Source organism: Streptomyces sp. NPDC048462 (assembly GCF_043200175.1).
Lineage (GTDB): Bacteria > Actinomycetota > Actinomycetes > Streptomycetales > Streptomycetaceae > Streptomyces.
The window spans coordinates 54,644-110,695 of sequence record NZ_JBICXG010000011.1 but is presented as its reverse complement, the minus strand read 5'-3'; the positions used below and the strand labels follow the sequence as shown (position 1 = coordinate 110,695).

Sequence of the window (56,052 nt, the reverse complement as noted above, 5' to 3'; positions counted from 1 at the left end):
GACCGAGGCGCTCTCCTCCGTCAGCACCAGCGTGCCGTACTCGCCCTCGACCGCGAGCAGGCCCTGGGCCAGCAGCTGGCGGACCACGCCGCGCCACTCCGCCTCGGCCAGCTCCTCGCCGATGCCGAACACCGAGAGCTGGTCGTGGTCGAACTGGATGATCTTCGCCGTCTTGCGGCCCAGCAGGATGTCGATGATCTGGCCAGCGCCGAACTTCTGGCCGCGCTCCCGCTTCAGCCGTACCACCGTGGACAGCAGCTTCTGGGAGACCACCGTGCCGTCCCAGGTCTCGGGCGGGGCCAGGCAGGTGTCGCAGTTGCCGCAGGAGGCGGTGGCGGGCTCCTGGCCGAAGTACTTCAGCAGCTGGGCCCGGCGGCACCGCACGGTCTCGCACAGGGCCAGCATGGAGTCCAGGTGCGAGGCGGCGCGGCGGCGGAAGGCCTCGTCGCCCTCGCCGCCCTGGATGAGCTTGCGCTGCTGGACGACGTCCTGGAGCCCGTAGGCCATCCAGGCCGTGGACGGGGCGCCGTCACGGCCGGCGCGGCCGGTCTCCTGGTAGTAGCCCTCGACGGACTTCGGCAGGTCGAGGTGGGCGACGAAGCGCACGTCCGGCTTGTCGATGCCCATGCCGAACGCGATCGTCGCGACGACGACCAGGCCCTCCTCGCGCAGGAAGCGGGACTGGTGGAGCGCACGGATGCCGGCGTCCAGGCCCGCGTGGTACGGGACGGCCTCGATGCCGTTGCGGCAGAGGTACTCGGCGGTCTTCTCGGTGGAGTTGCGCGAGAGGCAGTAGACGATGCCCGCGTCCCCGGCGTGCTCCTCCTTGAGGAAGGACAGCAGCTGCTTCTTCGGGTCGGCCTTGGGCACGATGCGGTACTGGATGTTGGGCCGGTCGAAGCCCGCCACGAAGTGCTTGGCGTCGGGCATGCCCAGGCGCTGGGTGATCTCCTCGTGCGTGGCCGCGGTCGCCGTCGCCGTCAGCGCGATCCGGGGTACGTCGGGCCAGCGCTCGCCCAGCACGGACAGGGCCAGGTAGTCGGGCCGGAAGTCGTGGCCCCACTGGGCGACGCAGTGCGCCTCGTCGATGGCGAAGACGGCGACCTCGCCCCGGGAGAGCAGGCCGAGCGTGGAGTCCAGCCGGAGCCGCTCCGGGGCCAGGTACAGCAGATCGAGCTCGCCCGCGACGTACTGGGCCTCCATCGAGCGGCGCTCGTCGAGGTCCTGCGTGGAGTTGATGAACCCGGCCCGCACGCCCAGTGCCCGCAGCGCGTCCACCTGGTCCTGCATCAGGGCGATCAGGGGTGAGATGACGATGCCCGTACCGGGCCTGACCAGGGACGGGATCTGGTAGCAGAGCGACTTGCCGCCGCCGGTCGGCATGAGCACCACGGCGTCCCCGCCGGCCACCACATGGTCGACGACCGCTTCCTGCTCACCCCGGAACGCCTCGTACCCGAAAACCCGGTGGAGCGTCTGCCGTGCGTCGCTCTCGGTCACACCCATGGTCACGCCTGTCACGCCCGTCCCGCTCATCGCTCTGTCCCCCGGCATCCGGCCCGTTCCTGTCTCCGCGCTCTCCTGCCACGATAGGCGCCGCGTACGACAACGCCGGACGGGCTTGACTTACAAGCACGTCCGGCGCTGTTCCGGCGGTGGTACGGGTCACCCCTACCGCACGAAGACTCCCGCCTGGCTCGCCAGGTCCAGGAAGTACTGCGGGGCCAGGCCCAGCACCAGCGTGACCGCGACACCGACCGCGATCGTGGTCATCGTCAGCGGGGACGGGACGGCGACCGTGGGGCCGTCCGCCTTCGGCTCGCTGAAGAACATCAGCACGATGACCCGGATGTAGAAGAACGCGGCGATCGCGGACGAGATCACACCGACGACGACCAGGCCGCCGGCGCCACCGTCGGCCGCGGCCTTGAACACCGCGAACTTCCCGGAGAAGCCCGAGGTCAGCGGGATACCGGCGAAGGCCAGCAGGAACACCGCGAAGACCGCGGCGACCAGCGGGGAGCGGCGGCCGAGGCCGGCCCACTTCGACAGGTGCGTCGCCTCGCCGCCCGCGTCGCGCACCAGGGTGACGACGGCGAAGGCGCCGACCGTCACGAAGGAGTACGTGGCCAGGTAGAAGAGGACCGAGGAGATGCCCTCCGGGGTGGCCGCGATGACACCGGCGAGGATGAAGCCGGCGTGCGCGATCGAGGAGTAGGCAAGCAGCCGCTTGATGTCGGTCTGGGTGATGGCGACGACCGCGCCGCCCAGCATCGTGACGATCGCGACGCCCCACATGACGGGGCGCAGGTCCCAGGTGAGGCCCGGCAGCACCACGTACAGCAGGCGCAGCAGCGCACCGAACGCGGCGACCTTGGTGGCCGCCGCCATGAAGCCGGTGACCGGGGTCGGGGCGCCCTGGTAGACGTCCGGGGTCCACATGTGGAACGGGACGGCGCCGACCTTGAAGAGCAGGCCGGTCAGGATCATCGCGCCGCCGATGAGCAGCAGCGCGTCGTTGCCCATGGTGTCCGCGAGCGCCGGGTCGATCTTCTGGACGGAACCGTCCACCACGGCGGCGATCTTCGCGTACGAGACGGAGCCCGCGTAGCCGTAGAGCAGGGCGATCCCGAAGAGCAGGAACGCCGAGGAGAAGGCGCCGAGCAGGAAGTACTTCACCGCGGCCTCCTGCGACATCAGCCGCTTGCGGCGGGCGACGGCGCACAGGAGGTAGAGCGGGAGCGAGAAGACTTCCAGGGCCACGAAGAGCGTCAGCAGATCGTTGGCCGCCGGGAAGACCAGCATGCCCGCGACCGAGAAGAGGATCAGCGGGAAGACTTCGGTGGTGGTGAACCCGGCCTTGACCGCGGCCTTCTCGCTGTCGCTGCCGGGCACGGACGCGGCCTGCGCGGCGAAGGAGTCGACCCTGTTGCCGTGCGAGGCGGGGTCGAGCCGCCGCTCCGCGAAGGTGAAGACGGCGACCAGCGACGTCAGCAGGATGGTGCCCTGGAGGAACAGGGCGGGCCCGTCGATCGCGACGGCCCCCATCGCGGCGATGTGCGCCTTCGTCGTACCGTATCCGTCGGCCGCGAGGCCGATCACCGCGGCGAACGCGGCGACCAGGGCGACGACCGTCAGGAAGATCTGCGTGTGGTAGCGGGCCCGGCGCGGCACGAAGGCCTCGACGAGGACGCCCAGTACGGCGACTCCGATCACGATCAGGACCGGGGTCAGCTGGGTGTACTCGATGACCGGTGCCTTGAACTTCTCGTCAGGCGCGGCCGACGTCACCCCGCCCGCCATCGTCCACAGGCTGTGGACAGCTGTTGCGCTCACTTGACGGCCTCCACCTGGGGCTGCGGGTCCTTCTTCTGTACGTCCGACATGGTGTGCTGCACCGCCGGGTTGACGATCTCCGTCAGCGGCTTCGGGTAGACGCCCAGGAAGATCAGCAGGGCGATCAGCGGGACGACCACCACCAGTTCACGGACCTTGAGGTCCGTCATGCCCTGGACCTCGGCCTTGACCGGCCCCGTCATCGTCCGCTGGTAGAGCACCAGGACGTAGATCGCGGCGAGCACGATCCCGGTGGTGGCGATGATGCCGGCCACCGGATAGGCGGAGAACACGCCGACCAGGACCAGGAACTCACTGACGAACGGGGCGAGCCCCGGCAGCGACAGGGTGGCCAGACCGCCGATCAGGAAGGTGCCGGCCAGAATCGGGGCCACCTTCTGGACTCCGCCGTAGTCGGCGATGAGCCGTGAGCCGCGCCGGGTGATCAGGAAGCCCGCCACCAGCATCAGCGCGGCCGTCGAGATGCCGTGGTTGATCATGTAGAGCGTCGCACCCGACTGGCCCTGGCTCGTCATCGCGAAGATGCCCAGGATGATGAAGCCGAAGTGCGAGATCGACGCGTAGGCGATCAGCCGCTTGATGTCGCGCTGGCCGACGGCGAGCAGCGCCCCGTAGACGATGCTGATCAGCGCCAGGACCAGGACCACCGGGGTGGCCCACTTGCTGGCCTCCGGGAAGAGCTGGAGGCAGAAGCGCAGCATCGCGAAGGTGCCGACCTTGTCGACGACGGCGGTGATCAGCACGGCGACCGGGGTGGTCGCCTCCCCCATCGCGTTGGGCAGCCAGGTGTGCAGCGGCCACAGCGGGGCCTTCACCGCGAAGGCGAAGAAGAACCCGAGGAAGAGCCAGCGCTCGGTGCTGGTCGCCATGGAGAACGTGCCGTTGGCGCGGGCCTCGGCGATCTCGGAGAGCGAGAACGTCCCCGCGACCGTGTAGAGCCCGATCACCGCGGCCAGCATGATGAGGCCGCCGACCAGGTTGTAGAGGAGGAACTTCACCGCCGCGTACGAGCGTTGCGCCGCGGCGTTCTCGTCGCTGCCGGTGTGGGCCCGGTCCCCGAAGCCGCCGATGAGGAAGTACATCGGGATGAGCATGGCTTCGAAGAGGATGTAGAAGAGGAAGACGTCGGTGGCGACGAAGGAGAGGACCACCATCGCTTCGACCATCAGGATCAGGGCGAAGAAGCCCTGAGTGGGGCGCCAGCGCGAGGAGTTGGTCTCCAGGGGGTCGGCGTCGTGCCAGCCGGCCAGGATGACGAAGGGGATCAGCAGGGCGGTGAGCGCCATGAGCGCCAGCCCGATGCCGTCCACGCCCAGTTCGTACCGCACGCCGAAGTCCTTGATCCAGGCGTGCGATTCGGTGAGCTGGAAGCGGCTGCCGCCGGGCTCGAAGCGGACGAGCGCGATGGCCGCCAGCACCAGGGTGCCCAGTGAGAAGGCCAGGGCCAGCCATTTGGCGGCGGTGCGCCGTGCGGCCGGGACGGCGGCGGTGGCGATCGCGCCGATCGCCGGGAGCGCCGCCGTCGCTGTCAGGAGGGGAAAGGACATGTGATCAGACCGCCCTCATCAGCAGGGTCGCGGCGATGAGAACCGCCGTACCGCCGAACATCGAGACCGCGTAGGAGCGGGCGTAGCCGTTCTGCAGTTTTCGCAGCCGGCCGGAGAGCCCGCCCATGGAGGCGGCCGTGCCGTTGACGACCCCGTCGACCAGGGTGTGGTCCATGTAGACCAGGGAGCGGGTGAGGTGCTCGCCGCCGCGGACCAGGACCACGTGGTTGAAGTCGTCCTGGAGGAGATCGCGGCGGGCGGCCCGGGTGAGCAGCGAGCCGCGCGGGGCGACCGCGGGCACGGGCTTGCGCCCGTACATGAGCCAGGCGACGCCGACTCCGATCACCAGCACCACCATGGTGGCGGCGGTGACGGTGGTGGCGCCGACCGGGGCGTCTCCGTGGTTGTGGCCGGTGACGGGCTCCAGCCAGTGCAGGAAGCGGTCACCGATGGAGAAGAAGCCACCGGCGAAGACCGAACCGAAGGCCAGCACGATCATGGGGATCGTCATGGACTTCGGGGACTCGTGCGGATGCGGCTCGTGGCCCTCCGCGTCCGGGACCCAGCGCTTCTCGCCGAAGAACGTCAGCAGCATCACGCGCGTCATGTAGAACGCGGTGATCCCGGCCCCCACCAGGGTCACGGCTCCCAGGATCCAGCCCTCGGTGCCACCCTTGGCGAAGGCCGCCTCGATGATCTTGTCCTTGGAGAAGAAGCCGGACAGTCCGGGGAAGCCGATGATCGCGAGGTAGCCGAGGCCGAAGGTGACGAAGGTGACCGGCATGTACTTCCGCAGGCCGCCGAACTTCCTCATGTCGACCTCGTCGTTCATGCCGTGCATGACCGAACCGGCGCCGAGGAAGAGCCCGGCCTTGAAGAAGCCGTGCGTCACCAGGTGCATGATCGCGAAGACGTAGCCGATCGGGCCGAGCCCGGCGGCCAGGATCATGTAGCCGATCTGCGACATCGTCGAGCCTGCGAGGGCCTTCTTGATGTCGTCCTTCGCGCAACCGACGATCGCACCGAAGATCAGCGTGACCGCGCCGACGACCACGACCACCAGCTGGGCGTCCGGGGCGGCGTTGAAGATCGCGCCGGAGCGGACGATGAGGTAGACGCCCGCGGTGACCATGGTGGCGGCGTGGATCAGGGCCGAGACCGGGGTCGGGCCCTCCATCGCGTCACCGAGCCAGGACTGCAGCGGCACCTGGGCGGACTTGCCGCAGGCGGCGAGGAGCAGCATCAGGCCGATCGCCGTCAGCTTGCCCTCGCTCGCCCCGCCGGTCGCCTCCAGGACGGGACCGAAGGCGAAGGTGCCGAAGGTGGTGAACATCAGCATGATCGCGATCGACAGGCCCATGTCACCGACGCGGTTGACCAGGAAGGCCTTCTTCGCGGCGGTGGCCGCGCTGGGCTTGTGCTGCCAGAAGCCGATGAGCAGGTACGACGCCAGACCGACGCCCTCCCACCCGACGTACAGCAGCAGGTAGTTGTCGGCGATGACCAGGATCAGCATCGCCGCGAGGAAGAGGTTCAGATAGCCGAAGAAGCGGCGCCGGCGCTCGTCGTGCGCCATGTAGCCGATCGAGTAGATGTGGATCAGCGTGCCCACACCGGTGATCAGCAGCACGAACGTCATCGACAGCTGGTCGAGCTGGAAGGCCACATCGGCCTGGAAGCCTTCGACCGGAATCCAGCTGAACAGCTTCTGGTGCAGCGCCCGGTCCTCCGCGCCCTTCCCCAGCATGTCGAGGAAGAGCACCACGCCGATGACGAAGGAGGCGCCGGCGAGCAGGGTGCCGAGATAGTGGCCCACGCGGTCCAGGCGTCGGCCGCCGCACAGCAGCACCGCCGCTCCGAGCAGGGGCGCCGCGACAAGCAGCGCAATCAGGTTCTCCACAGTTCCTAGCTCCCCTTACAGCTTCATCAGGCTGGCGTCGTCGACCGAGGCCGAGTGGCGGGAACGGAACAGCGACACGATGATCGCGAGCCCGACCACGACCTCCGCGGCGGCGACGACCATCGTGAAGAAGGCGATGATCTGGCCGTCGAGGTTGCCGTGCATGCGGGAGAAGGTGACGAACGCGAGGTTGCAGGCGTTGAGCATCAGCTCCACGCACATGAACACCACGATCGCGTTCCGCCTGATCAGCACTCCGGACGCGCCGATGGTGAACAGCAGTGCGGCGAGATAGAGGTAGTTGACCGGGTTCACTTGGCGACCTCCTCTTCCTCTGTGGTGTCCCGGCCGAGCCGTTCGCCGGAGCGCTGCTCCAGCGCCTTGAGCTCGGCCAGCGACTCGTGGGACACATCGCGCATCTGGCCGCGCTTGCGCAGCGTCTGCATCACGGTGAGTTCGGACGGGGTGCCGTCGGGCAGCAGACCGGCGATGTCCACGGCGTTGTGCCGGGCGTAGACACCGGGGGCGGGCAGCGGCGGCAGGTGGCTGCTGCGTACGCGCTCCTCGGACATCTCCCGCTGGGTCTTGGCCCGTTCGGTGCGCTCGCGGTGGGTGAGCACCATGGCGCCGACGGTCGCGGTGATCAGCAGGGCGCCGGTGATCTCGAAGGCGAAGACGTACTTGGTGAAGATGAGGCTGGCCAGCCCCTCGACGTTTCCGCCGTGCTCGGCGTTGGCCGTGCCGAGCCCGTTGAAGCTGTTCAGCGAGGCGTTGCCGATGCCGGCGATCAGGAGGACACCGAAGCCGAGCCCGCAGCCGACGGCCAGCCAGCGCTGGCCCTTGAGGGTCTCCTTCAGGGAGTCCGCCGCCGTGACACCGACGAGCATGACCACGAAGAGGAACAGCATCATGATCGCGCCGGTGTAGACGACGACCTGGACGATGCCCAGGAAGTACGCCCCGTTGGCGAGGTAGAAGACCGCCAGGATGATCATGGTCCCGGCGAGGCTCAGCGCACTGTGCACGGCCCTCCTCATCAGGACGGTGGACAGCGCGCCGATCACGGCGACGGTGCCGAGCACCCAGAACTGGAAGGCCTCGCCGGTCGAGGTCTGGGAGGCCGCAGCGGCCAGGCCGGTCATGCGTCCACCTCCGAGCCGTTGCTCTCGTGCGCGTCCTCGGCCGGCTTCTCGCCCTTGGAGACGGCGACCTGACGTTCCGTACCGGGGGCGACCTCGGTCACCAGGCCCCGGTAGTAGTCCTGTTCGTCCGTGCCGGGGAAGATCGCGTGCGGGCTGTCGACCATGCCTTCCTCCAGGCCCGCGAGCAGCTCGTCCTTGGTATAGATGAGGCTCTCGCGGGTGGTGTTGGCCAGCTCGAACTCGTTGGTCATCGTCAGCGCCCGGGTCGGGCAGGCCTCGATGCACAGTCCGCACAGGATGCAGCGCGCGTAGTTGATCTGGTAGACGCGGCCGTAGCGCTCCCCCGGGGAGTAGCGCTCCTCGTCGGTGTTGTCCGCGCCCTCGACGTAGATCGCGTCCGCCGGACAGGCCCAGGCGCACAGCTCGCAGCCGATGCACTTCTCCAGGCCGTCCGGGTGGCGGTTGAGCTGGTGCCGGCCGTGGAAGCGCGGCGCCGTCACCTTCGGCGTCTCCGGATACTGCTCGGTCAGCCGCTTCTTGAACATGGCCTTGAAGGTCACGCCGAAGCCGGCCACCGGATTCTGGAACTTGTCGTCCGAGGACTGCGGGGACTGGGCGGACCCGCCGGCCCCCGAACCCCCGGAAGCCACACTCGACCCCGTCGGCCCGGTGGCCTTCGGGGGCCTCTCGGACCCCCGCGACTCAGGCAGTTCAGACATGGTCGGCCTCCTTTCCGTCACTCGGATTTCCGTCACTCTGAGTATCCACGCCGCCACTGACAACGAGCTCGCGCTCACGGCGCGGCACCCGCCTCGGCACGGGCGGCAGGGTCTGTCCGGGCAGTGGTGGCACCGGGAACCCGCCCGCCATCGGGTCGAACGCGGGTTCCGGCTCGGCCTCCGCCTCGGCGGCCCGGCCCTTCCTGTCGCGGAACATGTCGACCACGAAGGAGATCAGCAGGATCGCGATCACGGCCCCGGCCACGTAGAGCAGGATCTTCGAGTAGTCGTAGCCCTCGTTGCGCAGCGCCCGCACCGTGGCGACCAGCATCAGCCAGACCACGGAGACCGGGATCAGGACCTTCCAGCCCAGCTTCATCAGCTGGTCGTAACGGACCCGGGGCAGCGTGCCGCGCAGCCAGATGAAGAAGAACAGCAGCAGCTGGACCTTGATGACGAACCAGAGCATCGGCCACCAGCCGTGGTTCGCGCCCTCCCAGAAGGTGCTGATCGGCCACGGGGCCCGCCAGCCGCCCAGGAACAGGGTGATGGAGACCGCGGAGACGGTGACCATGTTGACGTACTCGGCGAGCATGAACATCGCGAACTTGATGGACGAGTACTCGGTGTTGAAGCCGCCGACCAGGTCGCCCTCGGACTCGGGCATGTCGAACGGGGCGCGGTTGGTCTCACCGACCATCGTGATGATGTAGATGATGAACGAGACCGGCAGCAGCAGGATGAACCAGCGGTCCTGCTGCGCCTCCACGATCTTCGAGGTCGACATCGACCCGGAGTAGAGGAACACCGAGGCGAAGGCGGCACCCATCGCGATCTCGTAGCTGATCATCTGCGCGCACGAGCGCAGACCACCGAGCAGCGGATACGTCGATCCGGAGGACCAGCCCGCCAGGACGATGCCGTAGATCCCGACCGAGGCGACCGCGAGGATGTAGAGCATCGCGATCGGCAGGTCGGTGAGCTGCATCGCCGTACGGTGCCCGAAGATCGAGACCTCGTTGCCGGACGGGCCGAACGGGATCACCGCGATCGCCATGAACGCCGGTACGGCGGCGACGATCGGGGCGAGGATGTAGACGACCTTGTCCGCCCGCTTGACGACCAGGTCCTCCTTCAGCATCAGCTTGATGCCGTCGGCCAGCGACTGGAGCATGCCCCAGGGGCCGTGCCGGTTGGGACCGATGCGCAGCTGCATCCAGGCGACGACCTTGCGCTCCCACACGATGGAGAAGAGCACGGTCACCATCAGGAACGCGAAGCAGAAGACCGCCTTGACGACGACGAGCCACCAGGGGTCGGTGCCGAACATCGACAGGTCCTCGGCGGCGAGCACCGCGCTGTGCGGGGCCGCGGCCAGTTGAGCGAGGGCAGTCACGCTCGCACCTCCGGTGTGACGTCGGGAGTACCCGGTGCGGCGGGACCGATCCGCACCAGACCGCCGGGCTGGGCGCCGGTTGTGGCCGGCACGCCCCGTCCGGTGGAGTTCAGCGGCACCCAGACCACCCGGTCCGGCATGTCGGTCACCTGGAGCGGGAGTTCCACGCTCCCGGCCGGACCGCTCACGGCCAGCAGGTCGCCGTCCTTGACTCCGGTCTCGGCCGCGGTGACGGCGGAGAGCCGGGCGACCGCGGCGTGCCGGGTACCGGCCAGCGCCGTGTCGCCCTCCTGGAGCCGGCCCAGGTCGAGCAGCATCCGGTGGCCCGCGAGGACCGCCTCGCCGTCGCCGGGCCTGGGCAGCGGCTGGGACGCCTCACGCGGGTCGTCCGCGTGCGTGCCCTGCCACCCGCCGAGGCGGTCCAGCTCGCGGCGGACCGACTTCAGGTCCGGCAGCGCGAAGTGGACGTCCAGCGCGTCGGCCAGCATGTGCAGCACCCGGGCATCGCCCGGCGCGAGGGTCCGGGTCATCTGCTCGGGCTTCAGCGCGGCCTCGAACATCCGGGCCCTGCCCTCCCAGTTGAGGAAGGTGCCGGACTTCTCGGCGACCGCGGCCACCGGGAACACCACGTCGGCGCGGTCGGTGACCTCGCTGGGGCGCAGTTCGAGGGAGACCAGGAAGCCGACCCGGTCCAGGGCCTCCAGGGCCAGGGCGGGGTCGGGCAGGTCCGCGGTCTCGACCCCGGCGACGAGCAGCGCGCCCAGTTCACCGGAGGCGGCGGCCTCGATGATCTGGCCGGTGTCGCGGCCGAAGCGGGACGGGAGTTCGGCGACGCCCCACAGGGCCGCCACCTCGTCCCGGGCCCTCGGGTCGGTGGACGGGCGGCCGCCGGGCAGCAGCGACGGGAGTGCGCCCGCCTCCACCGCGCCGCGTTCGCCGGCCCGCCGGGGAATCCACACCAGGCCGGCGCCGGTGGCGGCGGCGGCCCGTACCGCGGCGGTCGGGCCGCCCGGCACACCGGCCAGCCGCTCCCCCACCACGATCAGGGCGCCGTCGCCGCGCAGCGCCTCGGCCGCGGCGGCTCCGTCGCCGTCCAGGCCGACGCCGCCCGCGATCGCGTCCAGCCACTCCGTCTCGGTTCCGGGGGCGGCCGGCAGCAGGGTGCCGCCCGCCTTGGTGAGCCCGCGGGTGGCGTGCGAGGCGATCCCGAAGGTCCGCTGGCCGCTCTTGCGGTTGGCCTTGCGCAGCCGCAGGAAGACGCCGGGCGCCTCCTCCTCGGACTCGAAGCCGACCAGCAGCACGGCCGGTGCCTTCTCCAGCGAGGTGTACGTGGCTCCGGCGCCGTCCAGATCGCGGCCGCGCCCGGCGACGCGGGCGGCCAGGAAGTCACCCTCCTCGCTGCTGTGCACCCGGGCCCGGAAGTCGATGTCGTTGGTGTCCAGGGCGATCCGGGCGAACTTGCTGTACGCGTAGGCGTCCTCGACGGTCAGCCGGCCGCCGGTGAGGACTCCGGCCCGGCCGCGTGCGGCGGCGAGTCCGGTGGCCGCGGCCGCCAGCGCCTCGGGCCAGCTCGCCGGCTCCAGTTCGCCGGACTCGCCCCGCACCAGCGGGGTGGTGAGCCGGTCGCGCTGCTGGGCGTAGCGGAAGCCGAAGCGGCCCTTGTCGCAGAGCCACTCCTCGTTGACCTCGGGGTCGTTGGAGGCGAGCCGCCGCATGACCTTGCCGCGCCGGTGGTCGGTGCGGGTGGCGCAGCCGCCGGCGCAGTGCTCGCACACGGAGGGCGAGGACACCAGGTCGAAGGGGCGGGAGCGGAACCGGTAGGCCGCCGAGGTCAGCGCGCCGACCGGGCAGATCTGGATGGTGTTGCCGGAGAAGTACGACTCGAACGGGTCGCCCTCGCCGATGCCGACCTGCTGGAGCGCGCCGCGCTCGATCAGCTCGATCATCGGGTCGCCCGCCACCTGGTTGGAGAACCGGGTGCAGCGCGCGCAGAGCACGCACCGCTCACGGTCGAGCAGCACCTGGGTGGAGATCGGGACGGGCTTCTCGTACGTGCGCTTCTGCCCGTCGAAACGGGAGGTCGCGTCGCCGTGCGACATCGCCTGGTTCTGCAGCGGGCACTCGCCGCCCTTGTCGCAGACCGGGCAGTCCAGCGGGTGGTTGATGAGCAGCAGCTCCATCACACCGCGCTGCGCCTTGTCCGCGACGGGCGAGGTGATCTGCGACTTGACGACCATGCCGTCGGTGCAGGTGATGGTGCAGGACGCCATCGGCTTGCGCTGGCCCTCGACCTCGACGATGCACTGGCGGCAGGCGCCGGCCGGGTCGAGGAGCGGGTGGTCGCAGAAGCGCGGGATCTCGATGCCGAGGAGTTCGGCGGCCCGGATGACCAGGGTGCCCTTGGGCACGCTGATCCCGATGCCGTCGATGGTCAGCGTGACGAGGTCCTCGGGCGGGAGAGCCGCCTCGCCGCCCCCGGAGGGCGCACTCGTGGTGACTGTCATGCGTTCACCCCCCGGTGAGCGTTCTTGTCGTCGGCCCAGACGGTCGACTTGGCGGGATCGAAGGGGCAGCCCTTGCCCGTGATGTGCTGCTCGTACTCCTCGCGGAAGTACTTGAGCGAGGAGAAGATCGGCGAGGCGGCGCCGTCACCGAGGGCGCAGAACGACTTGCCGTTGATGTTGTCGGCGATGTCGTTCAGCTTGTCGAGGTCCGGCATCTGGCCCTTGCCGGCCTCGATGTCGCGGAGCAACTGGACCAGCCAGTACGTGCCCTCACGGCATGGCGTGCACTTGCCGCAGGACTCGTGGGCGTAGAACTCGGTCCACCGGGTGACGGCCCGCACGACGCAGGTCGTCTCGTCGAAGCACTGGAGCGCCTTGGTGCCGAGCATGGAACCGGCGGCGCCGACGCCCTCGTAGTCGAGGGGTACGTCGAGGTGCTCGTCGGTGAACATCGGGGTGGACGAGCCGCCCGGGGTCCAGAACTTGAGCCGGTGACCGGGGCGCATGCCGCCGCTGATGTCGAGGAGCTGGCGCAGCGTGACGCCGAGGGGGGCCTCGTACTGGCCGGGGCCCGCGACGTGTCCGCTGAGCGAGTACAGCGTGAAGCCCGGGGACTTCTCGCTGCCCATCGACTTGAACCAGTCCTTGCCCTTGTTCAGGATCGCGGGAACCGAGGCGATGGACTCGACGTTGTTCACCACAGTGGGGCAGGCGTACAGACCGGCGACCGCGGGGAAGGGCGGCCGGAGCCGGGGCTGGCCGCGCCGTCCTTCGAGCGAGTCGAGCAGCGCCGTCTCCTCACCGCAGATGTAGGCGCCGGCGCCCGCGTGCACGGTGAGTTCCAGATCGAGTCCGGAGCCCATGATGTCCTTGCCGAGATAGCCCGCCTCGTATGCCTCGCGCACGGCCTCGTGCAGCCGCCGCAGTACGGGGACGACTTCACCGCGCAGGTAGATGAAGGCGTGCGAGGAGCGGATCGCGTAGCAGGCGATCACGATGCCTTCGATGAGGCTGTGCGGGTTGGCGAAGAGGAGCGGGATGTCCTTGCAGGTCCCCGGCTCCGACTCGTCGGCGTTGACCACCAGGTAGTGCGGTTTGCCGTCGCCCTGCGGGATGAACTGCCACTTCATCCCGGTGGGGAAGCCGGCGCCGCCCCGGCCGCGCAGACCGGAGTCCTTGACGTACGCGATGAGGTCGTCCGGGGACATGGCCAGCGCCTTGCGCAGTCCCTCGTAGCCCTCGTGGCGGCGGTAGGTCTCCAGCGTCCAGGACTCGGGCTCGTCCCAGAAGGCGGACAGGACCGGTGCCAGAAGCTTCTCGGGACTCGTCCCGTTCTTGTCGATTTCGGCGGCCAACGTCATCACTCCCCCTCCTCGGCTGCGGGACCGGCCGGGTGGTCCGGGTCGGATGCCGAGGTCTGCTGTGGCGCGTCATGGGAGCTGAGGTGTTCGGCACCCTTCTGCGGTTCGTCACGCGGGGCTTCGCCGCGCTGGCCCACCACGCGGGGCTGCGGCCCGGCCTCGCCCTTGGCCAGCTTCAGGCCGATCAGCGAGGCGGGTCCGGCGCCGCCGGTCGCCTCGACCGCGCCGGGGCGCTCGTCGGGGAAGCCGGCCAGTATCCGGGCGGTGTCCTTGTACGTGCACAGCGGGGCGCCGCGGGTCGGCTCGACGGTGCGGCCGGCGATCAGGTCGTCGACGAGCTGTGTCGCGCTCTCGGGCGTCTGGTTGTCGAAGAACTCCCAGTTCACCATCACGACGGGCGCGAAGTCGCAGGCCGCGTTGCACTCGATGTGTTCGAGGGTGACCTTGCCGTCCTGGGTCGTCTCGTCGTTGCCGACGCCGAGGTGCTCCTTGAGCGTGTCGAAGATGGCGTCGCCGCCCATCACCGCGCAGAGCGTGTTGGTGCAGACGCCGACCTGGTAGTCACCGCTCGGCCTGCGCCGGTACATCGTGTAGAAGGTGGCGACCGCGGTGACCTCGGCGGTGGTGAGGCCGAGCAGTTCGGCGCAGAACGCCATGCCCGTACGGGAGACGAACCCCTCCTCCGACTGCACCAGGTGCAGCAGCGGCAGCAGCGCGGAGCGGCTGCCGGGGTAGCGCGCGATCACCTCCTTCGCGTCCGCTTCGAGCCTGGCGCGCACCTCGGCCGGGTAGGCGGGGGCGGGGAGCTGCGGCATCCCCAGACTGACTTCGCTGCGTGCTTCGGTCACCGGTCGACGCCTCCCATCACGGGGTCGATGGACGCGACGGCGACGATGACGTCAGCGACCTGGCCGCCCTCGCACATCGCCGCCATGGCCTGGAGGTTGGTGAAGGACGGGTCGCGGAAGTGGACCCGGTAGGGGCGGGTGCCGCCGTCCGAGACGACGTGCACGCCGAGTTCGCCCTTGGGCGACTCGACGGCGGTGTACGCCTGCCCGGCCGGGACCCGGAAGCCCTCGGTCACCAGCTTGAAGTGGTGGATCAGGGCCTCCATGGAGGTGCCCATGATCTTCCTGATGTGGTCGAGCGAGTTGCCGAGTCCGTCCGGTCCGAGCGCGAGCTGCGCGGGCCAGGCGATCTTCTTGTCGGCGACCATGACCGGGCCGGGGGCGAGCCGGTCGATGCACTGCTCGATGATCCGCAGCGACTGGCGCATCTCCTCGAGACGGACGAGGAAGCGGCCGTAGGAGTCGCAGCTGTCGGCGGTGGGGACGTCGAACTCGTAGTCCTCGTAGCCGCAGTACGGGTCGGTCTTGCGCAGGTCGTGCGGGAGTCCGGCGGAGCGCAGGACGGGACCGGTGGCGCCGAGCGCCATGCAGCCGGTCAGGTCGAGGTAGCCGACGTCCTGCATGCGGGCCTTGAAGATGGGGTTGCCGGTGGCGAGCTTGTCGTACTCCGGCAGGTTCTTCTTCATGGTCTTCACGAACTCGCGCAGGTGGTCGACCGTGCCCGGCGGCAGGTCCTGGGCGAGCCCGCCGGGCCGGACGAACGCGTGGTTCATCCGCAGGCCGGTGATCAGCTCGAAGAGATCGAGAACGAGTTCACGATCGCGGAAGCCGTAGATCATGATCGTGGTGGCGCCGAGCTCCATGCCGCCGGTGGCGAGGCACACCAGGTGCGAGGAGATCCGGTTGAGCTCCATCAGCAGCACGCGCAGGACGGTCGCCCGGTCGGGGATCTGGTCCTCGATGCCGAGGAGCTTCTCCACCCCCAGGCAGTACGCCGTCTCGTTGAAGAACGGCGTCAGGTAGTCCATGCGCGTGACGAAGGTGGTGCCCTGCGTCCAGTTCCGGAATTCGAGGTTCTTCTCGATACCGGTGTGGAGGTAGCCGATGCCGCAGCGGGCCTCGGTGACGGTCTCGCCGTCGATCTCCAGGATCAGCCGGAGCACACCGTGCGTGGACGGGTGCTGGGGGCCCATGTTGACGATGATGCGTTCGTCGTCGGAGGCGGCCGCCGACTGGACGACCTCGTCCCAGTCGCCGCCGGTGACTGTATATACAGTCCCCTCGGTCGTGGCCCTGGGCGTTGCGTGGGGAGTGGTCATCAGGAGTACGACCTCCGCTGGTCCGGAGCCGGGATCTGGGCGCCCTTGTACTCGACGGCGATGCCGCCGAGCGGGTAGTCCTTGCGCTGCGGGAAGCCCTGCCAGTCGTCCGGCATCATGATCCGGGTGAGGGCGGGATGCCCGTCGAAGACGAGCCCGAAGAAGTCGTACGTCTCGCGCTCGTGCCAGTCGTTGGTCGGGTAGACCGACACGAGGGACGGGATGTGCGGATCGCGGTCCGGCGCGGACACCTCCAGCCGGATCAGCCGGCCGTGGGTGAGGGAGCGCAGGTGGTAGACGGCGTGCAGCTCACGCCCCTTGTCACCGAGGAAGTGGACGCCGCTCACCCCCGTACAGAGCTCGAAGCGCAGTGCCGGGTCGTCGCGCAGGGTCTTCGCGACGGTGGGCAGGTGCTCGCGGGCGATGTGGAACGTCAGCTCGCCTCGGTCCACGACGGTCTTCTCGATGGCGTTGGCGGGAAGCAGGCCCTGTTCCTCCAGGGCCCCTTCGAGCTCGTCGGCCACCTCGTCGAACCAGCCGCCGTACGGGCGCGAGGTGGCGCCCGGCAGCGTGACGGTGCGGACGAGCCCGCCGTAGCCCGAGGTGTCGCCGCCGTTGTCGGCGCCGAACATGCCCTTGCGTACGCCGATGACCTCGCCGGTCTCGTCGCGCGGGGAGGGGACGCCATTGGCGCCGGGCTCCTGCTCGCTCATCGAAGCAGCCCCTTCATCTCGATCAGGGGCAGTGCGTTGATCGCCGCTTCCTCCGCCTCGCGGGCGGCCTCCTCCGCGTTGACCCCGAGCTTGGAGCCCTGGATCTTCTGGTGGAGCTTCAGGATCGCGTCGATCAGCATCTCGGGACGCGGCGGGCAACCCGGCAAATAGATATCAACCGGAACAATGTGGTCAACACCCTGAACAATGGCGTAATTATTGAACATCCCGCCCGATGACGCGCAAACCCCCATGGAGATAACCCACTTGGGGTTCGGCATCTGGTCGTAGACCTGCCGCAGAACGGGCGCCATCTTCTGGCTGACCCGCCCTGCCACGATCATCAGGTCCGCCTGCCGCGGCGATCCGCGGAAGACCTCCATCCCGAACCGGGCCAGGTCGTAGCGACCGGCCCCGGTCGTCATCATCTCGATGGCGCAGCAGGCGAGGCCGAAGGTGGCCGGGAAGACGGAGGACTTCCGTACCCAGCCGGCGGCCTGCTCGACAGTGGTCAGCACGAAGCCGCTGGGCAGCTTCTCTTCGAGTCCCATAAGTGCCCCTCAGCCCCTCAGTCCCATTCCAGGCCGCCACGACGCCACACATACGCGTAGGCGACGAAGACGGTGAGCACGAAGAGCAGCATCTCGACGAGCCCGAAAATCCCCAGGGCGTCGAAGGTGACCGCCCAGGGATAGAGGAAGACGATCTCGATGTCGAAGACGATGAAGAGCATCGCCGTCAGGTAGTACTTGATCGGGAAACGGCCGCCTCCGGCTGGAGTGGGGGTGGGTTCGATACCGCACTCGTACGCTTCCTGCTTTGCCCGGTTGTACCGCTTGGGGCCGATAAGCGTGGCGCTGACCACGGAGAAGATCGCAAACCCTGCCCCGAGGGCGCCGAGCACGAGGATGGGCGCGTAGGCATTCACGCTCCTCGCTCCTTCCAGTCGTCCTTGACCGTTGGACCGCATCGGGCAATCTGGCTCGCCACCCCACCAAGATCGTGCACATGTGAGGCAGTTCACAAGCCCGACTGCCCCGCATCCTATGCCCGCCGTCCTGTGATCTGCGACACGGGGTACGACAACGTCTTTGTGATCTCCACCACCTGACGAACGATCATGAAGTCGGATGAGCGGTGATCTTCATACACGAAGCGGCCGAGTGATCACGAGACGTGACATCCGGTGTCGTCATGGCTGGTCAAAGGGGTGTCGCTCTATCAAGAGATGGTGGCTACAGCAAAATTGGCGATGGACGCGATGCGGTGATATAGGGATCTGCCCCACTCTGGGGCGACGACGGAACTCCGGGGCGATCGAGGCCGTCGAGGTCGCCGGACCCGTCGGGGACCACCGGAGCCGACAGACCACGGGAGCCACCCGAGCGGACGGAGCCACCGTCGCCACCGATGCCCATCGGAGCCGCCGGGGTCGCCGGGGTCGCCGGGGTCGCCGGGGTCGCCGGGATCGCCACAGGCGGGCGAATCCCTACGATCCGGACATCACCCCTCTTCCGGACGAATGGCCCACCGCGCACCGCCAGTTCGGCGCCCGCGCCACACCTCTCGCGCGAGGCGCTCGTATGCCCGTCACGCCGAGACCATGCTGTGACCTGCATCACCCAGCCACCCCCGCCATATAAGCGGGCTTGGCCAACGGTGTGAACGGATGGTAAGTGACGGGCAATTCGGGCGTATTACCGAAAACCCGTGATCACAGCCGTGATCGCTGCCGCCCGATTTGCCCGTTACGGCGTCAATAAAGGCCACCGGAAAGCGGATTCACAGATTCCGGACGTAACTGTGTCGCAACACACGTTTCTTGATGGGACCCCTGAGGCCCTGATAGCGCTAGTACCCATGTCCCACACCGCTCTCATACCCAGCCACCGGAAGCCCCGCCAAAGCGCCTCGAAGACGGCACTGCGGGCCGGAGTTGCCGGTGGCGTCCTCAGCACCATCGCGGTCGCAGGCGCTGCCGGTCCGGCCCAGGCCGAGCCGGTGACCCAGACCATCGAGATGCCCACCATCACGGCGGGCCTCTCCACCACCGTCGCGGCGTCCGCCGAGGCCACGCAGCAGGTCGCCCTGGACCTGGAGACGCAGGCCAGCGAGGACGCCGCAGCCGCGACCGCGGCCAAGGCCGCCAAGAAGGCCAAGGCTGAGGCCGTCCGCAAGGCAGAGGCCAAGAAGAAGGCCGAAGCCGCCGCGAAGGCCAAGGCGGAGGCCGCCGAGCGCGCCTCCCGCTCCACCGAGCGCACGACGCTGAGCGCCCCCTCAGGCTCTTCCTCCTCCTCTTCCTCTTCCTCCGGTTCCTCGGTGTCGACCGCTTCGGCGCCCGCCTCCTCGTCCGCCACGGGCTCCGCGGCCTCCGTCGTCTCCTTCGTGCAGATGCAGGTCGGCGACGCCTACGTGTCCGGCGGCACCGGCCCCAACTCGTGGGACTGCTCCGGCCTCGTCCAGGCCGCGTTCCGCACGGTGGGCGTCGACCTGCCGCGCGTCTCGCAGAGCCAGTCGACCGCGGGCACCCAGGTCGGGCTCGGCAACCTCCAGCCGGGCGACATCCTGTACTGGGGCGGCGCGGGCAGCGCCTACCACGTCGGGGTCTACGTGGGCGGCGGCCAGTTCGTCGGTGCGCAGAACTCCTCCACCGGTGTGGTGCAGCGCCCGCTGGACTACGACATGCCGACCGGCGCGGTCCGCGTCCTCTGAGCCCCACTCACTGAGTTCACGGATTCACAAGCGCCCAGGCGCACATCGACAGGCGCACATCGAAGGGCCGTCGCTCCCCCGCTCGGGAGCGACGGCCCTTCGCCGTTCCCGGCCATCGATTCCCGGCGGGCGGTTGCAGCCAGCGGTTCCAGCCGGCGATTCCAGCGAAAAGGCGACATACCCCGGCGGCCGCGGTTGACGTCGGGAACCTGCCGGACACCGGCCGCACGACCTTGTGAACTGGGGCGAACAGCCCCGCTCCACGAGCACAGGACGGCCCCGCCATGCACCACACACCCACCACGGACACCAGCGCCCCCACCACGACCCGCACCGGCACTCCACCACGCGCACACTTACGCGGCGTCCCGGCGGTGTTCTCCCTGATGCTGGCGCTCTTCGCCATCGTCACCACCGAGATCCTGCCGATCGGTCTGCTGACGCCGATCGGGGCCGAGTTCGGCGTCGCGGACGGCACGGCGGGCCTGATGATGACGATGCCCGGCCTCCTGGCCGCCGTCGCCGCCCCGACGGTGACCCTCGCGACGGCCCGCGTCGACCGCAAGCTGATGCTCTGCGCCCTGGTCCTGCTGCTCGCGGTGGCCAACTTCCTCAGCGCCGCCGCGACGGCTTACTGGATGGTGCTGGTCGCCCGGGTGCTCGTCGGCGTCACCATCGGCGGCTTCTGGTCGATCGGCGCCGGGCTGGCCGGCCGGCTGGTTCCGCCCGCCTCGGCCGGGCGGGCGACGGCGGTCCTCTTCGCGGCCGTCCCCCTCGGCTCCGTCCTCGGCGTCCCCGCCGGCACGCTCATCGGCGATCTGGCGGGCTGGCGCACCGCGTTCGCGGTGCTGGGGCTGCTGAGCACCTGTGCACTGGCCCTGCTGCTGCTCACGCTCCCCACCCTGCCCCCGGCCGAGGTCACCCGCCTCTCGGTGCTCCGCACCCTGCTGCGGGGCACGGGCACCCGGTACGCCGTGGGCATGACGTTCCTCGTCGTACTGGCCCATTTCGCCGCGTACACCTACGTAAGCCCCTTTCTACACCAGGTCACAGGGGCCGGTCCGGGCCGGATCACCGTCTTCCTGCTGATCTACGGCGCCGCCGGGGTGCTCGGCAACTTCATCGGAGGCGCGGTGGCCACCCGCGCCCCGCGCCTCGCGTTCGGGGCGGCCGCCGGCACGATCGCCGCCGCGACCGCCCTGCTGCCCGTCCTCGGCCGCACCGACGCGGGCGCGCTCGCCCTGCTCGTCGCCTGGGGGCTCGGCTACGGCGCGGTCCCGGTCTGCTCCCAGACCTGGTTCGCCCGCGCCGACCCACGGACCCCCGAGGCGGCGTCGGTCCTGTTCACCGCGTCCTTCCAGGCGACCCTCGCGGCCGGCGCGCTCACGGGCGGCACGATCGTCGACCACACCTCGCTCCGCGCCGTCATGTGGTGGGGGGCGGTGGTGGCGGGGGGCGCGGTGGTGGTGGCCGGGCGGGCCGCGCTCGCCTCGCACTCGCACGGCGTCCGCCCGGACTGAGGCGTCAGGCCCGCCCGGCGGGGGCGACTCCGAAGAGCTCAGCTCCGCGCGCCCACGACCGCCGCGTGCTCCACGAGCACGAACCAGACGGTCTTGGCGTTCCGCACCCGCCCGCCGCGCGTCGTGGTCCCCCACCGATCGGTCAGGCTCTCCACGATGACGAGCCCGCGCCCGCTCTCCGCGCTCCCTGCGCTCTCCGCGTGTGGCGCGGCGCCCGGCTTCGGCAGCCGGGCCGGTTCGTCGTCGGTCACGTAGACCATCACCTGACGCCGGTTCACCGTCACATCGACCCGGATGCGGGCCGACCGCGTATGGCAGTGCGCGTTGGACACCACCTCGCTCACGCACAACCGGGCGTCGTCGGCCAGCCCGGGGTGCTCGGTGGTCCGCAGCAGCGCGCCCACGAAGTCCCGCGCGACGCGGGGCGCGGTGGGGGTGTTCGGCGCGACGAGCCGGTAGCGCTCGCCGCGCTGCGGGAGGTACGGGGCGGGCGGGGGCGGAACGGTTACGGGGGTCATGGCGCGGTCTCCCTACGGGTGCGGGTCTCCGGTACGTCGCCGGACCGTTCCGGTGGACCGTGGCATCGGCCGGGACCCGTACGAGGTCAACTCGATTGCGGGTGGCTGCACTTCGGAGCACCGAGCCGTTACCGGTCGATACCGTCGGACGCTAGGGCACAACATTGGGACGGCGCAACAGTGGGACGGCCGTAGCACCCATACGAGTGGACCAGTGGCACAGTGGCGCGGCACACTCGTACCCGCACGAAAGGGAGGGCCGATGCCGCCAAGGAGCTACCCGACCGCCAGGCAGAAGCGATTGGGCGCGGAGCTACGCAAGCTGCGCGAGCGCGCCGGGATGTCCGGGAGCGAGGCCGCCGCGTTCCTGGGTGGCGAGCGCGCGCAGATCAGCCACATCGAATCCGGCCGCTACGGCGTGAGCGACCAGCGTGTACGTCGCCTGGCCGCCCATTACTCGGCCGGTGACAAGCACCTGGTGGACGCACTCGCGAGCATGGCCGAGGAACGCACGAAGGGATGGTGGGACGACTACCGCGGAATGCTCTCGCCGGGATTCCTGGACCTGGCCGAGCTGGAGCACCGCGCCACGTACATCCGCGCCATTCAGATGCTGAACATTCCGGGAATCTTCCAGACAGAGGCGTACGCACGGGATCTGATCCGGAGTGGCGTATCCGACCTTCCGACCGCAGAGCTAAACGCTCGTGTCGAGCACCGCGCGCGACGTCGGGATATCTTCGATCGGCCCGCCCCGACCTCATTCGAGGCATTCGTTCACGAGGCCGCGCTCCGCATGCGCTACTGCGGCACCGGCATCATGCGCGAACAGCTCAACTTCCTTCACGAGGCTTCCACCTGGCCATCCGTGACAATCCGTGTCATCCCGTTCGCGGCGCAGATCACCGGTTCGGCGCATTCGATGCTGTACGCCGGGGCCAGCATTCCGGCGCTCGACACCGTGCAGATCGACAGCGCCTTCGACGCCGGGTTCCTGGACGCCGAAGCCCAGCTCGCCAGATACCGAGAACTGCTTGATTCCATCGAGTCGATCTCCCTCGGCCCGGAGGAGTCGGCTCAGTTCATCCAACTCATCGCACACGAAATGTGAGTCGAAGCGACATGACCGACGCAATCAACTGGCAGAAGTCGTCATTCTCGGGAGCGGACAATAACCAGAGCTGCATCGAGCTGGCCCCCGTGGACGGCGCGATCAAGATGCGCGAGAGCGACGACCCCGACCTGGTCGTCACGACGAGTGTCGCCAAGCTCCGTGCCTTCGTCCTGGGCGTCAAAGCCGGCGAGTTCGACCACCTGATCTGACCAACTCAGCCGAACGCCTTCCGCCTGCACTCCAGGTGGAGGGCGTTTCGCATGCTGCGGCACAACTTTGGGACGTCCCACTGTTGCGCCGCACGCAACAGTGACGCTACGGTCACCGTACGTCGCCACCCCGGTCGAGCGCATCACTCGACCGCGCCAGGAGGCGCCGTAACTCCCCCTGCCTACAGCCTAGTTGCAGGCCGCGCGCACCCCACGCTGTGATCGGACGGTCGACCATGCGTACGTCCCCCCGCCCCACCTCCGTAGAGGCCCGCGTCGAACGCGGCTTCCGGTTCGAAGTGCTCCGGTACGGGCCCGCGACCGGCTTCGTCCCGGAACCGGTCGACCTGCGCGTCCTGCCCGGCCCACGTGAGGCGATCCGCGCCATCCGCGTCCAGCTCCGCGCGAGCCACGTGCTGGGGCTGACCCCGCGCGAAGCGGCGCGGGCGCTCTACTGGGCGGATCAGGGCGGCTGGGTACAGGCGCTCGGCGCACTCCACCGCGGGGAGCCGTGCGGGTTCACGCTCCTGCTCCGCAAGGGGCGCCACATCGAGTGGCACGTACGCCCCCTGCTCCACCTGGCGCTCACGCCTTCGGGGCCTCCACCGAGAGCCCACTGATACGGGGCCGGCCAGGCGCGTCGATCGCTTCCGCACCGACGGCTCGCAGGCCGGCCCCGTACACGTCGCCCACGACAGATCCTCGCCCCGGGCGCCGGGCAGGGCCTCAGCGGGTAGCCGTCGCCTGCGGGTCCCCCGACTCGGCCGAGCGGCGGTATTCGGCGTTGATGCGCTGGGCCTCTTCGAGCTGGTCCTCAAGGATCACGATGCGGCAGGCGTCTTCGATCTTCGTGCCCTGGTCGACGAGTTCACGGGCCCGTGCGGCGATGCGCAGCTGGTAGCGGGAGTACCGGCGGTGGCCGCCGTCCGAGCGCAAGGGGGTGATCAGCCGGTTCTCGCCGAGGGCGCGAAGGAAGGCGGGGGTGGTGCCGAGCATTTCGGCGGCCCGGCCCATGGTGTAGGCGGGGTAGTCGTCATCGTCAAGGATGTCGGTGGAACGGGGACTCCGAGGGGGCATAGCACCTCATCTTTCGGGGACACGATCGAGGGGCCCGAGTGCCTTGCGGCACCCGGGCCCCGAGCTTTCAACACCATCTACCGGCTGACTGCGCCGGCCTTCTTGTTCCGCTTGTCCGCCTGGGAGGGCAGAGGTGCGGAGATCGCATATGCGTGACCGGGGACCACCTTCCGTTCCGGGGCCTGCGGTACCCGAGCGGCGCTTCTCCTCGCCCGGGCGATCCTGATGGTGTCTGCTCCTTACCTCGTTCGAAATATCGGTCGTTACTGCGGGTACTGCTCGCGACCCCTGGGGCCGCTCGGCCCGGCTGCCAGCGAGGGAGCCCACCACACCCGGCTCCGCCACTCCACCGCCGTTCCGCATCCTGTTCTGATCCTGCACGCACGGCAGTTCGTGTCTGCCGTGCCGTCCTTGCCGTCTTGGTTACGAGGAAGACACTACTCACGTCGAAAGCCGGATGTCTACTCTCTCCATGACAGTTTTCCTTCGCTGTGCAGTCGGCTTCTTCCTGCTGCACCCATGTGAGGGAAATTGCTCCGCTGTGGGCATGAAGACCGATGGGCCGGGCACGCGAACCTGTCAGCGGAACAACCGACGCAGTGGGGTGATCGCGCATGAACAGCACGGCGACGACCGGCGCGGCAGCGCCCGAAGCCCTGGTCATCGAGGACGACAGCCCGGCCGGCGTGGCTCGCGCCCGCGATGCCAGCCGCGCCTTCGCGCGCAGCCTGGACCCGGCCCTGGAAGCCGAAGCGGCGGATACCCTCGCCCTGGTGGTGTCCGAACTCGCCACCAACGCGGTGCGCCACGGGGGCGGCCGATACACCCTCCGGCTCGACGCCACCGACGAATCGGTACACGTGGCGGTCAGCGACCCCAGCTCCGTACTCCCGCACGAACGGACCCCTGACCTGAGCGGCGGCACGGGCGGCTTCGGGTGGCACATGGTCCGCCATCTCAGCGAATCCGTGACCACTGTCCCCGGCCCGGGTCGGGGGAAGACCGTCCACGCCCACCTGGGCCGACACCGCACCGAGGAGGGCGGCGCCACCACCGCACAGCTCCCCCTGACGATGCGCGGCCGCCGCAATGCCGTTCAGTGCTCCGGTGCGACTTCGTGATCCAGACTTTGTGATCCAGGCGTCCGAGGCGCTCATGAGGCGTCGAGCGAGTGGCGCGTACACCCCGCCCCCACCTGACACTCACGCCCCCGACGTCCGCGCGCGGGTTTTTCAGTGCGCGATGCCGTCGATCAGCTCACGCGCGCCCTGGCGCAGCAGACTGACGGCGACGGAGGTGCCGAGGGTCGCGGGGTCGAGGGGACCCGCCCACTCGTGGGCGTTGAGGACGGTCTTGCCGTCGGGGGTGAACACCTTGGCCCGGAGCGAGAGTTCGCCGCTGCCCTCGACCTGGGCGTACCCGGCGATCGGGCTGTTGCAGTGGCCCTGGAGGACGTGGAGCAGCATGCGCTCGGCGGTGGTCTCGCGGTGGGTGGAGGCGTCCCCGAGCTCGCTGATCACGTCGATGAGTGCGGTGTCGCCCTCGCGGCACTGCAGGGCGAGGACTCCCGCGCCGATGGGCGGGCACATCGTCTCGGGCGACAGCACCTCGGTGATCACATCGGTGCGGCCGATGCGTTCGAGCCCGGAGAGCGCCAGGAGCAGCGCGTCGGCCTCGCCGGCGGCGAGCTTCTCCAGGCGGCGGTTGGCGTTGCCGCGCATCGGTACGCAGTCCAGGTGCGGGTGCGAGGCGGCCAGTTGGGCGACGCGCCGCACGGACGAGGTGCCGACGCGGGTACCGGCCGGCAACTCGTCGAGGCGGAGGCCGCCCGGGTGGATGAGCGCGTCCCGGATGTCGTCCCGGGCGAGGAACGCGGCGAACGTCGTACCGGCGGGCAGCGGCCGGTCGGCGGGGATGTCCTTGACGCAGTGCACCGCGAGGTCCGCCTCGCCCGCGAGGAGCGCCTGGTCGACCTCCTTCGTGAACGCGCCCTTGCCCTCGACCGCCGCGAGGTCGCCCATCCACTTGTCGCCGGTCGTTTTGACCGGGACGACCTCGGTGGCGGTGTCCGGGTAGCGGGCGGCCAGCAGCGCGCGTACACGCTCCACCTGGGCAAGGGCCATGGGCGAATCGCGGGACACGATGCGGATCAGATTCAGTTCAGAGGCGGGCATAGCGCCCACGATAGACCTCGGTTCGGGCGCTCGGCGTCAACTGTGACTGAGCACGCCATATGGCCTCGGAGCGCACTGCCCGACCTCGTCGGAGCGTGCTTGCCGACCCGCCCAACCGCACAGGCCAACCGATGGACGACCACTCAACGGCGGCGATTCAAGCCGGATGGTTGTGCGGTTGGAGAAGGCAATTCCGTAACTGTCCGACGCACTCTTGATCACGCCGTCTCCCCCGTGAACCCACCTGGTCTCCGAGGTCGGACAGGATGAGCCCACCATCCACCTGTGGCCCGGGGCACTTCCTGCGCGGGCTCGGCACTCAGAGGATTCGCTGTGCTCAATGGCCGGACAGCGCCCCTCACTCTGGTGGTCTCGGGGCTGATGCTCTCGCTTTCCGCATGCTCCTCAAGCCCGCCCGCACCTGAGAGCGGCCCTCAGGTAGTCCGCGATCGGCTGGCCGCAGCCGGCGACGCCCCGTACTCGGCCGAGCTCAGAGCGATCACGCAGTCGGGGTCCAGACGGCTTCAGCTCATGGAGGGGCGCGTCAACCTCAACGCGCCCTTCACTGGGCGGACGACAGACACGACCGAGCAGTACACCGAAGACGTCGTGATCACCCGGCAGAAGGTGTACCGGCGCGCCACCAAAGCTCACGGGCCATGGCAGGAGTTCCCCGCGTCGGCGGCGAAGGGGGGTATACCCACGGACCGGCTCCCGCAGTACGTGCGGCTCATGCTCGGTCACCGAGCCTCTGTGCACCAGGACAGCGAACCTGTACGCGTATCGGCCCGCCTCACCCCGAAGGACGTCGAATCAGTGGACAGGGCCGTCGGGCGCAACCTGCGGCCCGCCACCACAATCGACGCAGACGCGTGGATCGACGACGAGGGCCGAGTCGTACGCGTACGCCAGCAGATCCACTTCGCGTCCAACCCCGACATCGAAGCGACGATCACGCTCACCGACTTCAAGAACCCCACGCCGGTCAACGCACCCGCCGCCGCCTGAGTGCCGGCGGCACCCGCGCCTGCCGGCATTCTGTGCATCGCGGTTGCCTGTCGGGACCAACTGTCGGGCCCAGTAACAGACATCAGGGCCGGCACCGGCGACCATGCCGGGCGTTGTAGCGGCGGAGCCCGCAACTCCCCCTTGCGGCGACCTGATTCACGCCGCCGGATCAGAAGCCCGGTGACCCTGACCGCGGCATCCCAGGTCTCTGCGTGCGAGGCGGCCTCCATCCACACAGACAGCCTTCGGGAGCGCCTGGCCATCGTGCTCACCCGGCGCTGAGACACACCCCGGATCGACGGACGTCAGGCGCGTACGTCCCTCTGCTGCACTTCGTTGAGAACGGCAGACACCGTCGCGAAGTCGTTGTCCACGTGAAGCACCGTGTGACCGTGATGGACGCCCGTCGCGCACACCAGCAGATCGATGGCACCGGCAGCGCGGTGCTGCCCCCGCTGGGTGAGTTTGTACTGCGCGGTGTCGACCCAGCGCCATGCGTTCTTGGGTACCGGCGAGAACCGGCACAGGTCATCCAGCTCTTCAGCCAGCTCATCGCGATGAGCCGGGCTGGTCGCCGAGTAGAGGAACTCCGCCCTCGTGGGCTCGCAGATATGGAACACACCAGCGGCGACGTGCCCCTCCCAGGAACGCAACGCCCCCGGCGTACGGAAAAGGTGCCAGAGGGCGGACGCGTCGAGGAGGTATGTGATCACTCGAAGGCCGCCCGCCGGGCCTGCTTGGCCGCCGTATGCGCCGCAGCCGCAGCCTCGAACTCGCCGCGCTCACCCCTCGCGGCAAGCTTCTCGGCAGCCTCCAGCCGCTTGATGCGCGCCACATAGTCCCGTAGGGCCCCGTTGACTGTCTCCTTTTTCGTCGAGGCACCCATGAGACGCATCGCCTCGGCAAGCGCCTCGTCATCGAGATCGACCTGGGTCACAGACATATCAGCCTCCCTCACACGAGTCCATGATGTACATAGCTACGATACATCGGCAACATTCGCAGCGGCAACGCATGGGGCGCCGAACAGAAGAGGATCCGCTCCGACCGCCGAACCGGCGGCCGCAAGCCACATACGGGGTGGATGGCGTCGGCGCAGTGGAGGCAGGGCGACTGCTCAGCGGCCGCGGTCGTGTACGCGGCTCCGTCTACGTGGCGCGTGCTACTGGTGAGCTGCCCCTTGGCCAGGGTGACCGCATCATGAACGAGACTATGTACACGACGCCCGTGGCTGGGCCTGGCAGTCGTGCGGCGCCGTACTGGCGAAGTGCGCGTAGGTGGTGCGGTAGTCGCTGTTCTGCTTCAACTCCCGCCCCTCCCTCCGCTCAGCGGCCCATCAGCCGCAGCAACCGGGCCTGCCGGGCCTCCCCGCCCACGCGTGGGGCCCCGGGGGCGGCGAAGAAGCGGCGGGTGGTTTCGGTGGAGACAGGTGACTCCGCCAAGCCGGCGTAGATTTCGGCGAGGTGGTCTTCGATCCAGGCGACGAGCTCCGGAGCGAGCTTCTCGGGAGCCTTGACGGCTCGGGCCAGGTCCCAGGTGTGAATGGTGGCGTCCGTGGTGCGCACGGCCAGGGCTTGTCCTCCGGTCACCGGGCCGAGGGGGTGGTCCAGGATCTGCTGGAGGGCCCCTGGCCTCCGGAACGCCTCGGCGCACTCCCGCACCGACCGGATGTGGGCGCCCACCGGATCTCCGCCCAGGGCGTCCTCGTCCCGGAGCCGGAGGAAGTCGGCGGCCGTGCCGCCCTCCAGCAGGGAGACGTAGCTGAGGTTTCCCCGAGCCATGTGGTTGACGAGGTGGCGTACGTCCCACTCCGCGCAGGGGGTGGGGGCCGTCCACTGTTCGGGCCGTACTGCGCGCAGCCTGCGGGTGAACTCGGAACCGGAGAGCAGATAGCGGTCGATGATGCCGTCGAAGCGGTATGACATGACCGCAGCGTAGGAGTACCAAAGACGACGTGCTGGCGGAAATCCGACGCCGAGCCCCTGGGGGCACGCCCGCCGGTCACTTGCCCGAAAGGTGGGACTCGTGGACTGAGACAGCAGGGCCGTCACTTCTCATCGACGTGCGCGGCCCCACTGATCAGCAATGACTCCGAAACCAGTCGGCAGACGCTCTTCCGAGAGATCAACGAAGCCACCGGTCACGAACGCGGCGCCACCTTCGTCAGGCCGTTGATGATGCGGTCCATCGCGTCGCCGCCCGTCGGGTCGGTGAGGTTGGCGAGCATCTTGAGGGTGAACTTCATCAGCAGCGGGTGGGTCAGGCCGCGCTGGGTGGCGATCTTCATGACCTTCGGGTTGCCGATCAGCTTCACGAAGGCGCGGCCCATCGTGTAGTAGCCGCCGTAGGTCTCCTTGAGCACCTTCGGGTAGTTGTTCAGGGCCAGTTCGCGCTGGGCCGGGGTGGAGCGGGCGTGGGCCTGGACGATGACGTCGGCGGCGATCTGGCCCGACTCCATGGCGTACGCGATGCCTTCGCCGTTGAACGGGTTGACCATGCCGCCCGCGTCACCGACGAGCAGCAGGCCCTTGGTGTAGTGCGGCTGGCGGTTGAAGGCCATCGGGAGGGCGGCGCCGCGGATCGGCATCGTCATGTTGTCCGGGGTGTAGCCCCAGTCCTCGGGCATGGACGCGCACCAGGCCTTGAGTACCTCGCGCCAGTCCAGCTCCTTGAAGGCGGCGGAGGAGTTGAGGATGCCGAGGCCGACGTTGGAGGTGCCGTCGCCCATGCCGAAGATCCAGCCGTAACCGGGCAGCAGCCGGTCCTCGGCGCCCCGGCGGTCCCAGAGTTCCAGCCAGGACTCCAGGTAGTCGTCGTCGTGGCGGGGCGAGGTGAAGTACGTGCGGACCGCGACGCCCATCGGGCGGTCCTCGCGGCGGTGCAGGCCCATCGCGAGGGAGAGCCGGGTGGAGTTGCCGTCGGCGGCGACGACGAGGGGGGCGTGGAAGGTGACCGGGGTCTTCTCCTCGCCGAGCTTCGCGTGCACGCCGGTGATCCGGCCGGTGCGGGGGTCGGTGATCGGGGCGCCGACGTTGCAGCGCTCGTACAGCCGCGCGCCGCCCTTCTGCGCCTGGCGGGCCAGCTGCTCGTCGAAGTCGTCGCGCTTGCGGACCAGCCCGTAGTCCGGGTAGGAGGCCAGATCCGGCCAGTCCAGCTGGAGCCGGACACCGCCGCCGATGATGCGCAGGCCCTTGTTGCGGAGCCAGCCCGCCTCTTCGGAGATGTCGATGCCCATGGAGACGAGCTGCTTGGTGGCACGCGGGGTAAGGCCGTCGCCGCAGACCTTCTCGCGGGGGAAGGCGGTCTTCTCCAGGAGGAGGACGTCCAGGCCCGCCTTGGCGAGGTAGTACGCGGTCGTGGAGCCGGCTGGGCCTGCCCCGACGACGATCACATCCGCGCTGTGTTCGGAGAGGGGCTCGGTCACGGTCGGATCTCCCGAAGACTCGAAATCGCGTGCCGCGCGGCACATGTCCCGTGCAGTCTATGGGGGCCTGCTGATCAACCTCCCGAAGGGCTCCCCCATGTCGATCGCGCCCCGCGCACTCCCTGTCGTTCAGCTGCGTGTCCCGACCGACGAGGACGCGGTGGCCTGGCACCGCGCCTTCGCGGACCCCGAGGTCATGGCGTTCCTCGGCGGCCGCCCGTCCGAGCTGTCCCTGTACGACGAGTGGACCGCCAGGCAGCGCCGCCTGGACGCCGAACGCGGCTTCTGCCTCTGGAGCGTGCTCGACGAGGACGGCGGGTTCGTCGGCTTCACCGGTGCGCAGCCCTGGTCGCAGAGCGCGTACGGGCCGGTCGGCGAGATCGAGATCGGCTGGCGGCTGGCCCGTCCGGCGTGGGGCCGGGGTTACGTGACGGCGGCCGCCCGCCTCACGCTGGAGCGGTTGCGCGCGGCCGGGGTGGAGCGGGTGGTGGCGGCGGTCGACGAGCGGAACGAGCGGTCGGCCGCGGTGGCCCGGCGACTCGGCATGGAGGCGGCCGAGAGCTTCACGGAGCCCCGGTCGGGGCAGCCGGTGCGGTGCTTCCGGCTGGAACTGGAGCCGGGCCGGTGAGCCGGTGAACCGCCTGCCGTGGCGCGGGGGCCGGGCGGGCGCGGGGCCGGTGACGGACCGGCGGGCACCTGCCGCCCGTCAGGCGCGGACGCCCCGGTGCAGCGCGACCACGCCGCCAGTGAGGTTGCGCCAGGCGACGTCCGACCAGCCGGCCCGCTGGAGCCTGGCGGCGAGCCCGGCCTGGTCGGGCCAGGCGCGGATCGACTCGGCGAGGTAGACGTACGCGTCGGGGTTGGACGACACCGCGCGCGCCACCGGCGGCAGCGCCCGCATCAGGTACTCGGTGTAGACGGTCCGGAACGGTGTCCAGACGGGCTGGGAGAACTCGCAGATGACGACCCGGCCGCCCGGCTTGGTCACCCGGTACAGCTCGCTCAGTGCCGCGTCCGTGTCCTGGACGTTGCGCAGCCCGAAGGAGATCGTCACCGCGTCGAACGTCTCGTCCCGGAACGGCAGCCGCGTCGCGTCGCCCGCGGTGAACGGCAGCCAGGAGTTGCGCTTCTTGCCCTCCTGGAGCATGCCGATGGAGAAGTCGCACGGCACGACGTACGCCCCGGTCGCGGCGAACGGCAGCGAGGACGTCGCGGTCCCGGCTGCCAGGTCGAGGACCTTCTCCGCAGGCCGGGCGTGGACCGCCTTGGCGACCTCCTTGCGCCACAGCCGGGCCTGGCCGAGCGAGAGCACGTCGTTGGTGAGGTCGTAGTTCGCCGCCACGTCGTCGAACATCGAGGCGACTTCGTGCGGCTGCTTGTCCAGGGAGGCTCGGGTCACGTCTCCCATTCAAGCAGTCCGCCCGGGAAGCGGTGGGGCGGGCCCGCCGTCCGGTGACCGGGCGCCGGCGGTCAGCGGCGCAGCGCCTCGGCGGGCTGCACGCGCGATGCCCGCCACGCCGGATAGAGCCCGGCCAGCACTCCGGTGACCAGGCCGATCACGGGGGCCGCCGCCGCGGTGGCCGGGTGCACGACCGGGGTCTAGTCACGGGCCACCGCCACCCCGACCACCGTGACCACACCCAGGGAGGTCCCGACGAGGCCGCCCAGCGCCCCCAGGGCCCCGGACTCGGCGAGGAACTGGAGGGTGATGTGCCTGGCCCGCGCGCCGAGAGCGCGCCGCAGACCGATCTCGCCGGTGCGTTCCAGGACCGACACCAGGGTGGTGTTGGCGATCCCGACCGCGCCGATGACCAGGCAGATGCCCGCCAGCAGCAGGAACAGCTGGTTCAGGTCGTCGCCGACCGAGGAGCGGAGCATCCGGGGATCGGGCGGCGGCAGGGCCTTGAGGTATTCGGGATGGTCGGGCCGCAGCGCGGTCGGGGCCAGCCTGGCGACCTGCCGGGCGGCGCCCAGATCCGTCGAGACGAGCATCGTCGCGCTGCCGCCCTCGGGCGGGCCCCAGATCTTCTCCGCCGTGGTGCGCGGCACGACCACGGACAGCAACAGGTCGGCCTTGCGTTCGGTGTTGTCGATGATCCCGGTGACGGTGAACGGCTGGTCCCCGACGAAGACGGCGGGCCGGGTCTCCAGCGTGGTGATCCCGAGCCGGGACGCGACGCCCGACCCGATGACCGCGACGTACGCCCCGTCCTGGGACATGAGGTCGTCGTAGATCCGGCCCTGGGAGAGCGTGGGTTCGGCCGCCTCCAGCACACCGGGGGAAGCGGCCACCACCTGTGTCCTCCCGCCGTCCGGGGCACCGCCCACCGGGGCGGAGCGCACGGTGACGTCGTCGGCCAGCCGCACCGGCCAGTACACCCCGGCGCTGCGGACCCCGTTCAGCCCTTCCACCCGTGCGTCGGCGTCCGGCGGAAAGGCGGGCGCCGCGAACTCGTTCTGCTCCGAGGCCTTGTCCTGGACCGAGACCTCCGTGGCGCTCAGCGAGTTGAAGCGGGCATCGATCTGCGAGGACGCCGTGGCGGTCAGCCCGAGGACGGCCACGAACGTGCCCACGCCCAGGACCGTACCGAGCGCCGTCAGGGCGGAGCGGGCCGGGCGCTGGAGCATGCCGGCGAGCGACTCGCCCAGCAGGTCGCCGAAGGAGAACACCGAGGGCTCCACCGAACGGTTCCGGCGCGTCCACGGTCCGCCGCGGATCACCGGTCCGCCCCCTCGCGTCCACGGTCCGCCGGGGCTCGCCGCTCCGCCCCCTCGCGTTCACGCAGCACCCCGTCGCGGATCGTGACCGTACGGGCGCCCCGGCCCGCCACCTCCGGATCGTGCGTGATCACCAGCACCGTCATGCCGTCGGCGTGCAGCTCCGCGAGCAGGCCGAGCACCGACTGCGCGTTGGCCGTGTCGAGGTTGCCGGTCGGCTCGTCGCAGAGCAGCAGTGAGGGCCTGGCCACCAGCACCCGCGCGATCGCCACCCGCTGCCGCTCCCCGCCGGACAGCCGGGTGGGCAGGGACTCGATACGGTGCCGGAGCCCGACCCGTACCAGCGCCTCCCTCGCCCGCCGCCGGCGCTCCTTGCGGGTCACGCCGCTGTAGACCATCGCCAGTGTGACGTTCTCCAGGGCGCTGCGGTGCGGCAGCAGATGGAAGGACTGGAAGACGAAGCCGATCCGGCGGCCCCGCAGTGCGGTGCGGTCGCCGTCCTTCATCGCCCCGGTGTCCAGACCGTCCAGGAGATACGTCCCCGAGGTCGGGGCATCCAGCAGTCCGGCGATGTTGAGGAAGGTCGACTTGCCCGACCCGGACGGGCCGACGACGGTCACGAACTCGCCCCGCTCGATCACCAGATCGCAGGGCCGGAACGCGGCGACCGGCGGCGATCCGGGGTAGGTCAGGGCGACGTGGCGGAACTCGATGACGGGCGCGCTCACTTACGTACCCCGGTGATCACCCTGTCGCCCGCGCCCAGGGCGCCCTTCACCACGGGTACGACCGCGACGAAGCCGTCGCCCGACGTGCCGGGACGCACCTCGACGCGTTCGCGGCCGCCGGATCCGGCGAGCACGGTCACCACCGTCCTGCCGTCCGCACCCGCGGTGATCGCGGTGACCGCAACCACCAGGGCCTTGCCGCCGGTGGAGGCCGCTTCGATCGTCAAACGGACGTCCTGGCCCGCGAGTCGGGCGTCGAGCGCCTTGTCCGGGGTGATCTGCACCAGGAAGCCGACGGGGCCGGCCGCCGGGGCTCCGCCGCTGTCCGTCCCGGACGTGGCGGAGCCCGGGGCCGGTGCGGTCTGCGTGTCGGCGACGCGGGTGACCTCGGCTCGCGCCGATACCCCGGTGGCCTCCGAGTAGACCTCCACGTGCTGGCCGGCGCGCAGCAGCCCCTTCTGGTACTCGGGGACGTACGCCCGCACGACGAGCCGGCCCGAGGACAGCGTCATCGCCGTCCCGGACACCTTGGCGCCCACGACGCCCTGCACCGCGTCCACCCGGGCCGGAAAGCCCTCCAGGAACACCGCCTCGCCGGCGGGCAGCATCGGGCCCGACTTCGCCTGCACCTCGGCGTAGGCGGCGCGCGTGTCGGCCAGATCCTCCTCGGCGCGTCGCACCGCCTTGTGCGGGTCACCGGGCACGTTCTCGTTCTTCGCGGCGGGGCCGGAGTCCTTGGCCGCGTCCCTGGCGTCCTCCAGTGCGCGCTCGGCCGACCGCACCGCCTGACCGGCCGGCCCGACCCCCTCGGCGGCGTCGTCCTGGGCGGGCAGCGGGTCGTAGCCGATGGACGCGTAGAAGGAGGCGAGCGCCGTCTTGGTGCCCGCGCCGAAGGTGCCGTCCGCGTCGGGTGCGGTGGGGTGCCCGAGTTCCCGCAGCGCCTTCTGGAGCTGCCCGACGTCATCGCCCTCGCTGCCGGGTCGCAGGTCCCGGTAGACGGGCAGTTTCCCGCGCAGTACGAACACGGGGCGGCCGGAGACCTCCATCAGGACCCGGCCGCTGCTCAGCACGTCCTGGGCCCTGACCGGCAACTTGGTGATCACCGCGCCCGCGGCCCCCTTGTCGCCGCCCGACACCTGCGGGGAGACGCTCACGGTCTGCCCCGCCCTCACCTGCCCCCGCGTGATCACCGAGGACACCAGGACCCGGCGCTCGACCGCCGCGGTCAGCACGTCCTCCTTCGGGGCGCGGGCCTCCGCCGCCGCCTGGGCCGGTGACTTGATGACCATCGACGCACCGACCCCGGCGACCCCGAGCAGCACGGCGGCGAGCGCTACGGCGACCACCCAGCGACGGCGCCGGGCCGGTCCGCTGTCGCGCTCGTCGCCGCCCCCGCCGCCCAGGTGGCTGCTCTCGTCGTTCCGATCGCTCTCGCCGGGTTCGCCGTTCATCGACACCGCCTCCCTCCGGACAGGTCAGCCGCCGGCCACGGAGTCGCCCTCGGCCCGGGGATCACACGCCCGGTTCGCCTTGCGGTAGTCGGGGTTCGTCTTCATCGCGTGGGCCAGCTCGTTGCTGAGCGGCGCGTCCCCGCCCGGACCGGGGTCCGGATAGTCCTTGACCCCGTGTTCCCTCAGGCACGCGCTGAGCTTCTTCGCCCGGGCCATGTCCTCCTCGGCCACGGGATCTGCCGTCGGTGAGGGTTGCAGACGGACACACTTCTTCTCCGCCGCCAGGATGGCCGCGTTGTTGTCCTTGCCCTTGCGGACCCGCAACACGCCGTCCTCGGTGGTGTCCAACGGGATCCCCTGGTCCTCCAGGCACCGGTAGTACGCCGTGCCGTCCGCCCCCTGGGCGGGCTTCGACGACGGCTTGGCCTGCGGCTTCGACTGTCCGGGGTCGGTCGAATCCGAGCATCCGGCAGTCACGAGGCAGAGCAGCACCAGCGCCGCGGCAGCTCTGAAGACAGCGGGAACGGGGCGCATAAAAGGACTCCCGGGAGAGGAACAGCCGTGTGGGGAGACAGTCACCGCGCATGATGCGGCAGCTGCTCACCACGCATTCAACAGCCGTTTTCTCCGGGCCACTTAGCGACCGGTGACGGAGTCTCGGATGTCCAAAGTACAGAGCCCGTCCACAGACAACAACTGTCCTTGAGGGCAGTACCCATTTCCATGCACGCCGCATTGAATTGCTGGCGCTCACGACGCGTCAGCCCCACGCGCGGGACTCACAGCACACGAAGGAGAGACCGAATGACTCGTTCAACCGCTATGCGACGTCTGACCGGTATCACCCTGGCCGCGACAGCGGTCACCGGGCTGATTCTCAACTCCGCCGGAACGGCAGCCGCTGCCGGCCACAAGAACGGAAACGTGGACAGCGGAGAGTTCGGGCTCTACTACAACTCGAACTACGCCGGCTGTGTCTTCGACCTTCTCTACTCGGACGAAAGGTTCTCCGACGACCGCTTCATCTCGTCGACGAGCTCCCAGACCTGCCCCGGCCAGAACCAGACCACCGATGACAACACCGCGTCGTACTGGAACCGCGACGTCACGGCCTGGGATGTGTACACGAACCCCCTCCGAGGCGGGATCCACGGCTCCCTGCCGCTCGACTACTACGGCAACGCCTCCGCCACGTTCAAGAACGAGATCTCGTCGGCGTACTACTTCTGACCGGTCCCGAGACGGACACCGCCCGCTGAGAGGCGCCGCTGTTCTGCCCGTAAGCGCCGGGCAGAACAGCGGCTGCCACATCGTACGACCAGGTCACCCGCGAAGGATCCGCATGCACCCGCTCTCCGGCCGCCGCCACCTCCACCGTTCGGTCGGTGTGCTCTGCGCCGCCGTCGTTCTCGCCGCCTGCTCCTCGTCCTCCGACCGGGGGCGGACCGACGAGAAGTCGGAACCCGGGATCTCGGCCGCGCCCACGATGCTCAGTACCGTGGGGGCGCGGTTCCCCCTGGACGCCTACGACGCCACCCAGGAGGAGAGCGCCGCGCTCCAGCAGGGCCAGGGCGTCCTCATCTCCCGGTGCATGGAACGCTTCGGATTCCGCTACAGCCTCCCATCCCGGCCCGCCGCCACCGCCGGCAGGACGAACGCGCGGATCTTCGGAGTGGTGGACGCGAACGAGGCGGCCCGGTACGGGTACAGCACCCCGGAGGACACCCAGCCACCCGGGCGGACCTCGCAGAGCCTGACCGCGTCCGAGGAGATCGCGCTGCACGGCGCCCCCGACCTGAAGCCCGGCGACATGCCGATGAGCCAGGCGGAGGCGGAGAAGAAGGGCGGCGGCAAGCAGCGGATCAACGGCAAGGCGGTGCCGGTGGGCGGCTGCGGCCGTGAGGCCTTCCTGAAGCTGTACGCCCCCGAGCCGAACGCCGTGGACGCGATGTACGTGTTCAACCTCAAGTCCCAGGCGGAGTCCCGGGCGCGCGAGGACTCCCGTACCAGGAAGGTCAACAAGAGCTGGTCCGGCTGCATGGCGCGGAAGGGGCACACCGTGTCCGATCCGATGAACGCCACCACGGAACTCGGCCTCTCCGACGACGCCCTCACGTCCCCCGCCGCCATCACAGCCGCCAAGGCCGATGTCGCCTGCAAAAAGGAGGTGGGCCTGGTCGGCGTGTACTTCGCGGTCCAGTCCGCTTACCAGCAGCGGCAGATCGACAAGAATGCCGAGACGCTCGACCTGGCAAAGAAGCAGCTCAAGGATCGGCTGAAACTCGCCGCTTCTCTCATTGCCGCACCCTGAACAATCAGCCCGAACCTCCCTTTCTGGCCGACCACATCGTGATCCGCAGCCGGAATTCTCCCTCCCCCGTGCTACATTCCTGCCGCTCTTGAACCAGCACCCTGGGGGGGGAATCATGACGGTTCAATGCCTTGTCTGTGCTGACCCGGTCTTCGGTGAACCGAACGGGCTCTCGTCGGCGGCTCGTCCCGTACCACCGCCCCACCGACGGCTCACCGCCACGGAAGAGCAGATTTTCGCCGCATTGCACAGCGCTCCGTCGAATGAGGAGATCGCGGCCTGTCTGCACATATCCCCTCGAACGGTGAAGTTCCACCTCGGCAATATCCGGGCGAAACTCGACGGGATATCGAGGCTTCGGCTCTGCCTGCTGTCCGCGCTGCACCACAGGGGCCTGAGGTCCCTGTGCCAATCCTGCGCGCCGGTGTTCCCTCGGCCTGCGGCCGCCTCCGTGGCCGGCGCGATTCCCGGAGTGCCGGGACGTCCGGAAGGAGTCGCGCCGCTCGCGGACGCCGAGCCGCCGCGCGAACCCGCCGCTTCCTGACCGGGCAGGACAGGACAGGAAGCGGACACGGATTTGGATTCGGCTTCAACCTTTCCGGCCCGTGAGCTCTCAGTAACAGGAGGAGAGACCACCGACGGACCGTGAAGGGGGCCGGATGAGCGCGGAGACCGGCCGGGACGCCGACAGCTTCGAGGAGTTCGCGCGGGCGAGCCAGCGCCGGCTGTACCGCACCGCCTACCTGCTGTGCGGCGACGCCGAGGCGGCCCGTGACCTGACCCAGACGACGCTGGCCAAGCTCTTCCAGCACTGGCACCGGGTGAGTGCCGCCCACCATCCGGACGCCTACGCCAGGACCGTGCTGACCCGCACCTACATCGCCGAGCGCCGACGCCGGCTGCGCGACTTCCGTGCTCATACGCCGATCGCGGCGCACGCGCCCGCGATCGGCCCCGAGCTGACGGTCACGCTGCTGGCAGCCCTGGCCGAACTGCCGCCCCGCGCAAGGGCGATGGTCGTGCTGCGCTACTGGGAGGACCTGAGCGTCGAGACGGTCTCCGATCTGCTGCGGTGCAGCCCGTCCACCGTGAAGAGCCAGTGCTCCCGCGCACTCGCCACGCTGCGTACGCGGCTGGGCGACGCACACCTCTACACCACCCGAAGCTGAGGAGAACCGTCGTGGACACGTCTTCTGACCGCTTTCCCGGCGACCGGGCACCGGACGAGGGGGCAGCGGAGGCCGACTTCCTGCTGATCAGGGCCGCCATGGAACAGGCGACGGACGACGCACCCGCCCTGCCCGACCTGGTGCCCGGCGCCCTGGTCCAGGGCCAACGGCGCCGCAACCGGGCCCGCGTGACCATCGGGGCGGCGGTGACGGGTGTGGTGGCGCTCGGTGCGCTCGGCGCGGTGCTGCCGCTGTGGAGCGGGGACGGTGGCACTCAGCCCGCCCGGGGGTGGTCCGCCGCCTCGCAGCGTACGAGCATCTCACCGTCGCCGTCCCCGTCCTCGACTCCGACGAACGTGCCGTCACCGGTGCCGTCGGACGTGCCGTCGGGGGCGTCATCGGCCCCGCAACCCCCCTTCGCCACGGACGCTCCGGGGCCGTCCACCGTGCACGTCGAGCCGTCCCCCGGCCAGTCCTCGATGGCCGACCTGCCGACCGCCGAACGCATCCGGCAGGAGAAGTTCCAGCTGCATGCCGCCCTGCTGTTCGGGGAGTTGCTGCCTCGGCAGGCCGGTCCGGTCCATCCGGTGGACCTCGCCGTCAGCCGGTACCAGGCCGGGAGTGGCGGCAACGTCTTTCCCATCGTCTTCTCGGTACGCCCCGAGAGCGATCGGAGTGTCGCTCCGCAGGAAGCGCCGTGCCGCGACTACCCGGAAACGAAGCTGCGCTGCCGGCAGGCGACGCTTCCCGGCGGGATCGAGGCCCATGCCGTGACCTCGGTCGCCGACCTGAACGGGGCTCCGGTCTCCACGGGCACCGTCGTCCGGTTCACCTACGGCACCAGCACCGTCGCCCTCTCGGTCGACGGAGACGAGGACACGACGAGGCCGTCCCCCGTCACCGCTGATCAACTGCTCGCCGTAGCGGGGAACTCCAGGTTCCTGGAGCTCGTGGAGTACGCGGCGGCACACCCCATGGAATCGAAGGAGTACGCGGATCGTGTCGGCTGAGGTACGGAGACAGCAGGGACAGCGACATGGCGGGGGGTCCCGGCGGCGCTCGCGACGGGAGCGCCGCCGCCGCAGCCGAATACGGTTGCTGCTCGCGGTCCTCGTGCCGACTGCGGTGGTCTGCGTCGCGGTCGTGGCCGCACCGCTGTGGACCGACGGGGACGACCTGTCGGCCGCGGCGGCCACGTCCGAGTCGGCCGGTCCCGCCAAGGACCCGGACGCCTCGGCCTCCGCGTCCCCTCGCGGCTCGAAGACCGGGGCGGGCACGAAGCCGAAGGCGAGTACCAAGCCCAAGGCGAGCCACAAGCCCGGCCCGAAGACGAAGCCCGGTTCCGGCTCCGGCTCCAAGACCGGCGGCCGGCCCGTCATCCCCGCGTCCGGCCCCGGCACCTTCACCGTCGCGCGGGCGGGCGCGACGTCGGGCGGCGGCAACGCCTACCGGGTCGAGGTGGAGGACGGCTCCGGCGTCGACCCGGACGCGGCCGCCACCCAGATCGCCGGCTTCCTGGCCGCGCCGCGCGGCTGGGCGCACGGCGGCGAGCACACGTTCCACCAGGTCACGGAGGGCCCTGCGGGGCTGGTCGTCCGCATCGCCACGGCGGCCACGACCGACCGGATCTGCGGGAGCAGCGGCCTCAACACCCACGGCGAGGTCAACTGCCGTGTCGGCGTGAACGTCATGGTCAACCTCAAGCGCTGGCAGACCGGTTCACCCGAGTTCGACGGCCCCCTGGCCGACTACCGCGCCCTCATCATCAACCACGAGGTCGGCCACTGGCTCGGCCACGGCCACGAGACCTGCCCCGGCGCAGGCCGCCCAGCGCCCGCCATGATGCAGCAGATCTACGGCCTCAAGGGATGCGTCGCCAACGCCTGGCCCTACGACACCAACGGCCGCTACCTGAGCGGACCCTCCGTACCCTGAGACCCCCGCGAGCGTCGCCCACGACCACTGGTCACGCTTTGCGCCAGGCGCCCAGCAGTTCCGTGGGCCCGTACGCCGCCTGGAGCCCGAGCCCGGAACAGGCGGTCCCGTTGCGCGAGACCGCCACGAGCGGTACCGGCTCGTCGGTGAGCGCGGCCCGGTGCTTCTGGAGCGCGGCCAGGTCGTGGCTGTCGAACGCGGAGTTCTCCAGCCACTTGACCGAACCGAGGAAGAGCAACTCCTTGGCCACCGGCTGCCGGTCGGCGCCGACCAGGTCGATTTCGACATCGTTGCTCCGGGTCCAGTAGCCGCCGATCGCCGGAGCGGCGGGCAGGAGCCCGTCAGGCAGAAGGCGGGCGAGGGATTCCCGGACGAGGGGCTCGATCGCACGCCCCCGCCAGCTCGTCCACCTCTCCTTGATCCGCCGCAGCGTGAGATCCCCCCGCATCCGTTCGATCTCCGCCATGTGCGGATCAAGGAACGCGAGCCAGAACCGTAGGTAGGGATCGGCCACGCGGTAGCGGCGTTCCTTCGACGGTCTCAGCGAGAGGGGCAGCTCGGCTGCCACCACCCGCTTCTCGGTCAGGACGTCGGCGGCTCGCGTGAGGGTGGTGTGGGCGATACCGCCCGCCGCGCGAGCGATGTTGGTGAAGGTTCTCTCGCCGCTTCCGATGGCCCGCAGGACCTCCCGGCTCATCGCCTGCGGCGGAAACTCCGCGGCGAGCGATCGCTCGGCGGAGACCAGCAGCGCCGAGAGCGGGTTGTCGAGCGAGTCGCGGAGGAACTCCCGGACATCCGCTCCGGGCCGCCACTCCGCGCAGATCAGCGGAAGGCCGCCGGTGATCAGAGCCGCGTCGAAAGCGGCTGCCGGCTCAAGCCCGAGCATCTCGCCGATGTCGGCCGGGTTCAGCGGCCCCACGACCATTTCCCGGCCACGCTGGTGGAAGGGGCGGTCGTAGCTGTTCAGCGCCTCCATCATCGACAGGTCGGAGCCGACCAGGAGGAGGAGTACGGGTTTGCGACTGAGCAGACGGTCCCAGGCTCGCTGAAGCGTGCCCTCGAAGGCGTCGATGCGGTCCATCAGGTACGGGACCTCGTCCATGACGACCACGCTCGGGCTGTCGTCGGGAAGGATCTCCGCGAGCAGCCTGAATGCCGCGTTCCATTGCGCCGGCGTCTCCTCGGAGAACAGCGCCCGCTCCGGCAGGGTGGATCTGGCGACGGTGTCGAGCAACTCCGTCAGCTCGTCCTCCGCTCTGCCCCCCGCCGCGGTGAAGAACAGGTGCGGCACCTCGGTGCGTCGGAGGAATTCCTCGACGAGACTGGACTTGCCGACTCGTCTCCGCCCGCGCATCAGGACGCACTGTCCGGGCTTCGCCGAGCCGACGGCGTCGTGGACCGACCGCAGGGCTTTGCCGAGCACGTTCAGCTCGTGGTCCCGTCCGATGAAGCGCCTCACACAAGCCTCCCGCGAACAATAGTATCGACAGCGATACTATCTCTGATGTTACCATCTCTTCATTCGGGTGCGACGCTCATGACGCTGCTCCTCGGTGGTCCTGGCACGCTTTCCGAGCGAGTGGACTGAACCAATCCGAGCCCGCAGCAGTCATTACAGGGGGAAGCACGAACACCGGAGTACTCCGGAGCACTGGGGAGGGGCGCGGATGTCCGGATCGGACGTGCGTCGGCAGGGGCAGCGAAGACGTGGCCGGAACCGGCTGTTCGTCATGGCCGTCGTACCGGTCGTCCTGGTGGCGGCCACCGTGGCGGGGCTCCGGTGGAAGAACGAGCGCGCGAACGGTACCGGCGGCTCGGGCTCCGCCGCCTCGTTCACCGTCGCCCGCGCGGCCGCGTCGGCCACCGGCAGGGGTCACGCGTACCGGGTCGAGGTGGAGGACGGCTCCGGCCTGGACCCCGACAAGGCGGCCGCCGAGGTCGCCCGCATCCTGGCCGCGCCCCGGGGCTGGTCGCACCACGGCGAGAACACCTTCCGCCAGGTGGCCGAGGGGCCGGCGGGGCTGGTCGTACGCATCGCCTCGCCCCGGACCACGGACCGGATCTGCGGAAAGAGCGGCCTCGACACGCACGGCGAGGTCAACTGCCGTGTCGGCGTGGACGTCATGGTCAACCTCAAGCGCTGGCAGACCGGTTCACCCGAGTTCGACGGCCCCCTGGCCGACTACCGCGCCCTCATCATCAACCACGAGGTCGGCCACTGGCTCGGCCACGGCCACGAGACCTGCCCCGGCGCAGGCCGCCCAGCGCCCGCCATGATGCAGCAGATCTACGGCCTCAAGGGATGCGTCGCCAACGCCTGGCCCTACGACACCAACGGCCGCTACCTGGGCGGACCCTCCGTACCCTGAGGCTCCTGAGGAAACCGCGCCGCTCAGCGCCGCCGGTACACCAGCCGCCCGGCGAGGACGGTGACCACGCAGGACGCCGCCCCCACCGCGACGAGCGCGGTCTCGTCGGGCACGTCGAAGACCGCGAAATCGGCGCGGGCGCCGGTGACGAGCGGGATGTGCACGGAGCCCGGCAGGTCACGGCCCCCGGCGAGCGGATCGAGGTCCCGGACCTCACTGTCGGGAACCCCGGCGGCGGGCGGCACCTCGACCAGGCCGGAACGGGACACGGCGGTACGCACGGCCGGGTCGCGGAACGGGCCGGTGAGGTGCGTCGTCCCGTACCGCAGCATCTGCTGGAGGCCCCGCCGCACGCTGCCGGACCACCGGGTCGCGTCCAGCTCGCCCGCGAGCCGCGCGAACGCCTCGCCGGAGAGCGGTTCGGTCCCGAGCGCGTCCGCCTCGCGCGGGTCGGGGTGGTAGCAGCGGGTCAGCAGCCACTCGGCGTGCCGCTGCCGCAGGCCCGGAGCGATGACGCCCGGCCACTGACGCACCCGCGCGGACGGGTACGCGGCGGCGACCTCGTCGTACGGGCCGAGGGCGGTGATCCGGTCCCCGTCCACGGCCACCGCGCCCCGCTCGACGGCGGCCGCGCCGACCGGCAGGACCAGCGGCGCGGCGTGAACGGTCAGCACGGCGTCGTCAGTTGGCGCTGAGGAGCTTCAGCTCCGGGTGAGCCGTGCCGCCGGCGATCGCGGTGGACGAGATGTGCGAGACGACGCGCTCGTCGACCGGGTCGTTCGCCGGGTCGTCGTGGACGACGAGGTGCTCGTAGGTGGTGGCGCGCTGGGCCGGGACCCGGTCCGCCTTGCGGATCAGGTCGATGATCTCCAGGCGGTTGGAGCGGTGCTTGGCACCGGCGGAGGAGACGACGTTCTCCTCCAGCATGATCGAGCCGAGGTCGTCCGCGCCGTAGTGCAGCGACAGCTGGCCGACCTCCTTGCCGGTGGTGAGCCAGGAGCCCTGGATGTGGGCGACGTTGTCCAGGAACAGCCGGGCGATGGCGATGATCCGCAGGTACTCGAAGAGCGTGGCCTGCGTCTGGCCCTTCAGCTTGTTGTTCTCCGGCTGGTAGGTGTACGGGATGAAGGCGCGGAAGCCGCCCGTGCGGTCCTGCACGTCCCGGATCATGCTCAGGTGCTCGATGCGCTCGGCGTTGGTCTCGCCGGTGCCCATCAGCATGGTGGAGGTCGACTCGACGCCCAGGCCGTGCGCGATCTCCATGATCTCCAGCCAGCGCTCGCCGGACTCCTTGAGCGGGGCGATCGCGGTACGCGGACGGGCCGGCAGCAGCTCGGCGCCGGCACCCGCGAAGGAGTCGAGGCCGGCGGCGTGGATACGGCTGATGGCCTCCTCGGCGGAGACCTTGGAGATCCGGGCCATGTGCTCGATCTCGGAGGCGCCGAGCGAGTGGATGACCAGCTGCGGGAACGCCTTCTTGATCGCGGAGAAGTGCTCCTCGTAGTACTCCACGCCGTAGTCCGGGTGGTGCCCGCCCTGGAACATGATCTGCGTTCCGCCGAGCTCGACGGTCTCCGCGCAGCGGCGCAGGATGTCGTCGAGGTCGCGGGACCAGCCCTTGGCCGTGTCCTTGGGCGCCGCGTAGAACGCGCAGAACTTGCACGCCGTCACGCACACGTTCGTGTAGTTGATGTTGCGCTCGATGATGTACGTCGCGATGTGCTCCGTACCGGCGTAACGGCGTCGGCGTACGGCGTCGGCGGCCGCGCCCAGCGCGTGCAGCGGAGCGGAGCGGTAGAGGTCGAGTGCCTCCGCCGGAGTGATCCGACCGCCTTCGGCGGCTCGGTCGAGGATGGGCTGGAGGTCGGCCTTCTCGGTCACCGGGCTGTCACCTTTCGGCGGTTTTTCAACGGATCTACGGACCGGTTCAGCGTACGCCAGCCCTGCCGCAGGTCAGCCGCCGGACCGGTTGAGCGTGCCGTAGGGAAGCCCCGCGCCCCGCTCGTCGGACCGGAAGCGCAGGGTGTCGTCGGTGACGCGGGTGAAGTGGATGTCCGTGGTGGTGGTCGTGCACAGGCCCGCGGTGCCGGGGCGTTCCGGGTCGGCGCGCTCCCGCAGCGTCAGCTCCTTGTCGGTGCCGGAGGTGAGGGAGGCGACGCTGTGACAGCTGACCTCGACGCCGAGGCTGGAGATCGTCGTGCTCGTACGGACCACGTCGGCGCCCTTCTTCCCCTTCCTGATCACCACGCTGAGCGTGCCGTGCGGCTGGCCGGTCGTCTTCTCGGTGAGCGGCCCCTCCCAGGTGCCGATGAAGCCCTTCGGCACCTCGACGGCCCGGCGGTCCGGGGTCGCTTCGGCGCCGTCCCCCGGGCGGGTCGGCGCGGGGGACGCGGTGGCGCCCGGGGTGCGGTCGGTGCCTCCGTGCCCGGCGGTGTTGTCGCCACCACCGCCCGGCATCAGGTCCAGCACGTAGGCGCTGCCCACCGTCACCGCGGCCAGCGCACCGGCCACCGCGAGGGCGACGGTGCAGCTCAGCCTGCGCCCCCGGCGCTCGCCCGGCCGGGAGTCGGCGCTCACCGTGACGGCGAACCGGGGGTCGGGGGCGCGCTGCCCCGGCACCCCGTCCGTTCCCGGCGCGGGCGGGTACGGCGGCGGCGTCGGGCCGGCCAGGTGGGCGGCCGGTTCGACCGGCGGCCCGAACACGCCGAGGGCGGGGCTCCCGTTGGCCCCGTACGAGGCGTTGGTGAACGGCACCGGACCCGACCGCACCGGGGCGTCCTGCGGTTCCAGGTCCAGCAGCGCGACCGCGGACCGGCTGACCTCGCGCACCAGCGGGCCGGGCAGCCAGCCCGCCGCCACCCGGGCCGCCGCGCCGTCGGGGGCCAGCCGGTGCGCGAGCTCCGCCGGAGTGGGCCGGTGCGCCGGGTCCTTCGCCAGGCAGGAGGCGACGACCTCGCGCAGCGGGCCCGCCAGCTCGCCCAGTTCGGGCTCCTCGTGCACCACCTTGTAGAGCAGCACGGCGGAGGAGTCGCCGAGGAAGGGGGCCGCGCCGGTGGCCGCGTACGCGAGCACCGCACCCAGCGAGAAGACGTCGGCCGCGCCCGAGATCTCCCGGCCCCGGATCTGCTCCGGCGCCATGTAGCCGGGCGAGCCGACCGAGACCCCGGTGGAGGTGAGCGAGGCCGTGGCGTCGACGGCCCTGGCGATCCCGAAGTCGATCAGGCGGGGGCCGTCGAGGGCGAGCAGTACGTTGGAGGGCTTCACGTCCCGGTGGACCAGGCCCTGTTCATGGACCGCCCCGAGCGCCTCGGCCAGTCCGGCGCCCAGAGTGCGTACCGCCTGTTCGGGCAGCGGCCCGTGTCCGGCGACGGCGGCGGAGAGCGAGGGCCCGGCCACGTAGCCGGTCGCGACCCACGGGACGGGGGCGTCGGGGTCGGCGTCCAGTACGGGTGCGGTCCACTGGGCGCCGATCCGCCGTGCCGCGTCCACCTCGCGCCGGAAACGGGCGCGGAACTGCTCGTCGAGTGCGAAGTGCGGATGGACCACCTTGACCGCGACGGTACGGCCGCCGGCGCTGCGTCCCAGATACACGCGCCCCATGCCACCGGCACCGAGTCGGCCGATCAGCCGGTAGGCACCGATGCTCGGCGGTTCGCCGGCTTCCAGCGGCTGCATATGCGGACTCCCCCTGTGGACCGGCCCCGGACCTCCGACGAAGCCTAAGGGCTGCCCCTTCCCCTAGGGGCGGGTGCGTCAGGACCGCCGGCGCTGCCCGCCGTAGAACACGGTGCCGGCGGTCAGCAGGAGGAGACCTGCGGCGATCTCCGCCGAGATCTCCGCGTCGGAGTGCCCCGGGCCGTCGGGCATCCGAGGCGGGAACAGGCCGAGCGGATCCTCGCGGATCTCGATGCGCTCGCCCGCCTCGACCCCGCCGAAGCAGTTCTGCTGCTGGGACAGTTCGTATTTCTTGTGGTCGCCGCCGGCCTCCGCCACGGCGCAGTGCCAGTCGGAGCCCTGCCCGTCGTTGTCGTCGGTCAGCTCCGTCACCACCGCCGCGACCGGATCGCCCGCGGTCTTCATGTAGACGTCGTACAGCGCGGGGCCGGCGAAGAGCATCAGCGCGAAGCCGCTGACACAGACCAGCGTGGCGGCGCCCGCGCGGCTCCAGACGCCACCGACCAGGCAGCCGGCGAACGCGACGACCGCGAGCATGACGACGACACCGGCCCACATCACCCAGTTGGCGAGCCCGGCTCCGAGAACCATGAGGGCGGGAAGGAGCACGGCCCACATCAGGGAGCCGAACAGCTTCCGCGGGCCGGCCGCCGGCCGCCTCGGCCCGCGCACCGCGGCCTCGGGCGCGCCGCCCGGATCGGTGGTCGTCCTGTTGCCGCTCATCGTCCCCCGCCCCCTGCGGCGCGTGCCGCCGCTCGGTGGCACACGATAGCGCGGCATTTCCGCCGGAAACTTACGCGGAGAGCGGCTTTCCCGTTCTCGCCGTACGGCCTGCCGGAGTGGATTGGCCGATGAATACCGAATGGGTAGGGAGTCCGGGTCCCGGCCGCGACCGAGCACACAGCCGGAGGAAGAATGCGTTCCGTTTACCGCAATGCCCGGTCGCAATCCGGACGACAGGCGCCATTGCGGTGGAAGTGACATTCCGGGGCAATCGAAATGGGCGTCCGGGCCGCCTCGGACGTTCCGCTATTCGGTCCGGTCCAATTCCGTACGGACGCGTCCCGGGAACGACATCGAGGGACCCGCCACCCGGGTTCGGGCAGCGGGTCCGGGCGGGGCCGGCGCGCGCCGGGTCCGGCGCGTGCGCTCAGCCGCCGAGGAGCTCCACGTTCACGTCCGCGGCGAAGCCGGTCGTCGGGCCGGTCCGGCGGGCGAACTCCTGGACGCCGGCCAGCTGGGCGGGACCGAAGCGGAAGTCGAGGGTCGTGAAGTAGCGCTCCAGGACCTCGGCGTCGAAGGCCTCCCAGCGTGCGGCCTGCTCCGCGACCTTGGTGACCTCCTCCAGGGAGACGTCCCGCGAGGCCAGGAACGCCTCGTGGACCTTCTGGACCGAGGTGGGCTCGGCCGCCAGGTAGTCCTTGCGGGCGGCCCAGACGGCGAAGACGAACGGCAGCCCCGTCCACTCCTTCCACATCGCGCCCAGGTCGTGGACCTGGAGCCCGAGGCGGGGGGCGTCGTGCAGGTTGGCGCGCAGCGCGGCGTCACCGATGAGGACGGCGGCGTCCGCCTCCTGCATCATCACGCCGAGGTCGGGCGGGCAGGTGTAGTAGTCGGGGGTCACCCCGTACCGCTCGGCGAGCAGCAGCTGCGCCAGCCGTACGGAGGTGCGGGAGGTCGAGCCGAGCGCCACCCGGGCCCGGTCGAGGTCCTCCAGGGGCCGCTGCGACACGATCACGCACGACATGACGGGCCCGTCGCAGCCGACCGCGATGTCGGGGAAGGCGACCAGGTCGTCGGCGTTGCGCAGGAACTCCACGAGGGTGATGGGGCCGATGTCCAGGTCGCCCCTGATCAGCTGCTCGCTGAGCTTCTCCGGGGTGTCCTTCGAGAGCTCCAGGTCGAGCAGGGTCCCGGTCCGTGCCAGCCCCCAGTAGAGGGGAAGGCAGTTGAGGAACTGGATGTGGCCGACGCGCGGCCGGTTGCGACGGTCGTCGCCTGCGACGGTTGTGACGGTTGAATTGTCCACATCGCGAGGCTAGACCTGTCGCCCGCCACCAGCCCCACCGGGGGCGCGCGGCGCCGCACGATCCCTCTCCCGGGGGGCGCCGGAACGGCGCGCGGCCCGTCCCCGGATCATCGCTGCGGAGGGCTCTCCCGGAGGCTCTGCCGAGGGCTCACCCGAGGGCTCCGACGCTGCTTGAAGGACCTCCCGAAGTCCTCCCGAAGGGCCTCTCGGACCGCCCGTACGCACGGCAATCAAACATTCGAGTCAAGTGATCTTTCCCTCTACCGTTCCGCACATGCTGCGTGCTAGGCTCAGCGCCAAGTTGCAGTTTGGTTTCCCTTGCAGTACAGAGCCTGCGGAGCATGTAACCCGCAGGCTTTTGTAGTTTTCAGACTTCTTTGCAGGTTCTGGAGCAGGGCAACCCTTTGGCCCAAGGAGGGCTTATGGCTACCGGAACCGTCAAGTGGTTCAACGCTGAAAAGGGCTTCGGCTTCATCGCCCAGGACGGCGGCGGCCCGGATGTCTTCGTCCATTACTCCGCGATCAACGCGTCCGGGTTCCGCTCCCTCGAGGAGAACCAGGTCGTGAACTTCGACGTCACTCAGGGACCCAAGGGTCCGCAGGCTGAGAACGTCACCCCGGCCTAGTTGCCCGGGTCGGCCGATCGCGGCCGGTAACGCAGTACCCAAGGAGCCCCGCTCCCCCGCCTCGGCGGGGAAGCGGGGCTCCTGCCTGTGCGCTCCGCTGCCTGCGGGCGCTACTCAGTCGCCGAAGAGGCCGCCGAACGCGTCCGGGGCGCCTGCCCGTATCCGGGCTCTCAGGGAATGCTCCACGTCATGTCCTGTCCGCCGCGGACAGCGGGTTCCAGTGGCCTGCGTCACACGCGTACGGGCACGCTGCGATTCTTGACCTTGACACCGTGTGAGGCCGTGCACTGGGAGACATCATGTTCACCATCGGAGACTTCGCCCGCCACGGTCGGGTATCGGCCCGGATGCTGCGCCACTACGACGCGATCGGGCTGCTGCCCCCCGACATCACCGACCCCGCGACCGGCTACCGCTACTACGGCGGCGGCCAGCTCGCCCGGCTCAACCGGATCATCGCCCTCAAGGACCTCGGCTTCACGCTCCAGCAGGTGCGGGCCGTCCTGGACGAGGAGGTGGGCCCGGAGGAGCTGCGCGGGATGCTGCGGCTGCGGCGGTCGGAACTGGCGGAGGCGATGGCCGCGGCGGCGGCACGGCTGGCCCAGGTCGAGGCGAGGCTCCGGTCGATCGAGAGCGAGGGACACATGTCAGTGGACGATGTGGTGGTCAAGAACGTCGCGGCGGTACGGGTCGCGGAGCTGACCGGGGTGGCGGCAGGGTACGGGCCGCAGGACATCACGCCGGTGATCCGCCCCCTGTACGAGCGGCTGCTCCCGCTGCTGGGCCGGGCCGGGGTCTCCCCGACGGGCCCCGGGATCGCCCGCTACGAGGACGCCCCGGAGGGCGGCGGCGCGGTCGTCGTCCACGCCGGGGTGACGGTCTCGGAGCCCGTGGGGCCGCTGGGCGACACCGGGATCACGGTGGTCGAGCTGCCCCCGTTCGAGGCGGCGACCGTCATCCACCGGGGCCCGATGGACGGCGTACTGCCGACGGCCCAGACGCTGGCCCGCTGGATCGACGGCTCCGGCTACCGGTCGGCGGGGTACGCCCGCGAGGTCAGCCTGGAGTGCCCCGAGGACGAGTCGCGGTGGGTGACGGAACTCCAGGAGCCGGTCGAGGCCGTCACCAACGTCTGACACGGCAAGGGCTGACGGGTGCCGCGGCCGTCCGGGGGGACGGCCGAGGCACCCACCCGTCTCACGCCCCGGTGCCGGGCCCCGCCCACAGCCCTTCGCCGGTCAGCCCGAGCAGCTCGATCGCGTTGCGGCGCACGATGCGGTCCACCACGTCCGCGTCCAGGTGCCCCATCTGTTCCTCCCCGACCTCACGGGACTTGGGCCAGGTCGAGTCGGAGTGCGGGTAGTCCGTCTCGTACAGCACGTTGGCGACGCCGATCGCGTCCAGGTTCTTCAGCCCGAACGCGTCGTCGAAGAAGCAGCCGTAGACGTGCTCGGTGAACAGCTCCGACGGCGGCCGGTGGACCTTGTCCGCGACCCCGCCCCAGCCCCGGTTCTCCTCCCAGACCACGTCGGCGCGTTCCAGGATGTACGGGATCCAGCCGATCTGCCCCTCCGCGTACATGATCCGCAGGTTGGGGAAGCGCTCGAACTTGCCGCTCATCAGCCAGTCGACCATCGAGAAGCAGCAGTTGGCGAAGGTGATGGTGGAGCCGACGGCCGGCGGGGCGTCGGCCGAGGTGGACGGCATCTTCGAGGACGAGCCGATGTGCATGGCGATCACCGTCCCCGTCTCGTCGCAGGCCCGCAGGAACGGATCCCACTCGTCCGTATGAATGGACGGCAGTCCGAGATGTGGAGGTATTTCGGAGAACGCCACCGCACGCACCCCGCGCGCCGCGTTGCGCCTGACCTCGTCGGCCGCCAGCTGCGCGTCCCAGAGCGGGACCAGGGTGAGCGGGATGAGCCGGCCGTGCGCGTCCGGGCCGCACCACTCGTCGACCATCCAGTCGTTGTACGCGCGCACGCCGAGCAGGCCGAGTTCGCGGTCCTTCGCTTCGGTGAAGGTCTGGCCGCAGAAGCGGGGGAAGGTCGGGAAGCAGAGCGCGGACTGCACGTGGTTGATGTCCATGTCCGCGAGCCGCTCGGGCACCGAGAACGAACCGGGGCGCATCTGCTCGTAAGTGATGACTTCGAGCTTTATCTCGTCCCTGTCGTAGCCGACGGAGGTGTCGAGGCGGGTGAGCGGGCGGTGCAGGTCCTCGTACACCCACCAGTCGCCGATCGGGCCGTCGTCGCCCTTCGCACCCATCACGGGCGCGAACTTGCCGCCCATGAACGTCATTTCCTTGAGCGGCGCCCGGACGATGCGCGGGCCGGAGTCCGCGTACTTGGACGGGAGCCGGTCCCGCCAGACATGAGGGGGCTCCACCGTGTGGTCGTCCACCGAGATGATCTTCGGGAAGGTCTCCATGCGTACCACGGTAGCGCCGATCTGACGAACCGTCAGCAATCTGTGCGAGGCTCCGTTCCACAATCGTTGTCGAGGGCTCGTGCAGACAGTCACCCACTGCTGACGTGTCCGCCCTTCACAAGGCAGACTGTTGACGGCGATACGAACGGTATGGAGCAATCCGGATCTCCTCGGCGGTGTCCCGACATGTTCGGTGCGGCACTGGGCAGTGCGCAGAGAGCAGGACAGGAGGCGGCAATGGGCCGTGACGGCGAGCCACGGGTGCGTGTTCCGGAACAGCGAGCTCCGGAACGACCGCCGGCGGGCAGCACGGAGCTGCGCTTTTCCGTGCTCGGACCGGTACGGGCCAGGCGGGGCGACGAGACGCTGCCGTCGGGTTCGCCGCAGCAGCGCGCCCTGCTGTCGGCCCTGTTGCTGCGGGGCGGCCACACCGCCACGTCCGGTGAGCTCATCGACGCCATCTGGGGCGACGAGCCGCCCTCCCAGGCGCTGGCCGCCGTACGCACCTACGCCTCCCGGCTCCGCAAGATCCTGGGCCCGCAGACCCTGGCGAGCGATTCCGGCGGGTACGCGATGCGGACCGGGCCCGACGCGCTCGATGTGACCGTGGCCGAGGAACTGGCCGCCGGCGCCGACAAGGCCCGTGCCTCGGGCGACCGCTGCCGCGCCAGGGAGCTGCTGAACAAGGCGCTCGCCCTGTGGGACGGCGAGGCGCTCGCCTCGGTGCCCGGCCCGTACGCGGAGAACCAGCGCACCCGCCTCGAGGAGTGGCGCCTCCAGCTCACCGAGACCCGCCTGGACCTGGACCTGGAGGTCGGCTGCCACGCGGAGGCCGTCTCCGAACTGACCGCGCTCACCGCCGCGCACCCGCTGCGCGAGCGGCTGCGCGAGCTGCTGATGGTGGCCCTGTACCGCAGCGGCCGCCAGGCCGAGGCGCTGGCCGTGTACGCCGACACCCGGCGGCTGCTCGCCGAGGAACTGGGCGTCGACCCGTGCCCCGAACTGGCCCAGCTCCAGCAGCGCATCCTGCGGGCCGACGAGGAGCTGGCCCGCCCGGCGGACGAGCCCGTCCAGGCCGCCGCCCCGCTCCGCCCGGCCCAGCTCCCGGCCACCGTCCCGGACTTCACCGGCCGCACCTCCTTCGTCCGCGAGCTGGGCGACCGGCTCGCCACCGCCGAGGGCTCCGTCATGGCCGTGTCCGCACTGGCCGGCATCGGCGGCGTCGGCAAGACGACCCTGGCCGTGCACGTCGCCCACCAGGCCCGCCCGCACTTCCCGGACGGCCAGCTGTACGTCGACCTCCAGGGCGCGGGCGCCCGCGCCGCCGAACCGGAGACGGTGCTCGGCGCGTTCCTGCGCGCCCTGGGCACGGCGGACTCCGCGATCCCCGACTCCCTCGACGAACGCGCCGCGCTCTACCGCTCCACGCTCGACGGCCGCCGCATCCTGGTCCTCCTGGACAACGCCCACGACGCGGCCCAGATCCGCCCCCTGCTCCCGGGCACGGCGGGCTGCGCGGCGCTCGTCACCAGCCGGGTCCGGATGGTCGACCTGGCGGGCGCGCACCTGGTCGACCTAGACGTGATGTCGCCCGAGGAGGCGCTCCAGCTCTTCACCCGCATCGTGGGCGAGGAGCGCATCAACTCCGAGCGCGAGGCCGCCCTCGACGTGGTCGCCGCCTGCGGCTTCCTCCCCCTCGCCATCCGCATCGCCGCCTCCAGACTGGCCGCCCGCCGCACCTGGACGGTCTCGGTCCTGGCCGCGAAGCTCGCGGACGAGCGCCGCCGCCTGGACGAACTCCAGGCGGGCGACCTCGCGGTGAAGGCCACCTTCGAACTCGGCTACGGCCAGCTGGAACCCGCCCAGGCCCGCGCCTTCCGCCTCCTGGGCCTCGCGGACGGCCCGGACATCTCCCTCGCCGCCGCGGCCGCCCTGCTGAACCTGGAGACGCACGCGGCGGAGGACCTCCTGGAGGCCCTGGTCGACACGTCCCTGCTGGAGTCGGCGGCCCCGGGCCGCTACCGCTACCACGACCTGGTCCGCCTCTACGCGCGTTCGTGCGCGGAACGGGACGAGAAGTCGCCGCAGCAGCGGGAGTCGGCCCTGTCGCGGCTGCTGGACTTCTACCTGGCGACGGCGGCGGGGGTGTACGCGCTGGAGCGGCCGGGGGACCGAACCGTCAACCATCTGGAGCGCGCCGAATATCGCGGTCTGTCGTTCTCCGATCACGGCCGAGCCCTCGACTGGCTTTACTCGGAAGCGAACCCACTCTTGGCATGCGTCCAGCAGAGCATTGCCGCCGGAACCATCCGGCGTGCCGTGGATCTCCTTCTCGCCTCCAAAGACCTGGCGGAGTCGGGGGCCAATTCACGTCAGTTCGAAACCGTCGCCACCATCGTGCGAGAGGCCGCAGCCGTCGCCGCCGACGCCCGCTCCGAAGCGCGGGCACGGACGACTCTCGCTCAGGTCCACAGCACGGCCGGCCGTTTCGACGAGGCCGAGAGCGAGGCCAGGCAGGCCATGGTTCTCGCCGCGTCGATCGACGATGTCTGGACCCACTGCAACGCTCACAACGAGCTCGGAATCATCGCCGGTTACCGAAATCGACTCCCTGAGGCGGAAGCTCTCCTCCAGCAGACCATCTCTGCTTTTCGGGCGGACAACAACCAAGCCGGCGAAGCCAGCGCTCTGTGCAATCTGTCCCGCGTCCATCTGGCCATCGGGCAGACTGCCAGTGCTGTCGAACTCGCCGGTCAGGGCATCGATATCTACGCCCGGCTGGGGCTCACGCTGCGTCTGGCGAACGGTCGCTACGCCCTGGGGCTCGCACTGACCCGAGCGGGCCGCCAGAACGAGGCCGAGGTCCGCCTCTCCGAGGCGCTCTCCGTCTTCCGCGAGAGCCGCCAACGGCTGTGGGAGGGAATGACTCTCTTCAGGTTGGCAGAGGTGCATCTCGCGGCACGGCGCCCGGCCCGGGCTGCCGCATTCTCCGAGCAGGCGCTGACGGTGCTGCTTCACATCGGCGGGGAGTGGCGTCGAGCCAATGTACTGACCGTACTGGGACAGGCACTGGACGGCATAGGACAGGCAGACCGGGCGAAGGTCTGCTGGCGGGAAGCACTCACGGTCTTCGACCAGCTGAAGGCCCCAGAGGGTGAAACCGTCCGCGGTCTGCTCGGCGCGACGCTTTCACCACAGGGAAGCTGACCCCGCGTTCATCGTTCGTTTATCACCACCCGGCAGTCTCGTACCTGTCGATGCGTCGCGTCGGGGGGCAGGCGAGTCGACAGTGGAACCGCGCACTAAGGTGAACGGCTCTGAACAGCCCGTCCGGCAGCCCACGGGGGAGCAGCCGGACGGGCTTTGCCGACCATCCATGCATCGAGCAACGGAGTTCACAGCATGAGCGAAGACAAGAAGATTCAGGGGCCTACGCCGAAGTCCGGCGCCGCTGGCGACACCAAGCCTGCGGACAGCCACATGACGGACGAGCCCGAGATCAAGCCGCTGGACAGCCACATGACCGGCGAGCCCAAGGTCAAGCCGCTGGACAGCCACATGACCGGCGAGCCCGACATCAAGCCGCTGGACAGCCACATGACCGGTGCAGATCCGCGCTGATCCTCCCGACGGGGGGACGGGGGGACGGGGGGACGGGGGGACGGGGGGACGGGGGGGAGCGGCCGCGGCGGCGCGGAGGGGGAGCCGTCGCGGCCGCTGCATGTCCGCGTCCGGACGGTCGGTGCAATCGCGTCAACGTTCGACCACTTCCCGCCAGAGGGGTACCGCGATCGCCCCCCCCTGTCACTAGCGTCACTTCACGCCCGGAAGCTCGCTCCCATCACAGGGGTTGGAATGACACGCACGAAGAAGACACTCGTCGCTGCCGCGTTCGCCGTGGCCCTCGGCATCGGCGGCGCATCGCCGGCGCTGGCCGAGAACCACGCTGGTAGCACCCCTCAGGACGCCCACGCGAGCGTGGTGACCCCCCAGGAGGAGAACCACGCCGGCTAAGCCACACGTGGTTCGCGCAGAGGGGCCCGAGCCAC

53 protein-coding genes and 1 pseudogene (1 of these 54 running past the window's edge) are annotated in these 56,052 nt (G+C 70.2%); 20 read left to right on the top strand and 34 right to left on the bottom strand.

Going from position 1 to position 56,052, the window contains the following annotated elements; translation table 11 throughout:
- The 15 genes from recQ to ACGFU6_RS19910 all read right to left on the bottom strand — a co-directional run.
- Positions 1–1,554, bottom strand: partial view of a DNA helicase RecQ gene (gene recQ / locus ACGFU6_RS19980; RefSeq protein WP_393612444.1) — the 5' portion only. Its footprint begins 537 nt before the window's first position; 1,554 of the gene's 2,091 nt are visible here — the first part of the coding sequence; it begins with the start codon at positions 1,552–1,554; the stop codon falls past the left edge of the window.
- A gap of 117 nt (positions 1,555–1,671) precedes the next feature.
- Positions 1,672–3,336 (bottom strand): NADH-quinone oxidoreductase subunit NuoN, encoded by a 1,665-nt coding sequence (gene nuoN, locus ACGFU6_RS19975; protein WP_393612442.1) that lies wholly within the window; start codon positions 3,334–3,336, stop codon positions 1,672–1,674.
- Entirely contained in the window at positions 3,333–4,904 is a 1,572-nt protein-coding gene (locus tag ACGFU6_RS19970; RefSeq protein WP_393612440.1) for an NADH-quinone oxidoreductase subunit M, read from the bottom strand. The genes nuoN and ACGFU6_RS19970 overlap by 4 nt, the downstream gene beginning before the upstream one ends.
- A 4-nt stretch (positions 4,905–4,908) precedes the next feature.
- On the bottom strand, positions 4,909–6,804 hold the full coding sequence (nuoL, locus tag ACGFU6_RS19965) for an NADH-quinone oxidoreductase subunit L (protein ID WP_393612438.1): 1,896 nt from the start codon (positions 6,802–6,804) through the stop codon (positions 4,909–4,911).
- A 15-nt stretch (positions 6,805–6,819) separates the two neighbouring features.
- On the bottom strand, positions 6,820–7,119 hold the full coding sequence (gene nuoK / locus ACGFU6_RS19960; protein WP_024493678.1) for an NADH-quinone oxidoreductase subunit NuoK: 300 nt from the start codon (positions 7,117–7,119) through the stop codon (positions 6,820–6,822).
- Entirely contained in the window at positions 7,116–7,946 is an 831-nt protein-coding gene (locus ACGFU6_RS19955; RefSeq protein ID WP_393612436.1) for an NADH-quinone oxidoreductase subunit J, read from the bottom strand. Before ACGFU6_RS19955 ends, nuoK begins: the two co-directional genes overlap by 4 nt.
- Positions 7,943–8,665 (bottom strand): NADH-quinone oxidoreductase subunit NuoI, encoded by a 723-nt coding sequence (gene nuoI / locus ACGFU6_RS19950; RefSeq protein WP_123524250.1) that lies wholly within the window; start codon positions 8,663–8,665, stop codon positions 7,943–7,945. The genes ACGFU6_RS19955 and nuoI overlap by 4 nt, the downstream gene beginning before the upstream one ends.
- On the bottom strand, positions 8,658–10,061 hold the full coding sequence (nuoH, locus tag ACGFU6_RS19945; RefSeq protein WP_393612434.1) for an NADH-quinone oxidoreductase subunit NuoH: 1,404 nt from the start codon (positions 10,059–10,061) through the stop codon (positions 8,658–8,660). The genes nuoI and nuoH overlap by 8 nt, the downstream gene beginning before the upstream one ends.
- On the bottom strand, positions 10,058–12,565 hold the full coding sequence (locus ACGFU6_RS19940) for an NADH-quinone oxidoreductase subunit G (RefSeq protein ID WP_393612432.1): 2,508 nt from the start codon (positions 12,563–12,565) through the stop codon (positions 10,058–10,060). Before ACGFU6_RS19940 ends, nuoH begins: the two co-directional genes overlap by 4 nt.
- Positions 12,562–13,926, bottom strand: coding sequence for an NADH-quinone oxidoreductase subunit NuoF (gene nuoF / locus ACGFU6_RS19935; RefSeq protein WP_393612430.1), 1,365 nt, complete (start codon positions 13,924–13,926; stop codon positions 12,562–12,564). Before nuoF ends, ACGFU6_RS19940 begins: the two co-directional genes overlap by 4 nt.
- Positions 13,926–14,741, bottom strand: a complete 816-nt coding sequence (gene nuoE / locus ACGFU6_RS19930) for an NADH-quinone oxidoreductase subunit NuoE (RefSeq protein WP_393612650.1) — start codon at positions 14,739–14,741, stop codon at positions 13,926–13,928. The genes nuoF and nuoE overlap by 1 nt, the downstream gene beginning before the upstream one ends.
- Positions 14,742–14,770: 29 nt before the next feature.
- Positions 14,771–16,093, bottom strand: a complete 1,323-nt coding sequence (locus ACGFU6_RS19925) for an NADH-quinone oxidoreductase subunit D (protein ID WP_393612428.1) — start codon at positions 16,091–16,093, stop codon at positions 14,771–14,773.
- Positions 16,093–16,806 carry an NADH-quinone oxidoreductase subunit C gene (locus ACGFU6_RS19920; RefSeq protein ID WP_393612426.1) on the bottom strand — a complete coding sequence of 238 codons (714 nt, stop codon included), beginning with the start codon at positions 16,804–16,806 and terminating at the stop codon, positions 16,093–16,095. The genes ACGFU6_RS19925 and ACGFU6_RS19920 overlap by 1 nt, the downstream gene beginning before the upstream one ends.
- Positions 16,803–17,357 (bottom strand): NADH-quinone oxidoreductase subunit B family protein, encoded by a 555-nt coding sequence (locus ACGFU6_RS19915; protein WP_123524257.1) that lies wholly within the window; start codon positions 17,355–17,357, stop codon positions 16,803–16,805. The genes ACGFU6_RS19920 and ACGFU6_RS19915 overlap by 4 nt, the downstream gene beginning before the upstream one ends.
- A gap of 17 nt (positions 17,358–17,374) precedes the next feature.
- On the bottom strand, positions 17,375–17,734 hold the full coding sequence (locus ACGFU6_RS19910) for an NADH-quinone oxidoreductase subunit A (protein WP_024491741.1): 360 nt from the start codon (positions 17,732–17,734) through the stop codon (positions 17,375–17,377).
- Between the two features lie 932 nt (positions 17,735–18,666).
- Between ACGFU6_RS19910 and ACGFU6_RS19905 the strand changes: the two genes are divergently transcribed.
- Both ACGFU6_RS19905 and ACGFU6_RS19900 read left to right on the top strand, forming a co-directional pair.
- A complete protein-coding gene (locus ACGFU6_RS19905) occupies positions 18,667–19,518 on the top strand; it encodes a C40 family peptidase (protein ID WP_393612424.1) in 852 nt (283 codons plus the stop codon).
- 284 nt (positions 19,519–19,802) lie between these two features.
- A complete protein-coding gene (locus tag ACGFU6_RS19900; RefSeq protein WP_393612422.1) occupies positions 19,803–21,038 on the top strand; it encodes an MFS transporter in 1,236 nt (411 codons plus the stop codon).
- Between the two features lie 38 nt (positions 21,039–21,076).
- On the opposite strand, the gene ACGFU6_RS19895 is transcribed toward ACGFU6_RS19900, so the two are convergent.
- Positions 21,077–21,556 (bottom strand): ATP-binding protein, encoded by a 480-nt coding sequence (locus ACGFU6_RS19895; RefSeq protein WP_393612420.1) that lies wholly within the window; start codon positions 21,554–21,556, stop codon positions 21,077–21,079.
- 262 nt (positions 21,557–21,818) lie between these two features.
- Here ACGFU6_RS19895 and ACGFU6_RS19890 point away from each other — a divergent pair, with 262 nt between their 5' ends.
- The 3 genes from ACGFU6_RS19890 (at position 21,819) to ACGFU6_RS19880 (ending at position 23,499) form a co-directional block, all read left to right on the top strand.
- On the top strand, positions 21,819–22,667 hold the full coding sequence (locus ACGFU6_RS19890; RefSeq protein ID WP_393612418.1) for a helix-turn-helix domain-containing protein: 849 nt from the start codon (positions 21,819–21,821) through the stop codon (positions 22,665–22,667).
- A gap of 11 nt (positions 22,668–22,678) precedes the next feature.
- A complete protein-coding gene (locus tag ACGFU6_RS19885) occupies positions 22,679–22,879 on the top strand; it encodes a DUF397 domain-containing protein (protein WP_123524262.1) in 201 nt (66 codons plus the stop codon).
- A gap of 236 nt (positions 22,880–23,115) precedes the next feature.
- On the top strand, positions 23,116–23,499 hold the full coding sequence (locus ACGFU6_RS19880; RefSeq protein ID WP_393612415.1) for a hypothetical protein: 384 nt from the start codon (positions 23,116–23,118) through the stop codon (positions 23,497–23,499).
- Positions 23,500–23,605: 106 nt separating this feature from the next.
- Here ACGFU6_RS19880 and ACGFU6_RS19875 read toward each other — a convergent pair whose 3' ends face one another.
- Positions 23,606–23,956 (bottom strand): MerR family transcriptional regulator, encoded by a 351-nt coding sequence (locus ACGFU6_RS19875; protein WP_393612414.1) that lies wholly within the window; start codon positions 23,954–23,956, stop codon positions 23,606–23,608.
- A 614-nt stretch (positions 23,957–24,570) separates the two neighbouring features.
- Between ACGFU6_RS19875 and ACGFU6_RS19870 the strand changes: the two genes are divergently transcribed.
- Positions 24,571–25,077 carry an ATP-binding protein gene (locus ACGFU6_RS19870; RefSeq protein ID WP_393612412.1) on the top strand — a complete coding sequence of 169 codons (507 nt, stop codon included), beginning with the start codon at positions 24,571–24,573 and terminating at the stop codon, positions 25,075–25,077.
- A gap of 111 nt (positions 25,078–25,188) precedes the next feature.
- On the opposite strand, the gene hemC is transcribed toward ACGFU6_RS19870, so the two are convergent.
- Positions 25,189–26,130 (bottom strand): hydroxymethylbilane synthase, encoded by a 942-nt coding sequence (hemC, locus tag ACGFU6_RS19865; RefSeq protein ID WP_393612410.1) that lies wholly within the window; start codon positions 26,128–26,130, stop codon positions 25,189–25,191.
- A gap of 531 nt (positions 26,131–26,661) precedes the next feature.
- Here hemC and ACGFU6_RS19860 point away from each other — a divergent pair.
- Positions 26,662–27,138, top strand: a complete 477-nt coding sequence (locus tag ACGFU6_RS19860; protein WP_393612408.1) for a hypothetical protein — start codon at positions 26,662–26,664, stop codon at positions 27,136–27,138.
- Between the two features lie 305 nt (positions 27,139–27,443).
- Here ACGFU6_RS19860 and ACGFU6_RS19855 read toward each other — a convergent pair whose 3' ends face one another.
- The 4 genes from ACGFU6_RS19855 to ACGFU6_RS19840 form a co-directional block, all read right to left on the bottom strand.
- On the bottom strand, positions 27,444–27,851 hold the full coding sequence (locus ACGFU6_RS19855) for a PIN domain nuclease (protein WP_393612407.1): 408 nt from the start codon (positions 27,849–27,851) through the stop codon (positions 27,444–27,446).
- Complete coding sequence (locus ACGFU6_RS19850) at positions 27,848–28,081, bottom strand: type II toxin-antitoxin system VapB family antitoxin (RefSeq protein ID WP_393612405.1); 234 nt, start codon at positions 28,079–28,081, stop codon at positions 27,848–27,850. Before ACGFU6_RS19850 ends, ACGFU6_RS19855 begins: the two co-directional genes overlap by 4 nt.
- A gap of 382 nt (positions 28,082–28,463) precedes the next feature.
- Entirely contained in the window at positions 28,464–29,063 is a 600-nt protein-coding gene (locus tag ACGFU6_RS19845) for a TIGR03086 family metal-binding protein (protein WP_393612403.1), read from the bottom strand.
- Positions 29,064–29,278: 215 nt separating this feature from the next.
- The gene (locus ACGFU6_RS19840) at positions 29,279–30,562 is read right to left on the bottom strand and encodes a geranylgeranyl reductase family protein (RefSeq protein WP_393612401.1); all 1,284 of its coding nucleotides are present in this window, start codon (positions 30,560–30,562) and stop codon (positions 29,279–29,281) included.
- Positions 30,563–30,659: 97 nt separating this feature from the next.
- On the opposite strand from ACGFU6_RS19840, the gene ACGFU6_RS19835 reads away from it, so the two are divergent.
- Positions 30,660–31,190 carry a GNAT family N-acetyltransferase gene (locus ACGFU6_RS19835; RefSeq protein ID WP_393612399.1) on the top strand — a complete coding sequence of 177 codons (531 nt, stop codon included), beginning with the start codon at positions 30,660–30,662 and terminating at the stop codon, positions 31,188–31,190.
- 78 nt (positions 31,191–31,268) lie between these two features.
- On the opposite strand, the gene ACGFU6_RS19830 is transcribed toward ACGFU6_RS19835, so the two are convergent.
- From ACGFU6_RS19830 to ACGFU6_RS19810, 5 genes and pseudogenes are all read right to left on the bottom strand, one after another.
- Positions 31,269–31,961, bottom strand: coding sequence for a demethylmenaquinone methyltransferase (locus tag ACGFU6_RS19830; protein WP_123527617.1), 693 nt, complete (start codon positions 31,959–31,961; stop codon positions 31,269–31,271).
- Between the two features lie 71 nt (positions 31,962–32,032).
- A pseudogene (locus ACGFU6_RS19825) lies at positions 32,033–33,283 on the bottom strand (ABC transporter permease).
- Complete coding sequence (locus ACGFU6_RS19820) at positions 33,280–34,008, bottom strand: ABC transporter ATP-binding protein (protein ID WP_393612397.1); 729 nt, start codon at positions 34,006–34,008, stop codon at positions 33,280–33,282. The pseudogene ACGFU6_RS19825 and the gene ACGFU6_RS19820 overlap by 4 nt, the downstream one beginning before the upstream one ends.
- On the bottom strand, positions 34,005–35,459 hold the full coding sequence (locus ACGFU6_RS19815; protein WP_393612396.1) for a peptidoglycan-binding protein: 1,455 nt from the start codon (positions 35,457–35,459) through the stop codon (positions 34,005–34,007). The genes ACGFU6_RS19820 and ACGFU6_RS19815 overlap by 4 nt, the downstream gene beginning before the upstream one ends.
- A gap of 24 nt (positions 35,460–35,483) precedes the next feature.
- Positions 35,484–35,993 carry a hypothetical protein gene (locus ACGFU6_RS19810; protein WP_393612395.1) on the bottom strand — a complete coding sequence of 170 codons (510 nt, stop codon included), beginning with the start codon at positions 35,991–35,993 and terminating at the stop codon, positions 35,484–35,486.
- A gap of 270 nt (positions 35,994–36,263) precedes the next feature.
- Here ACGFU6_RS19810 and ACGFU6_RS19805 point away from each other — a divergent pair, with 270 nt between their 5' ends.
- The 6 genes from ACGFU6_RS19805 to ACGFU6_RS19780 all read left to right on the top strand — a co-directional run bounded on the left by ACGFU6_RS19805 (position 36,264) and on the right by ACGFU6_RS19780 (position 40,874).
- Positions 36,264–36,689, top strand: coding sequence for a peptidase inhibitor family I36 protein (locus ACGFU6_RS19805; RefSeq protein WP_393612394.1), 426 nt, complete (start codon positions 36,264–36,266; stop codon positions 36,687–36,689).
- A gap of 112 nt (positions 36,690–36,801) precedes the next feature.
- Positions 36,802–37,770: a hypothetical protein gene (locus ACGFU6_RS19800; protein WP_393612393.1), complete on the top strand. Its 969-nt coding sequence runs from the start codon at positions 36,802–36,804 to the stop codon at positions 37,768–37,770.
- A 115-nt stretch (positions 37,771–37,885) separates the two neighbouring features.
- Positions 37,886–38,314, top strand: a complete 429-nt coding sequence (locus ACGFU6_RS19795; protein WP_393612648.1) for a helix-turn-helix transcriptional regulator — start codon at positions 37,886–37,888, stop codon at positions 38,312–38,314.
- Positions 38,315–38,429: 115 nt separating this feature from the next.
- A complete protein-coding gene (locus ACGFU6_RS19790; protein WP_393612392.1) occupies positions 38,430–38,939 on the top strand; it encodes a SigE family RNA polymerase sigma factor in 510 nt (169 codons plus the stop codon).
- Positions 38,940–38,950: 11 nt separating this feature from the next.
- Positions 38,951–39,949, top strand: coding sequence for a hypothetical protein (locus tag ACGFU6_RS19785; protein WP_393612390.1), 999 nt, complete (start codon positions 38,951–38,953; stop codon positions 39,947–39,949).
- 85 nt (positions 39,950–40,034) lie between these two features.
- The gene (locus ACGFU6_RS19780; protein WP_393612389.1) at positions 40,035–40,874 is read left to right on the top strand and encodes a DUF3152 domain-containing protein; all 840 of its coding nucleotides are present in this window, start codon (positions 40,035–40,037) and stop codon (positions 40,872–40,874) included.
- 31 nt (positions 40,875–40,905) lie between these two features.
- Here ACGFU6_RS19780 and ACGFU6_RS19775 read toward each other — a convergent pair whose 3' ends face one another.
- Entirely contained in the window at positions 40,906–42,333 is a 1,428-nt protein-coding gene (locus tag ACGFU6_RS19775; RefSeq protein WP_393612387.1) for an ATP-binding protein, read from the bottom strand.
- A 307-nt stretch (positions 42,334–42,640) separates the two neighbouring features.
- Between ACGFU6_RS19775 and ACGFU6_RS19770 the strand changes: the two genes are divergently transcribed.
- A complete protein-coding gene (locus ACGFU6_RS19770) occupies positions 42,641–43,243 on the top strand; it encodes a DUF3152 domain-containing protein (RefSeq protein ID WP_393612646.1) in 603 nt (200 codons plus the stop codon).
- A 23-nt stretch (positions 43,244–43,266) separates the two neighbouring features.
- Here the strand turns inward: ACGFU6_RS19770 and ACGFU6_RS19765 are convergent, their stop codons facing one another.
- The 5 genes from ACGFU6_RS19765 to ACGFU6_RS19745 all read right to left on the bottom strand — a co-directional run bounded on the left by ACGFU6_RS19765 (position 43,267) and on the right by ACGFU6_RS19745 (position 48,947).
- On the bottom strand, positions 43,267–43,917 hold the full coding sequence (locus tag ACGFU6_RS19765) for a hypothetical protein (RefSeq protein WP_393612385.1): 651 nt from the start codon (positions 43,915–43,917) through the stop codon (positions 43,267–43,269).
- 7 nt (positions 43,918–43,924) lie between these two features.
- On the bottom strand, positions 43,925–45,124 hold the full coding sequence (mqnC, locus tag ACGFU6_RS19760; RefSeq protein ID WP_123524277.1) for a cyclic dehypoxanthinyl futalosine synthase: 1,200 nt from the start codon (positions 45,122–45,124) through the stop codon (positions 43,925–43,927).
- A 72-nt stretch (positions 45,125–45,196) separates the two neighbouring features.
- Entirely contained in the window at positions 45,197–46,918 is a 1,722-nt protein-coding gene (locus ACGFU6_RS19755; RefSeq protein ID WP_393612383.1) for a serine/threonine-protein kinase, read from the bottom strand.
- A 78-nt stretch (positions 46,919–46,996) separates the two neighbouring features.
- Positions 46,997–47,641 carry a hypothetical protein gene (locus tag ACGFU6_RS19750; RefSeq protein ID WP_393612382.1) on the bottom strand — a complete coding sequence of 215 codons (645 nt, stop codon included), beginning with the start codon at positions 47,639–47,641 and terminating at the stop codon, positions 46,997–46,999.
- Positions 47,642–48,068: 427 nt separating this feature from the next.
- Positions 48,069–48,947, bottom strand: a complete 879-nt coding sequence (locus ACGFU6_RS19745) for a menaquinone biosynthetic enzyme MqnA/MqnD family protein (RefSeq protein WP_393612380.1) — start codon at positions 48,945–48,947, stop codon at positions 48,069–48,071.
- A gap of 422 nt (positions 48,948–49,369) precedes the next feature.
- Here ACGFU6_RS19745 and ACGFU6_RS19740 point away from each other — a divergent pair, with 422 nt between their 5' ends.
- Both ACGFU6_RS19740 and ACGFU6_RS19735 read left to right on the top strand, forming a co-directional pair.
- Complete coding sequence (locus tag ACGFU6_RS19740; protein WP_003967102.1) at positions 49,370–49,573, top strand: cold-shock protein; 204 nt, start codon at positions 49,370–49,372, stop codon at positions 49,571–49,573.
- A 299-nt stretch (positions 49,574–49,872) separates the two neighbouring features.
- A complete protein-coding gene (locus ACGFU6_RS19735) occupies positions 49,873–50,709 on the top strand; it encodes a MerR family transcriptional regulator (RefSeq protein WP_393612378.1) in 837 nt (278 codons plus the stop codon).
- A 61-nt stretch (positions 50,710–50,770) separates the two neighbouring features.
- Here ACGFU6_RS19735 and ACGFU6_RS19730 read toward each other — a convergent pair whose 3' ends face one another.
- Positions 50,771–52,003 carry an amidohydrolase family protein gene (locus ACGFU6_RS19730; protein ID WP_393612377.1) on the bottom strand — a complete coding sequence of 411 codons (1,233 nt, stop codon included), beginning with the start codon at positions 52,001–52,003 and terminating at the stop codon, positions 50,771–50,773.
- 237 nt (positions 52,004–52,240) lie between these two features.
- On the opposite strand from ACGFU6_RS19730, the gene ACGFU6_RS19725 reads away from it, so the two are divergent.
- The 3 genes from ACGFU6_RS19725 to ACGFU6_RS19715 all read left to right on the top strand — a co-directional run bounded on the left by ACGFU6_RS19725 (position 52,241) and on the right by ACGFU6_RS19715 (position 56,017).
- Positions 52,241–55,210: a BTAD domain-containing putative transcriptional regulator gene (locus ACGFU6_RS19725; protein WP_393612375.1), complete on the top strand. Its 2,970-nt coding sequence runs from the start codon at positions 52,241–52,243 to the stop codon at positions 55,208–55,210.
- A gap of 195 nt (positions 55,211–55,405) precedes the next feature.
- Complete coding sequence (locus tag ACGFU6_RS19720) at positions 55,406–55,624, top strand: hypothetical protein (protein WP_393612373.1); 219 nt, start codon at positions 55,406–55,408, stop codon at positions 55,622–55,624.
- 234 nt (positions 55,625–55,858) lie between these two features.
- A complete protein-coding gene (locus ACGFU6_RS19715) occupies positions 55,859–56,017 on the top strand; it encodes a hypothetical protein (RefSeq protein WP_393612371.1) in 159 nt (52 codons plus the stop codon).
- Positions 56,018–56,052: the final 35 nt, after the last annotated feature.

Coding starts and splice junctions, on each gene's coding strand:
- ACGFU6_RS19970 (WP_393612440.1), bottom strand. CDS start 4,904: ATGTCCTTTCCCCTCCTGACAGCGACGGCGGCGCTCCCGGCGATCGGC.
- ACGFU6_RS19955 (WP_393612436.1), bottom strand. CDS start 7,946: ATGACCGGCCTGGCCGCTGCGGCCTCCCAGACCTCGACCGGCGAGGCC.
- nuoI (WP_123524250.1), bottom strand. CDS start 8,665: ATGTCTGAACTGCCTGAGTCGCGGGGGTCCGAGAGGCCCCCGAAGGCC.
- ACGFU6_RS19940 (WP_393612432.1), bottom strand. CDS start 12,565: ATGACAGTCACCACGAGTGCGCCCTCCGGGGGCGGCGAGGCGGCTCTC.
- nuoF (WP_393612430.1), bottom strand. CDS start 13,926: ATGACGTTGGCCGCCGAAATCGACAAGAACGGGACGAGTCCCGAGAAG.
- nuoE (WP_393612650.1), bottom strand. CDS start 14,741: ATGCCGCAGCTCCCCGCCCCCGCCTACCCGGCCGAGGTGCGCGCCAGG.
- ACGFU6_RS19925 (WP_393612428.1), bottom strand. CDS start 16,093: ATGACCACTCCCCACGCAACGCCCAGGGCCACGACCGAGGGGACTGTA.
- ACGFU6_RS19920 (WP_393612426.1), bottom strand. CDS start 16,806: ATGAGCGAGCAGGAGCCCGGCGCCAATGGCGTCCCCTCCCCGCGCGAC.
- ACGFU6_RS19915 (WP_123524257.1), bottom strand. CDS start 17,357: ATGGGACTCGAAGAGAAGCTGCCCAGCGGCTTCGTGCTGACCACTGTC.
- ACGFU6_RS19905 (WP_393612424.1), top strand. CDS start 18,667: ATGTCCCACACCGCTCTCATACCCAGCCACCGGAAGCCCCGCCAAAGC.
- ACGFU6_RS19900 (WP_393612422.1), top strand. CDS start 19,803: ATGCACCACACACCCACCACGGACACCAGCGCCCCCACCACGACCCGC.
- ACGFU6_RS19895 (WP_393612420.1), bottom strand. CDS start 21,556: ATGACCCCCGTAACCGTTCCGCCCCCGCCCGCCCCGTACCTCCCGCAG.
- ACGFU6_RS19890 (WP_393612418.1), top strand. CDS start 21,819: ATGCCGCCAAGGAGCTACCCGACCGCCAGGCAGAAGCGATTGGGCGCG.
- ACGFU6_RS19885 (WP_123524262.1), top strand. CDS start 22,679: ATGACCGACGCAATCAACTGGCAGAAGTCGTCATTCTCGGGAGCGGAC.
- ACGFU6_RS19880 (WP_393612415.1), top strand. CDS start 23,116: ATGCGTACGTCCCCCCGCCCCACCTCCGTAGAGGCCCGCGTCGAACGC.
- ACGFU6_RS19875 (WP_393612414.1), bottom strand. CDS start 23,956: ATGCCCCCTCGGAGTCCCCGTTCCACCGACATCCTTGACGATGACGAC.
- ACGFU6_RS19870 (WP_393612412.1), top strand. CDS start 24,571: ATGAACAGCACGGCGACGACCGGCGCGGCAGCGCCCGAAGCCCTGGTC.
- hemC (WP_393612410.1), bottom strand. CDS start 26,130: ATGCCCGCCTCTGAACTGAATCTGATCCGCATCGTGTCCCGCGATTCG.
- ACGFU6_RS19860 (WP_393612408.1), top strand. CDS start 26,662: ATGGAGGGGCGCGTCAACCTCAACGCGCCCTTCACTGGGCGGACGACA.
- ACGFU6_RS19850 (WP_393612405.1), bottom strand. CDS start 28,081: ATGTCTGTGACCCAGGTCGATCTCGATGACGAGGCGCTTGCCGAGGCG.
- ACGFU6_RS19845 (WP_393612403.1), bottom strand. CDS start 29,063: ATGTCATACCGCTTCGACGGCATCATCGACCGCTATCTGCTCTCCGGT.
- ACGFU6_RS19835 (WP_393612399.1), top strand. CDS start 30,660: ATGTCGATCGCGCCCCGCGCACTCCCTGTCGTTCAGCTGCGTGTCCCG.
- ACGFU6_RS19815 (WP_393612396.1), bottom strand. CDS start 35,459: ATGAACGGCGAACCCGGCGAGAGCGATCGGAACGACGAGAGCAGCCAC.
- ACGFU6_RS19810 (WP_393612395.1), bottom strand. CDS start 35,993: ATGCGCCCCGTTCCCGCTGTCTTCAGAGCTGCCGCGGCGCTGGTGCTG.
- ACGFU6_RS19805 (WP_393612394.1), top strand. CDS start 36,264: ATGACTCGTTCAACCGCTATGCGACGTCTGACCGGTATCACCCTGGCC.
- ACGFU6_RS19800 (WP_393612393.1), top strand. CDS start 36,802: ATGCACCCGCTCTCCGGCCGCCGCCACCTCCACCGTTCGGTCGGTGTG.
- ACGFU6_RS19795 (WP_393612648.1), top strand. CDS start 37,886: ATGACGGTTCAATGCCTTGTCTGTGCTGACCCGGTCTTCGGTGAACCG.
- ACGFU6_RS19790 (WP_393612392.1), top strand. CDS start 38,430: ATGAGCGCGGAGACCGGCCGGGACGCCGACAGCTTCGAGGAGTTCGCG.
- ACGFU6_RS19755 (WP_393612383.1), bottom strand. CDS start 46,918: ATGCAGCCGCTGGAAGCCGGCGAACCGCCGAGCATCGGTGCCTACCGG.
- ACGFU6_RS19750 (WP_393612382.1), bottom strand. CDS start 47,641: ATGAGCGGCAACAGGACGACCACCGATCCGGGCGGCGCGCCCGAGGCC.
- ACGFU6_RS19740 (WP_003967102.1), top strand. CDS start 49,370: ATGGCTACCGGAACCGTCAAGTGGTTCAACGCTGAAAAGGGCTTCGGC.
- ACGFU6_RS19735 (WP_393612378.1), top strand. CDS start 49,873: ATGTTCACCATCGGAGACTTCGCCCGCCACGGTCGGGTATCGGCCCGG.
- ACGFU6_RS19730 (WP_393612377.1), bottom strand. CDS start 52,003: ATGGAGACCTTCCCGAAGATCATCTCGGTGGACGACCACACGGTGGAG.
- ACGFU6_RS19725 (WP_393612375.1), top strand. CDS start 52,241: ATGGGCCGTGACGGCGAGCCACGGGTGCGTGTTCCGGAACAGCGAGCT.
- ACGFU6_RS19720 (WP_393612373.1), top strand. CDS start 55,406: ATGAGCGAAGACAAGAAGATTCAGGGGCCTACGCCGAAGTCCGGCGCC.
- ACGFU6_RS19715 (WP_393612371.1), top strand. CDS start 55,859: ATGACACGCACGAAGAAGACACTCGTCGCTGCCGCGTTCGCCGTGGCC.